The organism is Leifsonia sp. fls2-241-R2A-40a, from assembly GCF_030209575.1.
Taxonomy (GTDB): Bacteria; Actinomycetota; Actinomycetes; order Actinomycetales; family Microbacteriaceae; genus Leifsonia.
This window is the reverse complement of sequence record NZ_JARVRS010000001.1, coordinates 1,903,403-1,961,073: the sequence shown is the minus strand read 5'-3', so window position 1 is coordinate 1,961,073 and position 57,671 is coordinate 1,903,403. Positions and strand designations below refer to the sequence as shown.

At 70.2% G+C, this 57,671-nt stretch carries 48 protein-coding genes (1 of these 48 cut by a window edge); 32 read left to right on the top strand and 16 right to left on the bottom strand.

All coding sequences use genetic code 11. The features are described 5' to 3' along the window. The first annotated feature begins 163 nt into the window (after window positions 1-163). The 9 genes from QRN40_RS09795 to QRN40_RS09755 all read left to right on the top strand — a co-directional run bounded on the left by QRN40_RS09795 (window position 164) and on the right by QRN40_RS09755 (window position 10,257). The gene (locus QRN40_RS09795) at window positions 164-1,384 is read left to right on the top strand and encodes an ROK family transcriptional regulator (protein ID WP_285115413.1); all 1,221 of its coding nucleotides are present in this window, start codon (window positions 164-166) and stop codon (window positions 1,382-1,384) included. 191 nt (window positions 1,385-1,575) lie between these two features. Next, the gene (locus tag QRN40_RS09790) at window positions 1,576-2,511 is read left to right on the top strand and encodes an N-acetylglucosamine kinase (RefSeq protein ID WP_285115412.1); all 936 of its coding nucleotides are present in this window, start codon (window positions 1,576-1,578) and stop codon (window positions 2,509-2,511) included. Continuing rightward, window positions 2,508-3,809, top strand: a complete 1,302-nt coding sequence (locus tag QRN40_RS09785; RefSeq protein ID WP_285115411.1) for an extracellular solute-binding protein — start codon at window positions 2,508-2,510, stop codon at window positions 3,807-3,809. The genes QRN40_RS09790 and QRN40_RS09785 overlap by 4 nt, the downstream gene beginning before the upstream one ends. Next, window positions 3,806-4,765, top strand: coding sequence for a carbohydrate ABC transporter permease (locus tag QRN40_RS09780; protein ID WP_285115410.1), 960 nt, complete (start codon window positions 3,806-3,808; stop codon window positions 4,763-4,765). The genes QRN40_RS09785 and QRN40_RS09780 overlap by 4 nt, the downstream gene beginning before the upstream one ends. Further along, a complete protein-coding gene (locus QRN40_RS09775; RefSeq protein ID WP_285115408.1) occupies window positions 4,762-5,610 on the top strand; it encodes a carbohydrate ABC transporter permease in 849 nt (282 codons plus the stop codon). Before QRN40_RS09780 ends, QRN40_RS09775 begins: the two co-directional genes overlap by 4 nt. Before the next feature lie 30 nt (window positions 5,611-5,640). Further along, entirely contained in the window at window positions 5,641-6,672 is a 1,032-nt protein-coding gene (locus tag QRN40_RS09770; protein WP_285115407.1) for an SIS domain-containing protein, read from the top strand. Window positions 6,673-6,766: 94 nt separating this feature from the next. After that, window positions 6,767-6,925: a hypothetical protein gene (locus QRN40_RS09765; RefSeq protein ID WP_285115406.1), complete on the top strand. Its 159-nt coding sequence runs from the start codon at window positions 6,767-6,769 to the stop codon at window positions 6,923-6,925. Window positions 6,926-7,528: 603 nt separating this feature from the next. Next, complete coding sequence (gene mgrA / locus QRN40_RS09760) at window positions 7,529-8,566, top strand: L-glyceraldehyde 3-phosphate reductase (RefSeq protein ID WP_285115405.1); 1,038 nt, start codon at window positions 7,529-7,531, stop codon at window positions 8,564-8,566. A gap of 110 nt (window positions 8,567-8,676) precedes the next feature. Continuing rightward, window positions 8,677-10,257: a glycosyltransferase family protein gene (locus tag QRN40_RS09755; RefSeq protein ID WP_285115404.1), complete on the top strand. Its 1,581-nt coding sequence runs from the start codon at window positions 8,677-8,679 to the stop codon at window positions 10,255-10,257. On the opposite strand, the gene QRN40_RS09750 is transcribed toward QRN40_RS09755, so the two are convergent. Continuing rightward, window positions 10,247-10,963, bottom strand: a complete 717-nt coding sequence (locus tag QRN40_RS09750; RefSeq protein WP_285115403.1) for an SOS response-associated peptidase — start codon at window positions 10,961-10,963, stop codon at window positions 10,247-10,249. The two genes, QRN40_RS09755 and QRN40_RS09750, sit on opposite strands and share 11 nt — an antisense overlap. Before the next feature lie 375 nt (window positions 10,964-11,338). Between QRN40_RS09750 and QRN40_RS09745 the strand changes: the two genes are divergently transcribed. Genes QRN40_RS09745 through QRN40_RS09735 form a run of 3 tightly spaced genes read left to right on the top strand, consistent with a single transcriptional unit; the run spans window position 11,339 to window position 14,827 of the window. Continuing rightward, complete coding sequence (locus QRN40_RS09745) at window positions 11,339-12,856, top strand: sugar transferase (protein ID WP_285115402.1); 1,518 nt, start codon at window positions 11,339-11,341, stop codon at window positions 12,854-12,856. Continuing rightward, a complete protein-coding gene (locus QRN40_RS09740) occupies window positions 12,856-13,629 on the top strand; it encodes a CDP-alcohol phosphatidyltransferase family protein (protein ID WP_285115401.1) in 774 nt (257 codons plus the stop codon). The genes QRN40_RS09745 and QRN40_RS09740 overlap by 1 nt, the downstream gene beginning before the upstream one ends. Then, window positions 13,613-14,827: a glycosyltransferase gene (locus tag QRN40_RS09735; protein ID WP_285115400.1), complete on the top strand. Its 1,215-nt coding sequence runs from the start codon at window positions 13,613-13,615 to the stop codon at window positions 14,825-14,827. The genes QRN40_RS09740 and QRN40_RS09735 overlap by 17 nt, the downstream gene beginning before the upstream one ends. On the opposite strand, the gene QRN40_RS09730 is transcribed toward QRN40_RS09735, so the two are convergent. The 3 genes from QRN40_RS09730 to QRN40_RS09720 are packed head-to-tail and all read right to left on the bottom strand — an operon-like array spanning window position 14,792 to window position 18,016. Then, a complete protein-coding gene (locus tag QRN40_RS09730; protein WP_285115399.1) occupies window positions 14,792-15,724 on the bottom strand; it encodes a hypothetical protein in 933 nt (310 codons plus the stop codon). The genes QRN40_RS09735 and QRN40_RS09730 overlap by 36 nt on opposite strands. Next, window positions 15,721-16,884 (bottom strand): Gfo/Idh/MocA family protein, encoded by a 1,164-nt coding sequence (locus QRN40_RS09725; protein ID WP_285115398.1) that lies wholly within the window; start codon window positions 16,882-16,884, stop codon window positions 15,721-15,723. The genes QRN40_RS09730 and QRN40_RS09725 overlap by 4 nt, the downstream gene beginning before the upstream one ends. Further along, window positions 16,850-18,016 (bottom strand): DUF1972 domain-containing protein, encoded by a 1,167-nt coding sequence (locus QRN40_RS09720; RefSeq protein WP_285115397.1) that lies wholly within the window; start codon window positions 18,014-18,016, stop codon window positions 16,850-16,852. Before QRN40_RS09720 ends, QRN40_RS09725 begins: the two co-directional genes overlap by 35 nt. Before the next feature lie 221 nt (window positions 18,017-18,237). Between QRN40_RS09720 and QRN40_RS09715 the strand changes: the two genes are divergently transcribed. The 3 genes from QRN40_RS09715 (at window position 18,238) to QRN40_RS09705 (ending at window position 25,931) form a co-directional block, all read left to right on the top strand. Then, complete coding sequence (locus QRN40_RS09715) at window positions 18,238-22,923, top strand: PKD domain-containing protein (RefSeq protein ID WP_285115396.1); 4,686 nt, start codon at window positions 18,238-18,240, stop codon at window positions 22,921-22,923. A 150-nt stretch (window positions 22,924-23,073) separates the two neighbouring features. Further along, the gene (locus tag QRN40_RS09710) at window positions 23,074-24,393 is read left to right on the top strand and encodes an O-antigen ligase family protein (RefSeq protein WP_285115395.1); all 1,320 of its coding nucleotides are present in this window, start codon (window positions 23,074-23,076) and stop codon (window positions 24,391-24,393) included. Then, entirely contained in the window at window positions 24,390-25,931 is a 1,542-nt protein-coding gene (locus tag QRN40_RS09705; protein WP_285115394.1) for a tyrosine-protein kinase domain-containing protein, read from the top strand. Before QRN40_RS09710 ends, QRN40_RS09705 begins: the two co-directional genes overlap by 4 nt. A gap of 207 nt (window positions 25,932-26,138) precedes the next feature. Here the strand turns inward: QRN40_RS09705 and QRN40_RS09700 are convergent, their stop codons facing one another. Further along, window positions 26,139-26,804, bottom strand: a complete 666-nt coding sequence (locus QRN40_RS09700; protein ID WP_285115393.1) for a DUF4352 domain-containing protein — start codon at window positions 26,802-26,804, stop codon at window positions 26,139-26,141. Window positions 26,805-26,852: 48 nt separating this feature from the next. Further along, the gene (locus QRN40_RS09695) at window positions 26,853-27,824 is read right to left on the bottom strand and encodes a glycosyltransferase (RefSeq protein ID WP_285115392.1); all 972 of its coding nucleotides are present in this window, start codon (window positions 27,822-27,824) and stop codon (window positions 26,853-26,855) included. A 122-nt stretch (window positions 27,825-27,946) separates the two neighbouring features. Here QRN40_RS09695 and QRN40_RS09690 point away from each other — a divergent pair, with 122 nt between their 5' ends. From QRN40_RS09690 to QRN40_RS09670, 5 genes are read left to right on the top strand one after another with little or no spacing between them, the layout of a single operon-like run. Then, complete coding sequence (locus tag QRN40_RS09690) at window positions 27,947-29,278, top strand: phenylacetate--CoA ligase family protein (protein WP_285115391.1); 1,332 nt, start codon at window positions 27,947-27,949, stop codon at window positions 29,276-29,278. Beyond that, entirely contained in the window at window positions 29,265-30,353 is a 1,089-nt protein-coding gene (locus QRN40_RS09685; RefSeq protein WP_285115390.1) for a glycosyltransferase, read from the top strand. The genes QRN40_RS09690 and QRN40_RS09685 overlap by 14 nt, the downstream gene beginning before the upstream one ends. Further along, complete coding sequence (locus QRN40_RS09680; RefSeq protein ID WP_285115389.1) at window positions 30,350-31,348, top strand: glycosyltransferase family 2 protein; 999 nt, start codon at window positions 30,350-30,352, stop codon at window positions 31,346-31,348. The genes QRN40_RS09685 and QRN40_RS09680 overlap by 4 nt, the downstream gene beginning before the upstream one ends. Then, window positions 31,345-32,442 (top strand): glycosyltransferase family 4 protein, encoded by a 1,098-nt coding sequence (locus tag QRN40_RS09675; RefSeq protein ID WP_285115388.1) that lies wholly within the window; start codon window positions 31,345-31,347, stop codon window positions 32,440-32,442. Before QRN40_RS09680 ends, QRN40_RS09675 begins: the two co-directional genes overlap by 4 nt. After that, window positions 32,439-33,815 carry a lipopolysaccharide biosynthesis protein gene (locus tag QRN40_RS09670; RefSeq protein WP_285115387.1) on the top strand — a complete coding sequence of 459 codons (1,377 nt, stop codon included), beginning with the start codon at window positions 32,439-32,441 and terminating at the stop codon, window positions 33,813-33,815. The genes QRN40_RS09675 and QRN40_RS09670 overlap by 4 nt, the downstream gene beginning before the upstream one ends. On the opposite strand, the gene QRN40_RS09665 is transcribed toward QRN40_RS09670, so the two are convergent. Further along, on the bottom strand, window positions 33,768-36,461 hold the full coding sequence (locus QRN40_RS09665) for a right-handed parallel beta-helix repeat-containing protein (RefSeq protein WP_285115386.1): 2,694 nt from the start codon (window positions 36,459-36,461) through the stop codon (window positions 33,768-33,770). The two genes, QRN40_RS09670 and QRN40_RS09665, sit on opposite strands and share 48 nt — an antisense overlap. A gap of 202 nt (window positions 36,462-36,663) precedes the next feature. Between QRN40_RS09665 and QRN40_RS09660 the strand changes: the two genes are divergently transcribed. Next, the gene (locus QRN40_RS09660; RefSeq protein ID WP_285115385.1) at window positions 36,664-37,233 is read left to right on the top strand and encodes an arsenate reductase/protein-tyrosine-phosphatase family protein; all 570 of its coding nucleotides are present in this window, start codon (window positions 36,664-36,666) and stop codon (window positions 37,231-37,233) included. Between the two features lie 88 nt (window positions 37,234-37,321). Continuing rightward, window positions 37,322-37,744, top strand: coding sequence for an FAD synthase family protein (locus QRN40_RS09655; RefSeq protein WP_285115384.1), 423 nt, complete (start codon window positions 37,322-37,324; stop codon window positions 37,742-37,744). Here the strand turns inward: QRN40_RS09655 and pip are convergent. After that, window positions 37,733-38,785, bottom strand: a complete 1,053-nt coding sequence (pip, locus tag QRN40_RS09650) for a prolyl aminopeptidase (protein ID WP_285115383.1) — start codon at window positions 38,783-38,785, stop codon at window positions 37,733-37,735. The genes QRN40_RS09655 and pip overlap by 12 nt on opposite strands. Window positions 38,786-38,826: 41 nt before the next feature. Beyond that, window positions 38,827-39,717, bottom strand: coding sequence for a KPN_02809 family neutral zinc metallopeptidase (gene ypfJ, locus QRN40_RS09645; RefSeq protein WP_285115382.1), 891 nt, complete (start codon window positions 39,715-39,717; stop codon window positions 38,827-38,829). A gap of 86 nt (window positions 39,718-39,803) precedes the next feature. Between ypfJ and QRN40_RS09640 the strand changes: the two genes are divergently transcribed. Next, entirely contained in the window at window positions 39,804-40,772 is a 969-nt protein-coding gene (locus tag QRN40_RS09640) for a malate dehydrogenase (protein WP_285117471.1), read from the top strand. A gap of 74 nt (window positions 40,773-40,846) precedes the next feature. On the opposite strand, the gene QRN40_RS09635 is transcribed toward QRN40_RS09640, so the two are convergent. The 3 genes from QRN40_RS09635 to recQ all read right to left on the bottom strand — a co-directional run bounded on the left by QRN40_RS09635 (window position 40,847) and on the right by recQ (window position 46,022). Further along, a complete protein-coding gene (locus QRN40_RS09635; protein ID WP_285115381.1) occupies window positions 40,847-42,955 on the bottom strand; it encodes an acyl-CoA dehydrogenase family protein in 2,109 nt (702 codons plus the stop codon). 314 nt (window positions 42,956-43,269) lie between these two features. Continuing rightward, on the bottom strand, window positions 43,270-43,749 hold the full coding sequence (locus tag QRN40_RS09630) for a DapH/DapD/GlmU-related protein (RefSeq protein WP_285115380.1): 480 nt from the start codon (window positions 43,747-43,749) through the stop codon (window positions 43,270-43,272). 281 nt (window positions 43,750-44,030) lie between these two features. After that, entirely contained in the window at window positions 44,031-46,022 is a 1,992-nt protein-coding gene (gene recQ, locus QRN40_RS09625) for a DNA helicase RecQ (protein ID WP_285115379.1), read from the bottom strand. A 98-nt stretch (window positions 46,023-46,120) separates the two neighbouring features. Between recQ and QRN40_RS09620 the strand changes: the two genes are divergently transcribed. Next, on the top strand, window positions 46,121-46,684 hold the full coding sequence (locus QRN40_RS09620) for a dihydrofolate reductase family protein (protein WP_285115378.1): 564 nt from the start codon (window positions 46,121-46,123) through the stop codon (window positions 46,682-46,684). After that, window positions 46,684-47,550 carry a DMT family transporter gene (locus QRN40_RS09615; protein ID WP_285115377.1) on the top strand — a complete coding sequence of 289 codons (867 nt, stop codon included), beginning with the start codon at window positions 46,684-46,686 and terminating at the stop codon, window positions 47,548-47,550. The genes QRN40_RS09620 and QRN40_RS09615 overlap by 1 nt, the downstream gene beginning before the upstream one ends. A gap of 92 nt (window positions 47,551-47,642) precedes the next feature. Here QRN40_RS09615 and QRN40_RS09610 read toward each other — a convergent pair whose 3' ends face one another. Then, window positions 47,643-48,113, bottom strand: coding sequence for a MarR family winged helix-turn-helix transcriptional regulator (locus tag QRN40_RS09610; protein WP_285115376.1), 471 nt, complete (start codon window positions 48,111-48,113; stop codon window positions 47,643-47,645). Continuing rightward, complete coding sequence (locus QRN40_RS09605; protein WP_285115375.1) at window positions 48,097-49,839, bottom strand: MFS transporter; 1,743 nt, start codon at window positions 49,837-49,839, stop codon at window positions 48,097-48,099. The genes QRN40_RS09610 and QRN40_RS09605 overlap by 17 nt, the downstream gene beginning before the upstream one ends. Window positions 49,840-49,997: 158 nt before the next feature. Here QRN40_RS09605 and QRN40_RS09600 point away from each other — a divergent pair, with 158 nt between their 5' ends. Both QRN40_RS09600 and QRN40_RS09595 read left to right on the top strand, forming a co-directional pair. Then, window positions 49,998-50,762, top strand: coding sequence for an SDR family NAD(P)-dependent oxidoreductase (locus QRN40_RS09600; protein ID WP_285115374.1), 765 nt, complete (start codon window positions 49,998-50,000; stop codon window positions 50,760-50,762). 162 nt (window positions 50,763-50,924) lie between these two features. Next, a complete protein-coding gene (locus QRN40_RS09595; protein ID WP_285115373.1) occupies window positions 50,925-52,043 on the top strand; it encodes an endo-1,4-beta-xylanase in 1,119 nt (372 codons plus the stop codon). 66 nt (window positions 52,044-52,109) lie between these two features. Here the strand turns inward: QRN40_RS09595 and QRN40_RS09590 are convergent, their stop codons facing one another. Further along, the gene (locus QRN40_RS09590) at window positions 52,110-52,739 is read right to left on the bottom strand and encodes a LysE family translocator (protein ID WP_285115372.1); all 630 of its coding nucleotides are present in this window, start codon (window positions 52,737-52,739) and stop codon (window positions 52,110-52,112) included. A 44-nt stretch (window positions 52,740-52,783) separates the two neighbouring features. Between QRN40_RS09590 and QRN40_RS09585 the strand changes: the two genes are divergently transcribed. The 5 genes from QRN40_RS09585 to QRN40_RS09565 all read left to right on the top strand — a co-directional run bounded on the left by QRN40_RS09585 (window position 52,784) and on the right by QRN40_RS09565 (window position 57,226). Beyond that, window positions 52,784-53,704, top strand: a complete 921-nt coding sequence (locus tag QRN40_RS09585) for a cytochrome c oxidase assembly protein (protein WP_285115371.1) — start codon at window positions 52,784-52,786, stop codon at window positions 53,702-53,704. An 82-nt stretch (window positions 53,705-53,786) separates the two neighbouring features. Next, complete coding sequence (locus tag QRN40_RS09580) at window positions 53,787-55,175, top strand: LLM class flavin-dependent oxidoreductase (RefSeq protein WP_285115370.1); 1,389 nt, start codon at window positions 53,787-53,789, stop codon at window positions 55,173-55,175. Window positions 55,176-55,259: 84 nt separating this feature from the next. Beyond that, window positions 55,260-55,778 (top strand): hypothetical protein, encoded by a 519-nt coding sequence (locus QRN40_RS09575; protein WP_285115368.1) that lies wholly within the window; start codon window positions 55,260-55,262, stop codon window positions 55,776-55,778. A gap of 26 nt (window positions 55,779-55,804) precedes the next feature. Continuing rightward, window positions 55,805-56,206: a VOC family protein gene (locus QRN40_RS09570; RefSeq protein ID WP_285115367.1), complete on the top strand. Its 402-nt coding sequence runs from the start codon at window positions 55,805-55,807 to the stop codon at window positions 56,204-56,206. Between the two features lie 27 nt (window positions 56,207-56,233). After that, window positions 56,234-57,226 carry an NADP-dependent oxidoreductase gene (locus tag QRN40_RS09565; RefSeq protein ID WP_285115366.1) on the top strand — a complete coding sequence of 331 codons (993 nt, stop codon included), beginning with the start codon at window positions 56,234-56,236 and terminating at the stop codon, window positions 57,224-57,226. A gap of 18 nt (window positions 57,227-57,244) precedes the next feature. On the opposite strand, the gene QRN40_RS09560 is transcribed toward QRN40_RS09565, so the two are convergent. Further along, window positions 57,245-57,671 carry the end of an MFS transporter gene (locus QRN40_RS09560; RefSeq protein WP_285115365.1) on the bottom strand. 1,382 nt of this gene lie beyond the right edge of the window, so the window shows 427 of its 1,809 coding nt (coding positions 1,383-1,809); the start codon falls outside the window, past its right edge; it ends in the stop codon at window positions 57,245-57,247.

Genomic DNA, 57,671 nt, shown 5'->3' with positions numbered 1-57,671 from the left:
GGGTCACCCGGTGCGGGTCGCTCGGTGCGCGTCGGTATGCTGAGCGCGACGGGGGCGCGGGTGCGGCCGGCAAGCGCGCACGCACATCCATCCAGAGCGATAGTAAAGTTTCCCCAGGTCGCGCAAGCGGCGGAGGCCGAAGGCCAGGGATGAGGAGGCGCCGGTGGCGAAGAGGACGCGCGCAACGGCGACCACGAGCACCCTCGCACGCGTCAACCAGACGGCCATCATCGAGGCGCTGCGCGACTCTGGAGCACTCTCCCGCCAGCAGCTCGGCGTGAAGACCGGGCTGAGCCCGGCGACGATCAACCGGCTCACCGCCTCCCTCATCGAGGACGGCCTCGTCGTCGCCGCAGGCCAGGAGCCGTCGACCGGCGGCCGGCCGTCGGTGCTGCTGCGCTACGCCGGGAGCTCGCGGCTGGTCGCGGCGATCCAGCTCCGCGCCGAGACGGTGACCGGCATCCTGGTCGACTTCGACGGCAAGATCGTCTTCCGGCGTTCCGTCGAACTGGGCCCGCGCCCGGTCGACGACGCCGAGGTGGCGCAGCGCGCGCCGGACCAGGACCGGCAGCTGCGCAAGGTGTTCCGGCTGTTCGACGATCTCATCGCCACCGCCGACTCGATGGGCACCCCGTGCCTCGCGGTCGGCATCGCGGTGCCCGGCGTCGTGCAGCAGCCGGAGGGCGTCGTCGGCACGATGCCCGAGTTCGGCTGGACGGGCGTGCCGTTCGGGACGCTGCTGCGCGAGCGCACGCCCCTCCCGGTGGTCGTCGAGAACGACGCGAACGCGCTCGCCTACGGGGAGCTCCATACCGGGGCCGGGCGCGGATTGTCCAGCCTGGTGGCACTGTTCCTCGAGAACGGACTCGGCGCGGGGATCGTCGCGAACGGCGAACTGCACCGCGGCGCCCGCGCCGAAGCGGGCGAGATCGGGTACCTGCTGATGGAGCGGTCGTCGCTCGAGCGGTCGTACGACGCCCGAGGCGACCTGGAGGACCGCATCGGCTCGCTCGCGCTGACCCAGCGGGCGCGCGAGCGGGGGATCCCGCTCCCGCCGAGCGGCGCACTGACCGCCGAGGACGTGTTCGAGCTGGCTCGCGACGGCAATGCCGACGCTAAGGAGATGGCCGACGAGATCCTCGACATGGTCGCCATCGCGGTCGCGGCGCTGGTGATCGTGCTCGACCCCGAGCTGGTCGTCGTGGGAAGCAGCTTCGTCGGCAGCTCGGACACGGTGATCCCGGGCATCCAGGAGCGGCTGCGCGGGCGCATCATCCGCGTCCCCCGTATCGAGCCGGCGACCCACCGCGAGGATGCGGTGCTGCTCGGCGCGGCGGAGCTGGCCGCCGCCGAGGTCAACGGCTTCGCCTACCTCGCGTTCTGACCGTCTTCCCACAGCGATTCGTGACGAATCGCGCTCATTCGTGACGAATCGCGCGCATTCGTGACGAATCGACGGTCGGCCGCGAGGTTCGGCTCTTGACACACGTCGGAGAGGGCCTTTAGGTTTAGCTCCAACTTCTTCTCACTCCGATAGGAAAGAAGGAACCCCTTCAATGACGCAGAGGAGCAGACGTGATCGTCGGAATCGACATCGGCGGGACCAAGACGCACGTGTGCGTCGAGGACGACGCCGGCGCCGCGCTCCTCGACCTCTCGGTGAAGACGGCCGACTGGCAGCACGGCGGACACCTCCACTCGGAGGACAACGTGCGCGGGCTGCTCGCCCTCCTCGACGCGGTGCCCGATGCGGATGCCGCCCCGCTCGTCGTCGGCGCCCACGGCCTCGACAGCGAGGGACAGACCCTCGCCTTCTCGGAGACTCTCTCGCAGCTCCACGACGGCCCTGCCCTCGCCGTCAACGACGTCGAACTGGTCGGCCCCGCCGCCGGGTTCGACGAGGCGATCGCGGTCATCGCCGGCACCGGCAGCAAGGTGGTCGGCCGCCGGATCGACGGGATGCTGGTCAGCGCCGGCGGCTACGGCTACATCCTCAACGACCCGGGAAGCGCTCCCGCCCTGGTGCGCGACGCAGTGCGGACCCTGTTCGAAGCGGTGGACGAGGACGAGCCGCGCGATGCCCTCGCCGACCTGCTGTTCGCCCACTTCGGTGTGGATGAGATCGTCGGCCTCTCGAACGCCCTGACCGTCCGGCCGCGCGTCACCGCGTGGGGCGCAGCCGCTCCCCTGGTCTTCGCGGCCGCCGACGCCGGGAGCGCCCGCGCCGCCCGCGTCGTCGAGAACGCCGCCGACGAACTCGCCCACAGCGTCGAGCTCGTGCACCGCCGCGGCGCGGCAGGCGCCGACGTGGTCTGCGCCGGCGGCGTGATCAGCCACCAGCCACGACTGTTCGAGGCCCTCGGCGAGCGCCTGCGCGCCCGCGGGCTCGCCCACTCCATCCACCTGCTGGATGTCCCCCCGGTGCGCGGCGCCCTCGCGCTCGCCCGGCGGCTCACGGAGGCGGCCACCGCTGTCCCCTTCGCACCAACAAACACACGGAGGAAGTCATGAGAACCACATCCAGGGGGCGCCGCCGCGCCCTCGCGACCGTCGGGCTCGCGGCGACCGCGGCCCTCGCGCTGAGCGCCTGCAGCGTCACCGGGGCCGGCACCTCGTCGGGCGGGCAGGGCGACGGGACGGGCACGATCAACGCCCTGTTCATGAAGCAGGCCGGCTACTCGGAGTCGAACATCAACGACATGATCGCGGCCTTCGAGAAGAAGAACCCGAAGATCACCGTCAAGCCGACCTTCGTCGCCTACGAGGCACTGCACGACAAGATCGTCACCTCGGCGCCCGCGGGCACCTACGACGTCGTGCTGTCGGACGTGATCTGGCCGGCCGAGTTCGCATCCAAGGGCATCATCACCGACGTGACCAACCGGTTCCCGTCCAGCTGGAAGTCGGACATGCTCGGCGGCGCCCTCTCCAGCGCCGAGTACAAGGGCAAGTACTACGGCGTGCCGTGGGGCCCCTCCACCAAGCTGTTCTTCTACAACAAGGACATGCTCGCCAAGGTGGGCGCCGGTCCCGACGACGTCAAGACGTGGGATGGCGTGCTCGCCGTGGCCAAGAAGCTCAAGGACGCGGGAGTGGTGCAGTACCCGCTCGCCTGGAGCTGGGCGCAGGCCGAGGCGCTGATCTGCGACTACGCGGTCATGCTCGGGGCGTACGGCGGTCAGTTCACCGACTCCAGCGGGAAGCTCGACATCAACAAGGGCGCGGGCGTGCAGGCGCTCGAGTTCATGAAGAAGTCGATCGACGACGGACTCACCGACCCGGCATCGACCACCTTCCTGGAGGACGACACCGACAAGTCCATGGCCGCGGGCAAGACGGCGATGGAGCTGAACTGGGAGTCGACCTTCCGCGACCAGAACGACCCGTCGATCTCGAAGGTCGTCGGCCAGGTCGCCGTCACCTCCCCGCCGGCAGGTCCCAGCGGAGACAACCCCGGCGTGAACGGCTCGATGGCCCTCTCGATCGGTGCGAAGTCGAAGCACCAGTCCGCCGCATGGAAGTTCATCGAGTACGTGACCAGTGAGGCCGTGCAGGACCAGTACACGAAGTCGTCGATGACGAACTGGAAGGCCAGCTACACCAAGCCCGAGATCACCAAGTCGAACCCGGAGGTCTTCGCGGCCGCCGGCAAGGCGTACGACTCGATGATCCTGCGCCCGCCGGTGGCGAACTACAACACGGTGTCGCAGGCGCTCCAGGTCGAGATCCAGAACGCGCTGCTCGGCAAGAAGAGCCCGCAGCAGGCGCTCGACGACGCGGTCAAGGCCGCGAACGAGTCCCAGGGATGAGCGGCGTGTCGGTCGCCGGAGTCGAGACGGAGCGACGCGCGCCCACCACGGGCGGGCGACGGAACCGCCGCAAGCGCGACAACCAGGGACGGCTCGCCTTCTGGCTGCTGGTCCCCGCCGCGGTCGCGGTGTTCGGAGTGATCGTCTACCCGATCCTCCGCACCCTCCTCATCTCGTTCTTCGAGGTGAACTCGGCTCTGGCGACCGACACCCCCTTCGTCGGACTGCAGAACTACGTCCACATCCTCACGTCGTCCGGGTTCTGGGCGGCGATGGGGCGGACGCTGTACTTCACGCTCGTCTCCACGGCGCTGGAGCTCGTGTTCGGCCTGATCGTCGCCGGGCTGCTCAACGCCAAGCTGCGGGCGCGGTGGCTGTTCCGCGCGATCGTGATCATCCCGTGGGCGATCCCGACGATCGTGAACGCGGCCATGTGGAAGGGCATCTTCAACGCCCAGTACGGCTCCCTCAACGCCGCCCTCACCCAGCTCGGGATCATCCACGAGTACCAGGCGTGGCTCGGAGACCCGACCCTCGCGCTCAACATGGTCATCCTCGCGGACGTGTGGAAGACGACCCCGCTGGTGGCGTTCTTCCTGCTCGCCGGGCTCGCGTCCATCCCGAGCGAGCTGTACGAGGCGGCGAAGGTCGACCGCGCGAGCTGGCCGCGGATCTTCCGGTCGATCGTGCTGCCGATGCTGGTCCCCTCCATCTCCATCGTGCTGGTGCTGCGCACGGTGGAGGCGTTCAAGGTGTTCGACATCGTCTACGCGATGACCCGCGGCGGCCCGGTCAACGGCACGCAGACCGTCGCCTACTACGCGTACACGACCGCGTTCTCCGACCAGAACTTCGGAGTCGGCGCCGCGCTCTCGTACATCATCGTGCTGGTCATCCTGGTGCTGACCTTCATCTACCTCCGCCTGCTGCGCCGATCCGAGATGAGCCTGCTGTGAAACGCACGACCCGCAACTCGATCCTCATCCACCTGGCGGCGGTATTCGTCTCGGTGCTGATCCTGCTGCCGTTCGGGTGGATGGTGGTCGCCAGCGTGACGCCGCAGCGCATCCTCATCTCGACCCCGCTGCAGTGGATCCCGGACACGCTCGACTGGAGCCGGTACGAGACGATCTTCCGCGGCGGCGGGGACAGCGTCGGCGCGACCTTCCGCGCGGCGCTCGCCAACACCACGATCGTCGCGGTCGGCACAGTGGCGATCTCGATGATCGTCGGCATCCTCGGCGCGTACGCGTTCGCCCGGCTGCGCTTCCGGTTCCGTCAGGCAGTGCTGATCCTCTTCCTCGCGACGTACATGCTCCCGCAGATCGCGCTGCTCATCCCGCTGTACCTCATCCTGAACTCGCTCGGACTGCTCGACAGCGTGATCGGACTGGTGATCGTCGACTGCTCTCTCGTGGTGCCGTTCGTGCTGTGGATCCTCAGCAACTACTTCCTCACGATCCCCGAGGAGCTGGAGGAGGCGGCGCGGATCGACGGCGCCAGCCGCCTCGGCGCGCTGTTCCGCGTTGTGCTGCCCGCCGCCCGGCCCGGCATCTTCGCCGCCATCATGTTCGCGTTCCTGCTGGCCTGGGACGAGTTCATGTACGCGCTCATTTTCACCTCGTCGAACGCGGCGAAGACGCTCCCTGTCGCCATCAGCGAGTTCGCCGGCCGGTACACGACCGACTTCGGGCTCGTGGCGGCCGGCGGCATCGTCGCCGCGCTCCCGCCGATCATCGTCGCGATGATCTTCCAGCGCTACGTCGTCAGCGGCATGGCCGCGGGCGCCGTCAAGGGCTGACCGACCACCCGCATCCAGAGAAGGAATCCCATGGAACCCAAAGCCTCGTTCGTCGACGCCATGCGCGCACAGCCGGAGAACCTCGCCCTCGCGCACGAGACGGTGCTGCGCGATCTCGCCGCAGCCCCTCTGCCGCAGTGGGGCGCTGACGACAGCGTCGCGGTCGTCGCGATGGGCGCCTCCCTGAACTCGTCGCATGCGCTGGTGGCCGCTCTCGCGGCCGCCGGGCACCCGGCAGCGGGAGTCGTCGCCTCCGACGTCGCGGACGGGCTGCAGGTGGTGAGCGCCGATCACAGCATCGTCGTGTCGGAGTCGGGGCGCAGCCCCGAACCGCTCGCCGCCGCGCGCAGGCTGGCCGCGGGTACGCGCATCGGGATCAGCAACTTCCCGGAGCAGCCCATCAAGGACGAAGTGGATGCGGTGCTCGGCCTGGGAGGCTTCCCCGACTCCCCCGTCTACACCAGCGGCTTCACCGCGACGATCCTCGCCTACGCGCTGCTGCTCGATCACGTCGGAGCGGTGGACGCAGGTGCGGAGGCCTCGCGCATCCCGGCCCGGGCCGCCGACGCGCTGCGCGACTACGCCGGCGCGGCAGAGACGATCGGGCAAGTGCTCGCCGCGGCGAAGACGATCGACGTCGTCGGGCGCGGCGGCTCCCTGACCGCGGCGGCCGAGCTGTCGCTGATGGTCCGCGAGGGCCTGCGCACGCCGAGCACCGCCTTCGAGACCTTCCAGTACCTGCACGGGCCGATGGAGGTGCTGTCGGATGACGATGCGCTGGTGATCTTCGGTGACGGGCGCGAGCTGAGCATCCCCTCGTCCGTACTCGATGCCGGGGTTCCGGTCGTGCTGGTGACGACGGCCGCTGCGACGGACGTCCCGGGTGCCGGACACGCGAACCTCACGGTGGTGCAGCTGCCCGCCGGACTCGGCGTCTTCGAGCGCGCCGTGGTCGAGACGGTGATCGGGCAGCTGGCGATCGCCGCGGCGATCGAGCACAAGCCGTACCCGCTCGAAGAGTTCCTGTACCACCAGGACGACACGAAACTGCCCATCCGGTAGGGCGGTCGCGCGGGCCGTATCGCAAGTGGGCCGCTCGATGCAAGGGCCCCCACCGGCCATTGACCTGAATGCGACCTGGGAGTCAGATGGTCGCATGATAGCTCTCATCGTCATCCTGCTCGTGATCTGGGCGGTCCTCGCCATCCTCGGCTTCGCCATCAAGGGACTCCTGTGGCTCGCCATCCTCGGCCTGGTGTTCTTCGTGATCACCGCCATCGTCGGGTGGATGAGGCGGGGCGCCAACCGGACCTGATCCGTTCGTACGACCCAAGCGGCGGCCGCGCTCCTGGAGCGCGGCCGCCGCTTTCGTGTGGGGCGCGCTGCGCGTCGCTCCCGCTGTCGAAGGACGGGAGCGCTCCCATCTCCGACGCAACGCTGTGGGGACGGAGATCCGGCCGATTCGCCGGCGAATCTCCTTCGATAACGGCCGGATCTCCGACGCTACGAGCAACACCCGGGGACAGCCCGCTGCTCGCGCTACCGAAGGACGGGAGCGCTCCCATCTCCGACGCGACGCGGTGGGGCAGGAGATCCGGCCCATTCGCGGGCGAATCTCCTTCGATAGCGGCCGAATCTCCGACGCTGCGAGCAATGCCAGGGCAACAGCCCGCGCCGCGGCTATCGAAGGACGGGAGCGCTCCCATCTCCGACGCGACGCGGTGGGGCAGGAGATCCGGCCCATTCGCGGGCGAATCTCCTTCGATAGCGGCCGGATCTCCGACGCTGCGAGCGCCGGCAGGGCCGGCGCAATCTCGTCCGATAGCGGGCGCATCGGCGCCGATGCAGCACGAGGGTCGATCAATCCGATCGGTCCCAGCGGTTGGACTTCTGGCGGGGGCCGTACGAATGTGGAGGCATGGCCCACGTTGCGAACCCTTCCCGCTATGACGACATGATCTACCGCCGCACCGGGCGCAGCGGACTCGACCTCCCCGTGCTGACGCTCGGGCTGTGGCACAACTTCGGCGACGACCGGCCGTTCGAGACGCAGCGGGCGATCGTGCGGCGCGCCTTCGACCTCGGCATCACGCACTTCGACCTGGCCAACAACTACGGTCCTCCCTACGGCGCCGCCGAGACCAACTTCGGCCGCATCATGTCGGAGGACCTGCGGCCGTACCGCGACGAGATCGTCGTCTCCAGCAAAGCAGGATGGGACATGTGGCCCGGCCCCTACGGCCAGGGCGGCGGCGGCCGCAAGTACATGCTCGCCAGCCTCGACCAGTCGCTGACGCGCCTCGGACTCGACTACGTCGACATCTTCTACTCGCACCGACCCGACCCCTCCACCCCGCTGGAGGAGACGATGCAGGCCCTCGATACGGCCGTCCGCTCGGGGAAGGCGCTGTATGTCGGCATCTCGTCGTACGGACCGGAGGAGACGCGCCGGGCGGCCGAGATCCTGCGCGACCTCGGCACCCCGCTGCTCATCCACCAGCCGTCGTACTCGATGCTCAACCGGTGGATCGAGACCGAGGGACTGCTCGACGCGGTCGACGAGCTCGGCGTCGGCGTCATCGGCTTCACCGCACTGGCGCAGGGGATGCTCACGGACAAGTACCTCGACGGCATCCCCGAGGGGTCGCGCGCGAGCGCGGGCACGTCCTTCGACACCGACTGGCTCACCGACGAGGCGATCGACCGGCTGCGCGCGCTCAATGCCATCGCCGGGAAGCGCGGCCAGACCCTCGCCCAGCTCGCCCTGGCGTGGGCGCTGCGGGACGAGCGGGTCACCTCCCTCACCATCGGCGCCAGCAGCGTCGACCAACTGGAGCAGAACGTCGCGGCGCTCGGCAACCTCGACTTCACGGCGGAGGAGCTGGCCGCGATCGACAAGCACGCGACCGACTCCGGCGTCGACCTGTGGGCGGGCGCGCGCCGCGGCGAGGTCTGAGAGGCGGCAGGCCGCCGCGCCTGTGAGTTTCCGTAGTGCTCGCCCACGCGTCGCCCAGGGTTATCTGGTTGTCTCGATGGTGTTCCCGTCGAGCGTCTAGAAGCTGAGATATGACCGTCCTCCTCGAGCCGGACACCCGGGCAGGCCAACCGCTGCGCGCGGTCAGGCCGTGGACGATCGCGCTCCTTTTCGGGGTCGTCGCGACCGCGCTGTGCGCCGCGTTCAGCTGGGTTCCGTCGCTGTGGGGCGACGAGGCGGCCACCCTCCTGTCGGCGAAGAGATCCGTCGGAAGCCTGTTCGGGATGCTCTTCCACGTGGATGCGGTTCACGGGCTCTACTACCTGGTCATGCACGGCTGGATCCGGCTCGCGGGCGACAGTGCGTTCGCGCTCCGGCTGCCCAGCGCGGTCGCCGTGGGTGCCGCGGTCGCGGCCGTCACCCTGATCGCGGGACGGCGCGGCGGACTCCGGGCCGCGGTGGTGAGCGGCGTGGTCGCCTCGGTGCTGCCTCGCCTCACCTACGCGGGAGAGGAGGCGCGTTCGTACGCGTTCTCCGCGGCAGCCGCCGCCTGGCTGACGCTCCTGCTGCTGTGGCTCGTCGACGGCGGCGGCCGTCGCCTGTCGCCGGCCGCGCGGCGGCTGGCCTGGGTGCTGTACGGCGCCGGGATGGCCGCGATGTCGTACCTCTTCCTGTACTCCATCACCCTGCTCGTGGCTCATGGGGCCGTGCTGCTCGCCTCCCGGGCATCGCGCGCGACGGTGCGCGCCTGGGCGCTGTCGTCGGCCGCTGCCGTCGTCGCGGTGTCGCCGCTCGCGGTGCTCGCCTACCTGGAGCGCAGCCAGATCAAGTACCTCGGCGAGACGCCGGACGATCCCTCCATCTGGTACTACTTCCTCTGGTTCGGGATGCCCTGGGTGGCCATCGCGGCGTGGGCCCTGATCGGGTTCGGCCTCTGGCCGGCCTGGCGCGCCCGGCGGCTCCGCGCCTCCCGACCGGTCTTCCCCGGACCGCGCGCGATCTCCACCCGGCTGGTCGCCTCGGCCTGGCTGTTCCTGCCCACCGGTGCGATGCTGCTCGCCAATGCGGCGTATCCGATGTACACCGGCCGGTACTCCACCTTCGCTGCGCCGGCCGCGGCGCTGCTCGTCGCGGAGGGCATCCTGGTGCTCGGGCGCCTGATCGGAGGGGATGCGCGGCGCACCGTGGCGGCGACCGCGGGCGTGACGATCGTGTTCGCGCTGCTCTGCGCGCCGGTCTACGCGCTGCAGCGCGGACCGTACGCGAAGAACGACAGCGACTGGGCGGAGGTCAGCGCAGCCATGGCCGCCAACGCCGGACGCGGCGACGCGGTCGTCTTCGACGAGTCGGCGAAACCCTCGCAGCGGCCGCGGCTAGCGATGCGCACCTACCCGGCCGGCTTCCGCGGCGTGAAGGACCCGACCCTGCGCGTGCCGTACTACCGCAACGACGGATGGGCGGATCGCGCCTACTCGGTGACCCAGGCCGCCCAGCGCGGGCGGTTCGACGGGGTCGACCGGGTGTGGCTCATCGAGCTCGAGGTCGTGACGCCGGACGGCAGATCGACCGTGGAGGACACCTGGGGTCTCGCCGACTTGCACGCGCTGGGTTTCGCGGAGACGGGTCGACGCCTCGACACGCACCGCAGCGACATCATCGAGCTCACGCGCTGACGGGCTCGATCAGCTGCGGCCCGTCGTCGCTGGTCTTGAAGGGCGCGACCTGGTCGAAGCGGAGGGTCTCCGCCTCCGCCACACCGGCCCGGACGGCCTCGTCGACGAGCGCCTGGTCTCCGACGATCGACGGGTCGATCCAGTGCTGCCACATCTCCTCGGGCAGGATCACGGGATTCCGGTCGTGGATGTCCGCGAGGGTCTGCACCGCATCCGAGGTGAGGATGGTCGCGGTCAGCACCCAGCGGTCGGGGTCGTCCTCCGCCTTGCTGTGGTCCCGCCACCAGGAGTAGAGCCCGGCGAAGCCCATCAGCCGCCCCTCGGGATAGCGGATGAAGAACGGCGTCTTGTGGCCCTTCGGCCCCTGCCACTCGTAGTAGCCGCGGGCGAGCACGATCGCCCGGTGCGACTGGACCGGTTTGCGCCAGGTCGACTTCTCGGCGATCTCCTCCGCACGCGCGTTGAAGGTGGGGAACTTGAGCTTGAGCGTCTCCGACCACGACGGCACCAGCGACCAGTGCGCGCGCTCGAAACGCAGCTCGCGGGTCTTGGCCGAGTCGATCAGCACCGGGATGTCGTCGGTCGGCGCAAGGTTGTACGCCGACTCCCAGTCGGCTCTCCACTCCTCGGGTCGCCGGCCGGTCTGCTCGACGAAGTCGGTGATCTCGGCGTTGACCTTGTCATCCATCGCGAACCTGCCGCACATGCGCCCAGCATAGGCCCCTCAAAATTGAGGAATATTCACCCCCACTTGCGGGTGATGCGCAGACACAAAATCGATGTATTCTCAGTTTTGTGAATTGGTGAGGAACAGTCACTTTACGGGACTGGAACTCGATCCGATCGCATCACCCGAAACGCAACACCCGAACCCGCAGGTGACAACCGTGTACCCGATTCCGCCGCGCCGAGCACTTCCCGCTCTCAACCCCATCCGACTGGGGAGTGCTCGGCGCGCGCGGACCCACGGAGGTCGCCCCACGAGCGGAGTCGGCGGCGGTGAAGCCGTTCGAGACCACGGTTTCCCCCCAGCCGCCGTCGGCTCCCCGGTCGCGTACGAGCAGAACAAGGAGGCGCAGGCATGACAGTCGTCCGCCCGCGGCTCGCTGCACCCGTCGCCGCCGGAGCCCTCCCCGAACTGATCTCCGGTCGCACCTGGGCCCGCCTCTACCGGTACCGCCTCCTGGCGACCGACACGGCCATCATCCTCGCAGCGACCATCGGCGCCGTCTACGTGCGCTTCGGCTTCGACGAAACCGTGCCCCCGACGGCCGGTTTCCACATCGATTACCTGTACGTGTCTCTGCTGATCGCCGCCACCTGGCTCTTCACGCTGTCCGTCTACCACACCCGCGACCCTCGGGTCGTGGGCCTGGGCGTCTCCGAGTACCGCCGTGTCGTGTCGGCGAGCGCCATCACCTTCGGCGTGCTCGCCATCCTGTTCCTCGTCGCCAAGGTCGACATCGCCCGCGGCTACTTCATCGTGGCGCTCCCCGCCGGCATGGCCGGCGTGCTGTTCTCGCGCTGGATGTGGCGGCACTGGCTGATCCGGCAGCGCACCTTCGACCACTACCTGTCGCGCGCCCTCGTGGTGGGGCGTTTCGACGACGTCGACTACGTCGTGCGGCAGATCCACCAGAAGTCGGGAGCGGCCTACAACGTCGTGGGTGCCGCTCTCGACACCGGAAAGCGCAAGGGGGCGAAGAAGGACGCCGAGATGCGGCGCCGCATCGCCAGCCCCGAGCGCGAGGTACCGATCGTCTCCGACCTGTCGGGGGTCGCGGACGCTGCGGCGCGGCTGGGCGCGGACACGGTTATCGTGGCCGGCCGCGCCCTCAGCAGCGGCGATTTCGTCCGCAAACTGGCCTGGAAGCTGGAGGGGACGGCGACGGAGCTCGTGCTGGCATCCCCCCTCACCGACGTGGCCGGGCCTCGCATCCACTTCCGTCCCGTCGAGGGACTCCCGCTCATCCACGTGGAGATCCCGCAGTTCGAGGGCGGCAAGCACGTGCTCAAGCGGGCGTTCGACTTCTTCGCATCAGGTATCGCCCTTCTCATCCTCGCGCCGCTGTTCATCGCCATCGCGATCGCCGTGAAGCTGGACGACAACGGACCGGTGATCTTCGCCCAGGAGCGCGTCGGCCGCAACGGCGAGCACTTCAAGATGTTCAAGTTCCGCTCGATGGTGATCGACGCCGAAGCGCGCCTCGCCGAGCTACAGGCGAACAACGACGGCAAGGGCCTGCTGTTCAAGATGAAGCACGACCCGCGGGTGACGCGCGTCGGGCACACCCTGCGCAAGTTCTCCCTCGACGAGCTCCCCCAGCTGGTCAACGTCTTCCTCGGCGACATGAGCCTCGTCGGACCGCGCCCGCCGCTCCCCTCCGAGGTCGAGGGCTACGAGAACCATGTGCACCGCCGCCTGTACATCAAGCCCGGGCTGACCGGGATGTGGCAGGTGAACGGCCGCTCCGACCTCTCCTGGGAGGAGAGCGTCCGCCTCGACCTCTACTACGTGGAGAACTGGTCGCTGACCGGCGACCTCGTGATCATGTGGCGCACCGTCAAGGTGCTCACGCATCCTGTGGGGGCCTACTGATGTCCGCTGACGCTATCGACGCCAACGCCCCTTCGGCCGGTCACCGCGCGATCGTCGCCCGCCTCTCCGCCGCGCAGAAGGTCAAGACGCGCGGCGCCCCCGGATACTCGATCTACGTCAACCGGCCCATCGGACGGCACCTGGCGGCGTTCGCGTACCGCGCCGGCCTGACGCCGAACGCGGTCACCGCGATCAGCGCGTGCTTCAGCCTCGCCGGCATCCTCGTGCTCGTGCTCGTGCCGCCGCAGTGGTGGACGGGTGTGCTGGTCTGGCTCGCCCTGGCCATCGGGTACGCCTTCGACTCCGCGGACGGGCAGCTCGCCCGCCTGCGCGGGGGCGGGTCGCTCTCGGGCGAGTGGCTGGACCACGTGGTCGACGCCACGAAGATCGCCGCCCTCCACCTGGCGGTGCTGGTCATGTTCTTCCGCTGGTACCCGATCCCGACCGGCGCCCTGCTCATCCCCGTGGGCTACAGCATCGTCGCCACGGTGATCTTCTTCACGATCATCCTGAACGAGCAGCTGAAGCGCTCGCGCGGCTGGACGCCCGCGGCGAGTGCCGCCAGCGACTCCGGCCGCAGCACCCCGCTGCGCGCCCTGGCCGCGCTGCCGATGGACTACGGCTTCCTGTGCCTGGCGTTCGTCACCGCCGGGTGGCCCGTGCTCTTCTTCTGGGTCTACACCGCATTCTTCGTCGCGAACGCCCTGTACCTGGCCGTCGCGCTCCGCAAGTGGTTCCGCGACCTGGAGGTCCTCGATGCCCGCACCCGTTGACCGTCGCCCGCTCGCGCTCGTCGCGAACCCTTCCGGCGACGTCTACGGGTCGGACCTGCAGATGCTGGAGAGCATCCAGGCGCTCATCGAGGACGGCTTCGACGTGCTCGCCGTGCTCGGTTCCGACGGCCCCCTCGCCGAGCGGATCACCAGCCGCGGCGCGGATGTGATGATCCGGCCGTTCCCCGTGCTCCGCCGTGCCGACGCCTCGCTCGGCGGCGTCGTCTCGCTCGGGTGGCGCGGGATGCGCTCGATCGGCTGGCTCAGCCAGCTGGTCCGCGAGGTCGAGCCGGACGTCGTCTACGTCAACACCGTGACCCTGCCGTGGTGGATCCTCGCCGCGCGCCAGGCGCACGTGCCGGTCGTCTGCCACGTGCACGAGGCCGAGACCACCGATGGGCGGCTGGTGCGCTTCGCGCTCAACGCCCCCCTGCTCTTCGCGAACCGCATCATCTCGATCAGCCGCGCCTCCACCGAGGCGCTCATCTCCGCTGTCCCCGCCCTGGGCAAGAAGACCGTGCCCGTCTACAACGGCGTCACCGAGCCTCCTGTCGTCCCTGCACCGGTCCGATCCTTCGACGGGCCGGTGACGCTGAGCGTCGTCGCCCGCCTCTCGCCGCGCAAGGCGCCCGACGTGGCCGTCGAAGCCGCGGCGATCCTCCGCGCACGCGGCCGGGATGTCCGGCTGGAGCTCTGCGGCACGCCGTTCGAGGGCTACGAGTGGTACGAGCAGGAGCTGCGCGACCGGGCCGACCAGCCCGATCTGCGCGGCCACGTCGACTTCGCCGGCTACGTATCCCCGATCTGGCCGGCGCTCGAACGCGCCGACATCGTCCTCGCCCCGTCGCTCCGCGAGCCCTTCGGCAACGCCGTGGTGGAGGCGCAGTTCGCGCGCCGCCCTGTCGTCGCCGCCGCGGCGCTGGGCCACCTCGAGTCGATCGAGGACGGCCGCACGGGTCTTCTCGTCGAGCCCGGGGATGCCGCCGCGATGGCGGACGCCGTCGAAGCGCTGCTGGACGACCCGGACCGCGCGCTGCGCATGGCGGAGGACGCACGGGCCTCGGCGCTCGAGAAGTTCACCCTCGGCCGGTACCGCCGCGAGATCGCAGCCACCCTCCGGGGGATGATGCAGGTCGCCGGCCGCCGGAGCGGCCGGCGCCGCTCACACGGCGCGAGCCGGGAAGTACTCGTCCACTAGGGCCTTGGTCGACGCCAGGTGCGCCCGCGTGGACGCACCGAAGACGATCGACTCGATGTTCGGCTGCTGCGCGACCCACTCGATCGCCTCGCGCGCCGGGATGGCGCCGGAGGCGAACACGCTCATCGCGACGGCCCGGAACGGCCGCTCCTCGAGAGCCTCGCGGTAGGCGTCGAGGCCGCCCGACATCCGGAAGCCGATCTTGTTGATGTTGGAGCAGACCAGCGGGTTCTCGATGCCCTGCTCGGCCAGCACATCCAGGCACAGCGGCAGGTTCATGGTGATGAAGCCCGGCTCGGCGCCGTAGCGCGAGCGCACGTGCTCGGCGAAGACGCTGAAGGCGTCGCGGAAGCCGAGCCCCAGCAGCAGGTCGACGACCACGTTCTGCAGCCAGACGACCGGGGTGCGCGTGCCGCGGAACATGGCGAGCTCGGCATCCACCAGCAGTGTGATGATGCCCTCCACGTCCTTCTTGGCGAGTGCGCGGCCGCCGCGGAGCGCCGCGTTCACGAAGCCCTCCTCCGGCAGGAAGCGCTTGATGGCGCCCATCATGCCGGCCTCGGTCACGGCATCCGCGTACTTGTGCGCGTACGGCATGCTCGGCAGGAAGGAGAAGTCGGCGTAGCGCTCGGGGTTCGCCCGCACGCGGTCGGTGATCTCGGCGATCCGGTCGTGGGTGGTGCACATGAAGGTGGTGATGCCCTCGTCGTACGCGGCGTCGATCACCTCCATGATCGCGTCCACGTGCTGGAACCGCATCGACTGGGCGCGCGCCTTCTCCTCCGACATGTGGTTGACGCCGAAGAACTGGTTGTCGCCCAGCAGCAGACGGTCGAGGGCGACCGGGGCGGCGACGGGGGCGCCGGCCGGGATGGGGCTCTGTGCAGAGGTGGTCATCGTCTTCTCCAAGGGAAGCGTCGGCTCTTCGCGGCAGCGGTCGCGGTCGCAGGGTGGGTGCCGTCGGCGGTCGTGGTGTGCGTCCCGGACGCATCGGCGGTCAGCAGGGTGAGTGCACGGTCGGTCGCCGCGGCGCTCGCGAACGAGTTGAGGCCGTCGGTGCGGCGCTGCAGCACGCTCTGGACGAAGTAGTCCAGCTGTGCGCTGTACTCCTCGCCCCGGAGGTAGAACCACACGGGATCGGTGAGCTCGGTGGTGTAGCGGACGTTCCAGCCGGGCGTATAGCCGTCGATCGCCGGTGCGGTGTCGCGCAGGTAGAGCTGGCATTCCTGCCGGTCGGCGTGGATGCGCCCGGCCGTGCCCGAGATCGTGAGCTGCGTGGTCATCTTCCGGTAGGACTCGTCCGACCAGTCGACGGACAGCTGGCCGCTGACGCCTTCGCCGAAGAACAGCGTGCCGTAGACCTGGTCCTCGGTGGAGCTGGAGAACACCGACTCGAGCACGGTTCCGCCGGCGCCCTGAACCTCGCCCGCGTACCAGGTCATCAGGTCGAGCGGGTGGGCGGCGTAGTCGTACAGGGCGCCACCGCCCTCATTGCGGTCGCTGCGCCAGGTGCCGCCCTTGCCGCGCAGCACGACGGGACCGTAGGCCTCGGCCTGGATGTGCGTCACGCGTCCGATGGCGCCGAGATCCAGCAGGCGCTTGACCTCGCGGAAGGCTCCGACGAAGCGGTTGTGGTAGCCGACCTGCGTGACCCGTCCGCGCTCCGCGGCGAGCGCCGCGAGTTCCTCCGAGTCGGCGGCCGTCAGGCTGAGCGGCTTCTCGCAGAACACGTCGACGCCCGCTTCGAGCAGCGACCGCACCATGGGTGCGTGGAGACGCGTCGGCGTCGCGACGAGGACGGCGTCCAGGTCGGTCGCGGCGAGCATCGCGTCGATGGAGGGGAAGGTGGCCATCCCGGTGTACTTCCCGAGCACGTCGAGCATGTAGCCGGCCGCATCCACCACCGCCTCCACCTGGACGTCGGGGTGGGCGTTGATCATCGAGAGGTGCGAGAGGCCCATCTTGCCGAGCCCCACGACGCCGAGACGGACGGTCCGCCGCGGTGTCGCGGCGGTCGCGTCGTCAGCGGGCCGGGTTGAGGGTGCGTCGATCGTCATGTGTGCGCTCCAGGTGGGAGGCGAGCACGTCGCGGTATTGACCGGCGACGTGCTCCCAGGTGAATTCGGTGGCGTGGCGCTCGCGCGCAGCGGCGGCGAGCTCCGCGCGGAGCCCGGCGTCCGCGACCAGGCGCGTGATGTGCGCGGAGGCCTCGGAGGTGGTCGAGAAGTAGAGGGCGGCATCCTGTGCCACCCACCGGTTGTAGGCGTTGTCGTGGGCGAGCACGGGATTGCCCACCGCCATGGCCTCGACGAGCGACGGGTTGGTGCCGCCGACTGTGTGGCCGTGGAAGTAGCCGAGGCTGTGGAAGCGGAGGGCCGCGATGCGGTCCGGCTCGTACACCGAGCCCACGAAGCGGACCTCGTCGCTGGCGGCGTCGACCACGGCACGGTGGTAGTCGTCCTCATCCGGCTGGTAGTTGCCGAACACCGCGAGCTGCACGCCGCGGCGCTCCGCCGAGAAGGCGGTGACGAGCTCGAGGATCGAGTTCTCGGGGATCGGGCGGCAGATGAGCGTGAAGTACTGCCCGGGCTCCAGGCCCAGCTCGCGCGCCGGCGCCTCAGGGGCGTCGTCAACGCGGTGTGCGCCGTAGGTGATCATCGTGATCTTGCGAGCCGGCGCCTTGCGGCGCAGGTACACCTCGATCTCCGGGTGGTCGGCGATGAGTGTGTTCCCGACGAAGCAGGCGATGCGCTCGTTGATGTAGAGGATGGCCTGCCGCATCTTGCCCCAGCGGGCGCGGGACCATTCGATCCCGTCCATGTTGATCACGTTCGGGATGCGCTTGAGGCGCTGCCAGATGTTGAAGACGGCCGTGTTGTAGCCGAAGGTGAGGTGGAGCCCGCGATCGCGGGAGGCGTGCGCGATGGAGCGGAGGTCGAAGCGGCTGGTGCCGAGCCATCCCTTCGCCGACACCGGGATGGTGACGCGCTCGATGCCGTTCCACTCGTCGGTCACGATGGGACCGGTGCCTTCGGCCTGGCAGTAGACGATGACGCGCCAGCCCTGGTCCCGGAGGAACAGCGCGACGTTCTCGGCCGCGGTCTCGAAGCCGCCGTAGTTGGCGGGGACGCCGTGGGTGCCCAGGATCCGCACGGTGGGAACGTCGGTGCGCGCACGCGATTCAGCCATTCGTTCCTCCCCTCGGCGAATGCCGCGATGACCACCAGGTCGGTAGTGGTCGTGCTGGCTACAGTAACTCAGATCGCAACAAACTGAATAATGCTCACCCCCGGATTGGGGGCACTTGCCACCCCTATATAAGGCGATAGCCTGTAGGCAATGTTGAGGAAGTGTCACTTCAGTGGAGGGACATCACTCGGCCCGACCCGACCCCCCATGGAGACCCGACCATGAACCGACTGACCCGAGCGCGAACGCTCGCCATCACAACAGCAATCGCGCTCGGCCTCGGCACCTTCTTCGCCGCCGGCCCCGCATTCGCAGACAGTGCACCTCCCAACCCTGCCGATCCGGCGACACCACCCACCGTCACGTCCGACGTGCTCCCCACCCCGCAGATCGACGGCGTCGTCTGGTCGCAGGCCGTGGTGGGCAATGTCGACTACGTGGCGGGCAAGTTCACCACCGCCCGCCCCGCGGGCTCGGCCGCCGGCGTCAACACGGTCACGCGCAACAACGTGCTCGCGTTCGACGTCACCACCGGCAACCTGATCAGCTCCTTCGCCCCCAGCCTCAACGCGCAGGCACTCGCCGTCGCCGGGTCTCCCGACGGCACGAAGGTGTACGTCGCCGGTGACTTCACGACGGCGGATGGGGTCGGCGCGTACCGCATCGCGGCGTACAGCACCGCGACCGGCCAGCGCATCGCCTCCTTCAAGCCCATCATGGGCTCCTCGGTACGCGCGCTGGCGGTGACCAACAACGCGGTGTACGCCGGCGGCTGGTTCACCACCGCGAACGGCGTCGCCAAGCAGCGCGTGGCCGCACTGGACCCCAACACGGGAGCAACGCTGCCGTTCCAGGCGGACGCGGACTACAACGTGAACGCCATGGCGGCGAGCACGGACGGCACGCGTCTCTACGTCGGCGGCCAGTTCGCCAGCCTCTCCGGCATGGCGGCCCTCGGTCTCGGCGCCGTCGACGCCGGCACGGGCGCCTACCTCCCGTGGGCGGCGAACCAGACGGTCCAGGACTACGGCAAGAACGCCGGCATCACGTCGCTGGCCACCACGCCGACGGCCGTCTACGGCTCCGGCTACGACTGGGTCGGCGGAACGGGCAACCTCGAGGGCTCCTTCTCGGCGGACCCGGTCTCCGGCAACATCCAGTGGATCGAGGACTGCCACGGTGACACGTACTCCGTGTTCCCCGTGAACTCGCTGCTGTACGTCGTCGGCCACCCGCACTACTGCGGCAACATCGCCGGAGGCGGCTTCCCGCAGACCTCGCCCACGTGGACCTTCCACCACCTGCTCGCCTTCTCGGCCGCAGCGGTCGGCACCCTCGCCAACGACCCGATGGGTTACTTCAACTGGGGCGGAAAGCCCTCCCCGGCGCTGCAGGACTACTTCCCGAACTTCACCACCGGCAAGTACACCGGTCAGGGCCAGGCGACCTGGTCTGTCGCCGGCAACTCGAAGTACATCATCGCCGGTGGCGAGTTCCCGAGCGTGAACGGCGTCGCCTCGCAGGGCCTCACCCGGTTCGCGGTCCGTTCCGTGGCCCCGAACAAGGTCGGCCCGCAGGGCATCCCGCTCGTCCCCAAGGCGGTCTCGTTCGCCAGCGGCCAGGTCCGCGTCTCGTGGAATGCCACGTACGACCAGGACAACGGCTACCTGACGTACAAGGTCTACCGCGACGCGGGGACCACGCCGGTCTACACGGTCACCCAGCGGTCGAACTTCTACACGACACCCGCCATGGGCTTCGTGGACACCGGCCTCGCCCCGGGATCGACGCACATCTATCACGTCAAGGTCTCCGACCCGGACAACAACACCACGAACAGGGATACGCCCAGCGTGACGGTGGCCTCCACCAACACGTCGAGCGACTACTCCGACAGCGTGACCGGTGCCGGCGCCACGTCCTACTGGCCGATGGATGAGACCAGCGGACAGACCGCGTACGACCACGTCGGGTTCAACGACCTGACGCTGCCGGCCGGTGTGACCCGTTCGACGGACGGACCGCTCACCGGCTCCGGATCGGCGGTCTTCGACGGCAACAGCTTCGTGACCCCCGGCCAGCAGATCACCGGATCGAACAACTTCACGGTTCAGGCGTGGATCAACACCACCACCACCTCCGGTGGCAAGATCCTCGGCTTCGGCAACTCCAACACCGGTAACTCGGGCAGCTACGACCGGCACGTCTACATGGACAACTCCGGCCGGATCTGGTTCGGCGTCTACCCGGGCGGCGTGGCCACCGTGAACAGTGCAGCGTCGTTCAACGACGGGAAGTGGCACCAGATCACGGCGAGCCTCAGCTCCGGCGGAATGCAGCTGTACGTCGACGGCAAGCTCGTCGGCACCCGCACGGACGTCACCTCCGGACAGCAGTACTCCGGCTACTGGCGGATCGGTGGAGACAACATCGGTGGATGGCCGTCCCAGCCCTCGAGCCAGAACTTCGCCGGCTCGATCGCACAGGTCGCGATCTACCCCGCCCCGCTGAGCCGCAACACCATCGCATCGCAGATGGTGGCCGCGGGCCAGCCGTCGCCCATCCCGGCCGCGCCGAGTGACGCGTACGGTGCTGCGGTCTACGCCGGGAACCCCGAGTTCTACTGGCGCCTCGGTGAGACGCTGGGCAGCACCGCTGCGGACTCCGGTCCGAACGGTGTGACCGGCAACTACATCGGCACCTACAGCCAGCAGGCGGCCGGGGCCCTCGCGGGCGTCTCCAACACCGCTGTGTCGTTCAACGGCGGCGCGGTGGTCAACGGGACGCAGGACTCGAACCCGACGGTCTACACCGAGGAAGCGTGGTTCAAGACGACCACGAACTCCGGAGGCAAGATCATCGGATTCGGCGACGCGACCAGCGGAACCTCCAGCAACTACGACCGTCACGTCTACATGCAGGACAACGGCCAGCTGGTCTTCGGAACCTGGACCGGTCAGACGAACACCATCACGACCGGACCGAGCTACAACGACGGAGCGTGGCACCAGGTGGTCGCGAGCCAGGGCCCGGACGGCATGAAGCTGTACGTCGACGGCCAGCTCTCGGGCACGAACCCGCAGACCTCCGCACAGGGCTACAGCGGCTACTGGCGGATCGGCGGGGACACGACCTGGGGCTCGTCCAGCCCGTGGTTCAACGGGACCATCGACGAGGCGGCGGTCTACCCGACCGTGCTCGACGCATCCACCGTGCTGAACCACTACAACCTCGGTACCGGCAACAAGCCCAACCAGGCGCCCACCGCAGCCTTCACGAACGTGATGACCAACCTGAGCGGAGCGTTCGACGCCACGACGTCGAGCGACCCGGACGGCACGGTCGCCTCGTACGCCTGGGACTTCGGTGACGGCTCGACGGGCATCGGCGCGACCCCGACCCACGTGTACGCCACCGCAGGCACCTTCACGGTCACGCTGACGGTCACCGACAACGCGGGTGCGACCTCGGCTGCTGTCACCCACTCGGTGGTCGCAACCAAGGCCAACCAGTCCCCGACCGCCGCGTTCACCTCCACGGTGAGCAACCTGACCGCCTCCCTCGACGGCAGCACGTCCAGCGATCCCGACGGGACCGTGGCGAGCTACGCCTGGGACTTCGGAGACGGCCAGACCGGCACCGGAGCGACGACCAGCCACGCGTACGCCGCCGCAGGCACGTACACGGTCGGCCTGACCGTCACGGACAACCAGGGCCTGGCCTCCACCGCCACGACCCACAGCGTCACCGTGACAGCCCCGGCCAACCAGCCGCCGGTCGCCGCCTTCACCAGCAGCACGTCGAACCTGACCGTGTCGCTGGACGGCTCCGGATCGTCCGACCCGGACGGCACCATCGCCTCCTACGCCTGGAACTACGGTGACGGGCAGACAGGCACCGGTGCCACCGCGACGCACACCTACGCCGCGGCCGGGACCTACACGGTCACCCTGACGGTCACCGACAACACGGGCGCCACCGCGCAGAAGACCGCGACCGTCAGCCCGACGGCTCCCCCGGTCAACCAGCCCCCGGTGGCTTCGTTCACCAACTCGACGTCGAACCTGACGGTGTCGGTGGACGGATCGGCCTCGGCCGACCCGGACGGCACGATCGCCTCGTACGCCTGGAACTACGGTGACGGGCAGACCGGGACGGGCGCGACCGCGACGCACACCTACGCCGCGGCCGGGACCTACACGATCACGCTGACGGTCACCGACAACCAGGGCGCGACCGCGCAGAAGACCGCGACCGTCAGCCCGACGGCCCCGGTCGGCCCGCAGCCGCTCGCAGCGGACACCTTCAACCGCACGCTCGCGAGCGGTTGGGGATCCGCGGACACCGGCGGCGCCTGGACCGTGAGCGGCGGCGCGACCAACTACGCGGTCGCTCCGGGCTACGGTCAGCAGACCGCACCCGCCGGATCCAGCCGGACGAGCTCCCTCGCGGGGGTCAGCTCGACCAGCACCGACACCACGGTCAAGTTCAGCACCACGACGATGCCGACCGGCGGCGGGACCTACGTCTCCGCCATCGGCCGCCTGGTCGGGGCGACGGACTACGAGGCCCGCGTCTGGGTGAAGTCGACCGGTCAGGTCCAGCTGCAGCTCCTGCAGGGCTCGACCACGCTGTCGGCCGCCAACATCGCCGGCATCACGTACGCGGCGGGCGACACCCTGTCCGTCCGGGTGCAGGTGACGGGCACCAACCCGACGACGATCCGGGCCTCGGTCTGGTCGGCGTCCCAGGCGGCCCCCGCCACCTGGCAGCTGCAGGCGACGGACACCACCGCCGCCCTACAGACGGCCGGTAGCGTCGGCCTCCGCGAGTACCTGTCGGCGACGTCGACCACCACCCCGGTGGTCGTGCGCTACACCGGGTACCAGGTGGTGCCGGTGGCCTGATCCGACCAGCACTCGACCGGGCGGGGCATGCAACACGCCCCGCCCGGTCCGCTCGTACAGGGCCCCAGGCCCGTCCGAGTACCATGAGACAACTTCTCAGCCGGACCGACCCCGGCACTTGCGCCCGACCCGCAGACGAGAGGCACCACCATGACGGGCACGTCCGTTGACCACCTGATGATCCAGGTGCTCGCCGTCGTCGCTGCCGTCGTGCTGCTCCTCGTCCTCCGCCACGCGCCCCGGCTCTCGGTGGCGCTCTGGCTCGCCGCCCTGTGCCTCATCCCGATCTGGATCGGCGTGGGCGTCGGCTTCAACGGCAAGCTGTTCCTTCCCGCCGTGAGCGCGGTCGGACTCGTCGTGATCGCCGCGCTCATCCCCGTCCCCCGGTTCGACCTGGTCTGGACGGACGCCTTCCTCGTCGTGCTCATGGTCATCGGCGTCGCGGGGCTGTTCGGCGCCAACTCGTCGATCGCCTTCGCCACGCTGATCACGATGGTGTCGTACTTCGCCATCGGCTACATCGTCGGGCGGCTGGCCTCCCTGCGCGTGTCCATGGCGTGGCTCAGCGGAGCGATCGCCATCGCCTTCACGATCGTGGGGGCGCTCGCGGTGATCGAGTTCGTCACCCGTTTCAACCCGTTCGTGCTCATCCATGCCGGCAACGGCCTCTACAGCGCCTGGGGCACCATCCAGATCCGCGGAGGCGTCCCCCGCGCGGAGGCCGCATTCGGCCACTCGATCGCTCTCGGCTCGAGCCTCGCGCTCGCCATCCCCTTCGCCATCGCCGCGCCGTTCCGGCTGTGGGTCCGGCTGCTCATGGTGGCCGTCCTGCTCGGCGGCTGCGTGGTCAGCTTCAGCCGCACGGCGATGCTCTGCGCCGCGATCGGGCTCCTGCTCTCCGTGTTCTTCTCGCGCGAACTGTCCGTGAAGGCGCGCGGCATCACCCTCACCGTCCTCGCGATCGCCGCCGTCGCGGCATCGCCCCTCGTGCTCTCGGTCTTCGACGACGCCGGCACAGAGGCGACCGGCAGCGCCGACTACCGCGGCGACCTCCTCTCCCTCCTCGGCAGCATGAACCCCATCGGGGTCGCCGACTCGGCACAGAAGGACTCGGCCGGCACGCTCCACTTCGCGCACTTCGTGTCCATCGACAGCCAGCTGGTCCTCACCGGCCTCACCAACGGCATCCTGGCCATGGTGCTCGCCTGCGTCGCGCTGATCTGCGCCGTCTGGACCGTGCTGCGGGGGCGCGCCGTTCCGGCGACCATCGCGATCGTAGCCCAGATCCCGGCCCTTGCGACCGTCGCCCTCATCACCCAGTACTCCATCTTCCTGTTCGCCGTCGTCGGCATCGCCGCGACCGGCCAGTGGCTGTCGCGCACCGCGCGTGGCAGCCTTGCACTACAGGACTCGACCATCACGGCCCCGACCGGCCAGTCCCGCCCGATCCCCCTTAAGGAACCGTCATGACCCGGAACCCGTATCTCGCCCTGTTCCGCCACTTCTGGTACGTCGTCGTCGCCGGCGCGCTCATCGGCGCCATCGGAGGCTGGGGACTCAGCCAGCTCGCCACCCGCGAGTACACGTCGACGACGAGCCTCTACTTCTCCCTCAGCGCGGGCGTCACGGGGAACGACATCAACCAGGGGTCGACGTACACCCAGAACCAGATGCTCTCCTTCGCACAGCTGGCGACCGCGCCGGTGGTGCTGCAGCCCGTCATCGACAGCCTCGACCTCAGCGTGACGCCGGCGGCGCTCGCGAAGCAGATCGCGGTCACGACGCCGCAGAACACCGTCGTGCTCCAGCTGGATGTGACCGACACGTCGGCCAAGCAGGCGACGGACATCGCCAACGCGGCCGCGGCGAGCCTGCGCGCGCAGGTCGAGGACATCGCGCCCAAGAACGCCCAGGGCAACGGCACGGTCACCACGCGGATCATCGAACCGGCCGTCGAGCCGGTCGGACCGTCGGCGCCCAACGAGCGCCTCAACATCCTGATCGGCCTGGTCGTCGGCATCCTCATCGCCGCGGGCGGCCTCCTGCTGTGGGAGGCGATGAGCACGCGCGTCGACTCGGAGGAGAAGACCGCCGCGGTCAGCGGGGCGCCGAGCCTCGGCACCATCCGCCGTCGGCGCGGCGCCACTCAGGGCCTCGCGATGGTCGGCGACACCCGCTCCAGCAGCGCGGAGGACTTCCGGCAGCTCCGGGCGAACCTCGAGTTCGTCGCGGTCGACGTCTCCTCCCCGGTCTTCGTGCTCACCTCATCCATCCTCGGCGAGGGCAAGTCCACTGTGGCCACCAACCTCGCCATCGCCCTCAGCGAGGGCGGCCGGCGCGTGCTCCTCATCGACGCGGACCTGCGCCGTCCGGCGATCGCCCGCTACACCGGCCTCGTCCCCGAGACGGGCCTCAGCACGATCCTCGCCGGCCGGGTGTCGCTCGCCGACGCCGTCCAGCCCTGGGGCGACGGCTCGCTCACGGTGCTGACCGCCGGACGCATCCCGCCGAACCCGAGCGAGCTGCTCTCGTCGCGTGCCATGAGCGCACTGATCGCGGAAGCCCGGACGATGTACGACGTGATCGTCATCGACACCCCGCCGCTGGCGGCAGTGGCCGACGCGGCCTCCCTGGTGCCGGAATCCGACGCCACTGTCGTGGTGGTCGACCGCACGGCGGTCCGCCGCAGCCAGCTGGTGCACACGGTGGACGCCATCCGCCGCGCGGGCGGCTCGGTCGCCGGAACCGTGCTCAACAAGGCGCGCGGCAAGCGCCCCGGCAACGCGTACTACTACTACCAGCTCGACGAGGATGCGAAGCCGGGTCCCGAGGCACCCGCCGCCGGACCCCGCCGGCCGAGCGGCGCTGCGCCGGCGGCCGTTCCCCCGCGCTCGGCGCCTGCGGCTGCGGCGGCTCCTGCGGCCGAACCCGCTGCTCCCGCGAGCGAAGCCGGTGACGAGCCCGCCGACGACACTCCGTCCACCGCACCGCAGGTCGCCCAGAAGTAGCCCCGTACGCGCTCACGGTCGCCCGCGGGCGCAACGTCGGGGAAGCGCCGCCGAATCTCCGACGGACCGCGGTGGGGCAGGAGATTCGGAGGGTTGCGTGCCGAATCTCCCACTCTCGCCGTCGGATCTCCGACGTGAAGGGCGGACGACGAAGCGCCGGTGGCCCCTCGCGAGAGGGACCACCGGCGCTTTCGTGTCGCTGGAGGGCTACTTGACCAGGACGAGCGACGAGGAGCCGCTGCCCACGGTGACGCGGAAGGCCGACTCCGATCCCTTCGGAACGGAGAAGACGTACTCGCCGGAGGCCTGCTCGCCGGCCGCGAGTGCGCCGCTGAGGCCCGTGGTCTGGGAGGCGACCGGCGACGCCGGCGTGTAGTCGTCGCCGTAGTATCCGTTGACGCTGAGCGAGCTGAGGTCGACCGGCTTCGATCCGCCGTTCTTGACGACGACGGTCGCCTTCATGCCCGGACCGTTGACCTCACCGGGTCCGGACGCCTTCACGTCGACCTCGGTGAACGGCGACACCGATACGGTGACGCCGCCGCCGAAGGAGCTGCTGTCGCCGGTCGTCACGGTCTCCGCGACGGGGGCGCCGAAGCGCGGGTCCGGTGTCGGGGTGGCGTCGGCGCCCTTGGGCGCGTCGCTCGACTTGGGTGCGCCGGTGGCGGTGGGGCCGGTGATGGCCGGTGCGCTCGGGACCGGGGTCCCGACCGCGACGAGGGTGTGAGGCGTCGACGGCGGCGTCGACGACTGCGCCGAGAGCACACCCCAGGTGATGCCCGCGGCGCACAGCAGGACGGCACTGCCGCCCGCGATCCACGGGACGAGACGGCGACGACGGGGCTCGTCGTCCTGGTCGGCCGGAGTGGTCATGGCTACGCTCCCAGTTGCACGGTGTCGGGTATTCCGTGCCCCAGCAGTCTACCGCGAGGAATTCTCACCTTTCTGGCCCCTCTTGGTGGGGGATGCGGCGAACCGCCGGCCTTCGCGGACCGCCCGCGCAGCGAGCAGCAGGAGCCCGGGACGACGCAGCAGCTGGCGCCGTCCGCCCTGCAGCAGCACCTCCCACGCGATCCGGAGCGACAGCCGGAGGCCGCGCCACCGGGCGACGGTCTCCTCGGGGAGGTTCAGCCGGGCGAACACGAGGCGGTTGCGGATGTTGTGGAAGTAGTAGACGTCCGACTTCGGCTCCCCGGACGACTGCCGGCCCTGGTCGTGCTCCGCCGTGCCCTGCGTGCCGCCTTCGGCGTGAACGGCGTGCGCATCCTCCCGCACCACCAGCCGTCCGCCGACGGTGACGACCTGCCACGAGAGGTCCACGTCCTCCCAGTACAGGAAGTAGTCGTCGCGGAACCCGCCGACCCGCTCCCACAGCTCGCGGGAGAGCAGGAGGCACGCGCCGCTCAGCCAGAAGGCCCTCTCGGCGCCGGGGAACCGATCCCGGGCGCGCGGCGAGCGGATACGGCCGTCGGCGAGGTACAGGTCCGATCCGACCGACCACACCGATCCGTCCGGCCGGTCGATGCGGGGTGCGACCAGCGCCAGCGGATCCGCCGCGACCTCAGCCTCCAAGAGAGCCAGAGCACCCTCGGCGAGGCGCGCGTCGGGGTTGAGCAGCAGCACCCGGTCCGCTCCGCGTTCGAGCGCGCGCGCGACGCCGAGGTCGCAGCCGCCGCCGAAGCCGACGTTGACGTACGGTGTGACGAGGTCCCAGCCTCGCTCCGCGGCCAGTCGCCGCGCCCGCTCGCGTTCCTCCGCGCCCGAGTAGCTGTCGACGACGACGAAGAGCACATCCGGCCGCTCGGCCTGCAATCCGCGCAGGTTCTCTGCGACCAGGGCGGCGGCTGCGTAGTTGACGACGACCACCGCGGTCGCGCTCGAGGCCGATTCCACGTCCCAGTACCCCCAATAAAGGTGAGAAAACTTCGCTTTCGGGCGTTGAGACAATATCCTGATTTCATCACCGGCTTGAGCCGGCGCGTCGAATCTACCCGAACCCGACCAGGGAGGACGCCGTGACTTTTCGCCGACTCGTGTTCGACATGAAGCGGGATCTGTTTCTCCGCGACAACAAAGCCATGTACGACCGCCTGCTGCGCGATCAGCGGCTCGAGCCCGAAGAGCTCGCGGCGGTGCAGGCCCGGCGTGCCATCGACCACGCACGCTTCGCCTACGAGAACACCCGCTTCTACCGCGACCTCTACCGGGATGCGGGGATCACTCCGCAGGACCTCACCGACCCGGCGGCGTTCACCTCGCTGCCCATCGTGACCAAGTCGGATGTGCGCGCGCACTTCGACGACATCCGCTCGACCGAGGCGACCCCCGAGAACTCGGTGGTCTCCACCTCCGGAGGCAGCACCGGCGAGCCGCTCAAGCTGCTCCGCGACCTGCGCACCCCCACCCGGACCATCGAGTGGCGCCTGTTCAGCTGGTGGGGCATCCACCCGTCCGACAACGTCGCTCTCGTGTCCCGCCAGGTGAAGAGCAAGAGCGCGACGCGCAAGCACGACCTGCAGTGGTGGCCTTCGCGGCGCATCCAGCTCGACGCCTACCGGATGGACGAGAACTCGGTCAGCTCCTTCATCTCGCAGTGGGAGAGCGCCAAGCCCGAGGTGCTCGTCGGCTACGTCGGCGGCATCGTCGAGCTGGCCTCCTTCCTGGAGCGCTCCGGCATCGCCTTCCACTCGCCGAAAGCCATCGCGGTCACCGCCGCACCGGTCACCCCGGCCCAGCGCGCCCTCATCGAGCGGACGTTCGGAGCACCGGTCTACGACCACTACCGCTGCGCGGAGATCCCCTGGATGGCCGGCGAGTGCCGCGAGAACGACGGGATGCACGTCTTCGCCGACGTCCGCGTCATCGAAGTCCTCAACGACCAGAACAAGCAGGTCGTGCCGGGCGAACTCGGTGAGACGGTCGCCACCGACCTCACCAACCGCGTCTTCCCGCTCATCCGGTACCGCCTCGGCGACCGCACCACCACGATCGCCGGCCGCTGCGCCTGCGGCGTCACGCTGCCGCGCATCGCCAACGTCGCCGGCCGCGTCTCGGAGGCGCTGCACCTGCCGGACGGCCGCGTGGTCGCCGGCGAGGGCCTCACCCAGCTCTTCAGCAACGCCATCGACGAGGTCCGCCAGTTCCAGGTGCACCAGCTGTCGGACTACTCGATCGTCGTCCGCTGCGTCCCCGCGCCGGACGAGCACGCCGTGACCGCGATCGAGCAGTCGGTCGACCGCATCCGCGACATCGTGCAGGGCAGCGTCCCTGTGCGGCTCGAGCTCGTCAGCTCCATCCCCCACGACGGCGGCAAGATCCGCTACATCCGCAGCGATGTCCCCGCGTGAGCGCGACGGGCGCGGACTGACGGTCCTGCAGTCCTTCCCCGTCCCACGGCCGACGACGAACCCGTACCTGATCATGCTGGCGCGCTCGCTGCGCGAGCAGCCCGGCGTGACGGTCCTGCCGTTCTCCTGGCGGACCGCCCTGCTCGGCCGCTTCGACGTGTACCACTCGCACTGGCCGGAGATCCTCGTCGGGGGCCGGACGCCGCTCCGGATGCTGGTGCGCCAGTTCCTGGTGCTGGTGTTCCTCGCCAAGCTCACGGTGCTGCGCATCCCGCTCGTCCGCACCGTGCACAACGTCGGGCTCCCGGACGGCCTCAACCGTCGTGAGCGCGCCCTGCTCGCCCTGATCGACCGCATGACGACTCTGCGGATCGTGCTCAACACCGAGACCCCCGTCCCGGACGGCGCGGCCGTCGCTCTGATCCCGCACGGCCACTACCGCGACTGGTTCGCCGAGCAGCCGCGTTCCGAGGCGATCCCGGGTCGACTGGCCTTCACCGGTCTCATCCGGCGGTACAAGGGCGTCGAGTCGCTGATCGCGGCCTTCGAGGCGGCCCGGCAGGCGGATCCGACGCTCACCCTGAGCATCGGCGGCCGCCCCACCGGCACGGAGCTCGAGCGGACGGTTCGCACCGCCGCTCACGACCGCTCCGGCATCACGGCGACCCTGCGCCACCTGGACGACAGCGAACTGGTCGCGGCGGTCACGTCGTCGGAGCTGGTCGTGCTCCCCTACCGCTTCATGCACAACTCGGGCGGACTGCTTGCGGCGCTCTCGCTCGACCGGCCGGTGCTCGTCCCGCGCAACGCCGTGAACGAGGCGCTGTCCGAAGAAGTAGGCCGCGGCTGGGTGCGGTTCTTCGACGGTGAGCTCTCGGCAGCCGCCCTGGTGGATGCGCTCGCGTCCGGTCGTACCGCTGGGCGGTCGGCCTCGCCGAATCTCTCCGCACGAGGGTGGGAGCGCACCGGAAGCGCCCATGCCACGGCCTACCGCCGCGCGCTCGCCCTGAAGCGCGGCCACCGCGCCGACGCCGAGGCGCCGGTGCGCGCCGAAGCGCAGGAGGTCACCCCGTGACCTCCGATCCGGGCACCCTGGGCGGTGCGACGCAGCCGGCGCTCCGCACCGCGACGGGGACGCTCACCGTCGTCGTGCTCACCTACCGCCGGCCGCACCTGCTCGCCGTCGCCCTCCCCGAACTGCTCGACCAGCTGAGCGAGCTGGATGCGGCCTCCGGCATCGAGTCCGACCTGCTCGTCATCGACAACGACCCGGACGAGAGCGCGCGCGAACTCGTGACCTCCGTGCCGTCCACTCGCGTGCGGTACCTCACCGAGAAGCGCCGCGGGATCGCCGCCGCGCGCAACCGCGCCCTGGACGAGACCGCCGACCGCGACCTCATCGTGTTCATCGACGACGACGAGCGCGCGCGGCCGGGCTGGCTCGTGCGACTGACCGAGACGTACATCGACACCCGCCCGACCGCGGTCATGGGGCGCGTGATCTCCGACTACCCCGACGGCGCCGACCCCTGGGTCGTCGCCGGCGACTTCCTCCGCCGACCCAGCCACCGGACGGGCGACACCCTCGCCATCGCGGCGACCAACAACCTCCTGCTCGACCGGGCGGCCGTGCGCGGGCTGGGGCTGCGCTTCGACGAGACCCTCGGACTCTCCGGCGGCGAGGACAACCTCTTCACCCGCCAGCTGGTCCGGCGCGGCGGCCGCATCGTCTGGTGCGACGAGGCCGTGCTCGACGACGAGTGGCCCACTGAGCGCCTGCAGCGCCGCTGGCTGCTGCACCGCTCGTTCAGCCACGGCAACACCGCGGCGATCGTGGATGCGCTGATGGAGCCGCCCGGAGCGCGCCGCGCGGCCGTGCGGGTCCGCCGCGCAGCCGGCGGAGCAGGCCGGGTCGTTCTCGGCCTCGGCCGCTGGGCGGTCGGATCGGTCACCGGAGACCTCCGTCACCGGGCGCGCGGGCAGCGCGGCGTCTACCGCGGCTGCGGGATGGTGTCGGGTGCGATCGGCCGGGTCTACCAGGAGTACGCGCGTCGGGAGCAGACCACGTGACCGCTCTCGTGCACACCCGCGTGCGCCTCTACGACCAGGTGCGCACCGCGCATCTGGAGCGCGCCCGCGCGCTGGAGCCGGCGACGATCGTCTACCGCCGGCGGCGCTACGACTTCGACCAGGAGCAGGCACGCGGCCTCGACCTGGTGCAGGCGGGAGCGGCGAAGTCGGTCGCCCTCGCGATGAGCGGGCGCTGGACCGAGCTCGAGGTCAACGAGCCGCTCGACCTGGCGTCCCTCCCGCGCACCGCCGCCGTCCTGGCCGCCACGCGCGTCGGTCGCCTGCTCGGCCGACGGGCCCCCGCCGTCGTCACCTACGCGATCGGCAACCTCGACGTCTTCGACGTGCGCGCACCCCGCCTGCGCTCGCGGCTCCGCCGCCGGGCTGAACTGGCCCTCGCGCGTTACGTGTGGCGCCGCGTCGACCGCGTCGCGTTCGGCACCCCGGGCGCCCGCGACGTGTACGCCCGCCGATTCCCGGCGGCGAAGGACGCGACGCTCATCCCGGCTCTTCCCTCTGCCTGCGACTGCGCCGCGTCACCGCGCGACGGCTCGCGCGTGCTGTTCGTCGGCTCGCTCAGCGAGCGGAAGGGACTCCCCCAGCTGCTCGCGGCGTGGCCCGCGGTCCGGACCGCGCGCCCCGACGCCACCCTCGTGATCGTCGGGATGGGGCCGCTGGAGGACGACGTGCGCCGCGCCGCCGCGGCCGACCCGAGCATCCGGCTGCTGGTCGACCCGCCCCGAGCGGACATCCACCGCGAACTCCGGGCCGCGCGCACTCTCGTGCTCCCCTCCCAGCCGCGCCCGCTGTGGCGCGAGCAGATCGGCCTCCCGATCGTCGAGGCGCTCGCCCACGGGTGCCGGATCGTGACCAGCTCCGAGACCGGCCTGGCCGCCTGGCTCACAGAGAACGGGCACACGGTGCTCGCCCCGCACGCCGCCCCGGCCGAGTGGGGCACCGCGCTCGCGCACTCGCTCACCTCGCAGCAGGATGCGGTCGCCGACGCTCAGCGCATCCTGAGCACGCTGCCGCACGAGGACGGCCGCCTCGCGGCCGACCGCTGGCTGTTCCAGCCGAAGGGGGCGACCGCATGACGCACGTCGCGACCCGGCCGCGCAGCCGGATGGCCACCGCCGTCGGCTCCACCGCCGCCGCCAAGGTGATCGTGATGGGGATCTCCGGGCTGCTCGGGATCGTCACCAGCCGCGTCATCATCCAGAACTTCGGCGTCGCCGCCTACGCCCAGTACGGCCTGCTGACCGCGCTGCCGGCACTACTGCCGTTCGCCGACCTCGGGATGGGCGCTGTGCTCATCAACGCCGTCGCCTCCTCCGACGACCCGCGACGGGATGAGACGCTGCGGCGGACCATCGCCACCACGATCCGCGTGCTCACGATGTCCGGCCTCGTGATCGTGGCCGTGTGCATCCTGATCAGCCTGTTCGGGCTGTGGCCGACCCTGCTCGGAGCGGGCCTGATCCCGGGCAGCGGAAGCACCGCGGCCCTGGTGTGCGGAGTGGTGTTCGGACTCGCGCTGCCGTTGGCGATCGGTCCGCGGCTGCTCATCGGGCTGGGCCGCAACGCGCTCCAGGTGGCGACGCAGGCCGTCGTGGCGCCGATCATCTTCGTGCTGGTCGCCGGGTCGGCGATGCTCGCGCTGCCGGCCGAGTCGGCGATCGCCGTCTACTCGTTCCTCGCCAGCGCGGCGTGCTCCATCCTCTGCCTGCTGCTGGCGTCGCGCGCGCTGCCTCGCCAGCTGGGTCCGGCCGTGCGGGAGGCGCTGCACCCGCGGCGCTACCCGGGCGTCCGCGTACGGAGCACCGCGTGGCCGATGCTGGTGCAGATGATCGCCCTGCCGATCGCGATGCAGACCGACCGGCTGCTGCTCAGCCATCTGACGACCGGCGACGAGCTGGCGCAGTACAACCTGGCGTCGCAGCTCTTCAACATCCTGCTGGCCACCATCGCCGCCTCGGGCATCGCGCTGTGGCCGATCTTCGCACGGGCGAGGGCCGACCGGACGGTGACATCACCGCTCCGGCCGACCCTCTGGTTCACCGTGCTCGGCTTGGTGGGGGCCGTCCTGCTCGCCCTCATCGCGCCGCTGCTGACGTCGTTCGTCTCCGCTGGACGGATCACGCTCGACGGCTGGCTGATCGGTGGCTACGTGGTGTTCATCACACTGCAAGCAGCCAAGTACCCGATCGGGATGTACATGACGGACGAGCGGGGGCTCGCCTTCCAGGTCTGGCCGATCCTGGTCAGCGTGCCCCTCAATCTCGGCCTGTCGTGGTACCTCATCGGGGTCCTGGGAGCAGGAGGGCCGATCGTCGGAACGGCGATCTCCGTCCTGCTCTGCCAGGTGATCCCCAACTTCTGGTGGGTCAGGCGCGACCTCGCACGGCGGGCCGCGCTCGCATCACCAGGCCCCGAGGTGCGGGACTCCGGCCGGCTGGCCGGCCAGTGAAGCGACCTGCGCCGGGACCGCTGTCGCCAGCGAACCGTGGGCCTGTGCGACCGCCGTCGGAGCGCCCGTCGCGGTGACGAGGCTCGGGCCGACGATCTCGGCGCTCGATCCGCCCTGACCGGTTCCGCTCTGGAACGCGCTCAGCGTGGAGTAGATCGCCGGGTTGCTGGCGCCACGCGACCACACCGACAGCCAGCTCGGCTGCGAGGCCGAGGGTCGCTGGTAGAGGTTGTTCGAGACGCTCGTGCCCAGTGTCGCTGCGGAGAACTGGTGGGAGTAGTCCTCCATGCACAGCACGCAGTTGCCGGTCGATCCGGACAGGATCGAGTTCTTCACCTGGGTGCCGGAGCTGATCCAGGTCATGGTCGGGTCCGGGAACGGACGTCGCGGGTCGTGACCGTAGTCCGACGCGTTGGTGCCGCGGCGGGTCGACTGGGTGATGTCGACGTCACGCTTGTTGTCGGCGAGGGTCGAGTTCCAGATGTGGACATCGGCGGAACTGTCTACCTTGATGCCGCCCATCGCGTTTCCGATGGACTTCGCGTTCGACACCAGCGCCTTCCCGGAGATCTCGATGACGAGACCGTTGCCCAGGTTGCGGAGGTAGTCGTTGTTCGCGAACGTCATGTCGTAGACCGCCATGTCCGTCCAGAGACCCTGGCCGTAGTTGCCGACGAACGCGCTGTCGGTCACGCTGACCCCGCGCGAACGCGTGATCTTCAGACCGCCCGACACCGGGGAGGTGTTGAAGTGCTCGTCGGTGTTGTACGCCGCGAGGAGGTTCTTCACCGTCAGGTTGTCGGCGTAGTCGAGGTGCAGACCGGTGAGGCCGTTGCGCGCCACGGTGACGTTGCGGACGATGTTGTTCGCCCCGCCCAGGAAGATGCCCTGGGTCGCGTTGTCCGTGACGGCGACGTTCTCGAGAGTCGTGCTGCCCTTGCCGGCCGTCAGTGCGCCCATGTCGGGAACAGAGTCGGCGTAGCGGCGGATGCCGAAACCGCGGAGGACGTCACCGCTGTTCGCGACCGTGATGGCCTTCTGCAGCGTGCTCGCCCGGGTGTCGCCACCGGAGGGGTCGGTTCCCGTGATCAGCGTCTTCGACGCCTCGTCGTAGGCGAAGGTGCCCGGGACGACCTGGGCCGCACGCGACACCTGCTGAAGGGACGTGCCCTTCACGAACAGCTGGTCGGGGTGCGCGGCCATCGGGTAGGCGGGGTTGATCCAGGTCCAGGCGTCGGCCGTGCCGTCGGGTGCTCCACGGGAGTACGTCGGGCTGTGGTCGAACACGTGGTTCCAGCCGGTGGAGATCCACACGGAACCGCTCTTGGTCCAGGACGTCACCGGGACGCTGCCGTCGAACCAGACGGCCTCGTGCGGGAACGACTGCAGCGTCAGCTGCTTGCCCGGGGGAAGGGTCACGCTCTCGTTGTACGAGCCGGCGCGGAGCACGATGGTCTGTCCGGAGACAGCGGCCTGGATGGCCTTCGCCACCGTGCGGAACGGGCTGGCCTGCGAGCCGGAGCCGCTGTCGGAGCCCTGCAGCGACACGAAGATCGCGTTGGCGGGGACCGGGTAGGCGGTCTGGCCGGGGTCGACGGACCCGGTGGTCTTACGGACGCCGGTCAGGTCGAGACCTGCGGTGACGACGTTCGTCGAGCCGCCGGTGCCCGGTGCCGGCGGTGCCGGAGGTGCGGGCGGAGCCGGAGGCGCCGGCGGAGCCGGGGGAGCCGGCGGCGCGGGGGGCGCCGGCGGGGTGACCGGGGGCGCCGGAGTCGCGGTCGGCTTCGGCGTGATCGTCGGCTTCGGGATCGGAGTGGTCGACGTGCGCGGGAGCAGCTGCTGGGCGTTCAGCGCCGAGTGGCGGAGCGTCACAGGAGAGGATGCGCTCGACGCGTAGGTCCAGACAGCGAGCGCACCGGCGCCGGCGAGGCGCTGGGCGGACGAGTCCGTCGCGACGCTCTGCCACGCGGGGGCAGCGGAGCCCTTCACATAGGCACGCGCGGAGATGGTGACGGGGTTGGTCCCCGTCGCCTGGGCCTCCAGGATGAGCTGCTGACCGGCGGCCACCTTCGGGACGGCCACACGCTCGGGGGCGAGGGTCGCCTGCTGGCCACCGGCGTCGCCGGCGCGGAGCACGGCGAGGGTCGCCACGCCGCGCGGGTTGACGCGCAGCTGAGCGACATAGGCGTGCGCACCGGCGACGCGGAGCCGCACGGCGGAGTACACGCCGTTGCCGGAGCTCGGCAGGGCGGAGACGGTCAGCTGATCCGTTGCGTGGATGTCGCGCTCCGCGATGGAGCCGAGCAGGGCCTGGGTCGACTGGCCCGGGGCCGGAGCCGTCAGGGCGCCGCCCGCGGAGGGCGACACGGAGATTCCGCCCTGCTTGCTGACGGAGTAGGTGCCGCCGACAGCGGCGCTGCCCCAGCCGCTCGCGATGGAGCGGTTGAAGGCGTCGGAGACGACGGTCTTCCCCGTGTCGTACGAGGTCGCAGCCGTCGCACCCAGCGGCATCGTCAGGACCGCCGTAGCGGCCACGGCGGTGATGCCGAGACCGGCGAGGAGACCTTTGAGCCGGTTGGGGGATCGTGTCGGATGAGTGGGGGAGGTGGGGGTGTTGGCGAGGCGGTGTCTGGCCTTGCGGACCATGGACTGTCTTCCAATGCTGGTTAGTTCACGAACAGAAAACGAAGGTGAGACCAGGCCTTCTGCGCGGAGCTTCCCTGCAACCTAGCAGAGCGTTGGCCGTTTAGCGGATCGTAACCGGCAAACCTACCGGCAGTCGCGGGAAGCCACCAGGAGACTATAACCCCCCAATTCGGGTGGTAGTCCAATCGGACAGAATGGAGACATGCCCTTCCGCATCCTCACCGTCTGCACGGGCAACATCTGCCGCTCGCCCGCGATGCAGTACGTCCTGGCCCAGGAATTGGAGTCCGACGGACGATTCTCGGTCACCTCTGCCGGCACCCACGCTGAGGTCGGCTGGCCGGTCCATCCCCCCATGGACCGGATGCTGGAGGAGCGCGGAATCGAGGTGGACCGCTTCTCGGCGCGGCAGGCCGACCGCCAGCTGCTGCTCGGCTCGGACCTCATCCTGACGGCGACGCAGCAGCACCGCGCCTGGGTGATGGAGCATGTTCCCGCCGTCGTCCGGCGGGTCTTCACCTTCACCGAGTTCGACGAGGCGTCCGCCGACGCACCGGAGGGCCTCTCTCCCGCCGACCTCGTTGCCTGGGCCGCGGCCCACCGGCCGACCCAGCGCGTCCGTTCGCTCGGGTCGGCGACCCGGCGCGGTTACGACGAGGGCGACATCCTTGATCCGTACGGCCGGGGCGAGGCCGCTTTCGTCGCTGCGCTCGGCCAGATCGACCCGCTGGCCCAGCGGGTGGCACACACCCTCCGAGCGACCAGGAGCTGATCCGCCCGATCCCCCCGTCACCCCTGGTGACAAATCCTCACTAATACGCCAGAATGGTGAGGATATCTCAAACCCAAGGGGGGAAGCCGTGACCCGACGCGTCGGCTACGCCGCAGGAGCATTCGATCTGTTCCACATCGGACACCTGAACATCCTGAAACACGCCAAGAGTCAGTGCGACTACCTCATCGCAGGCGTCGTCTCCGACGAGATGCTCGGACTGACCAAAGGCATCTCGCCGGTCATCCCGCTCGCCGAGCGCCTGGAGATCGTCCGCAGCATCGACTACGTCGACGAGGCGGTCGCCGAGACGGTCCCCGACAAGCTCGACATGTGGCGCGAGCTGCAGTTCGACGTCTTCTTCAAGGGCGACGACTGGCGCGGCACCGAGAAGGGACTCCGCCTCGAGCGCGAGTTCGCGGCGGTCGGCGTCGAGGTCGTGTACTTCCCGTACACGATGACCACGTCGTCCACCCAGTTGCGGCAGGCGCTCGCGGCACTAGCCGGCTGAGTCGTCCTCCATACCGGTCGGCTCCTCGGTGTCGTCCGGTTGTTCGGCGTCCGCCGACTCTTCGGCGTCCGCCGACTCGTCGGCGTCCGCGGCGAAGCGGTCCGTCGCCTCGATCAGCGCATCCAGGATGCCCGGCTCGTCGAAGGCGTGCCCCGCATCCGGGATCATGCGCAGGTCCGCCTCCGGGAGCGCCCGGTGCAGATCCCACGCCGTCATCGGCGGGGTGCACACGTCGTAGCGGCCCTGCACGATCACCGTCGGGATGCCGGCGAGCTTCGGGGCGTCACGGATCAGCTGGCCCTCCTCGAACCAGCCGCCGTTGACGAAGTAGTGGTTCTCGATGCGCGCGAAGGCCACCGCGTAGTCCTGCTCCGTGAACGACGCCACGAGTTCGGGACGCGGCAGCAGGGTGATGGTCGACGACTCCCACCGCGACCAGGCCACGGCGGCGGGCTGGTGCACAGCCGGGTCCGGGTCGGAGAGCAGCCGGTGGTACGCCCGCATCAGGTGCGACCGCTCCCCCGCGGGCACGGGCTCGATGAACCCCTCCCACAGGTCGGGGAAGAGCGCCGCCGCGCCGCCCTCGTAGAACCAGTCCAGCTCCTGCGCACGCAGGGTGAAGATGCCGCGCAGCACCAGCTCGGTCACCCGGTCCGGATGCGTCTCCGCGTAGGCGAGCGCGAGCGTGCTGCCCCACGAGCCGCCGAACACCTGCCAGCGCTCGACCTCGAGGTGCTCGCGCAGGCGCTCGATGTCCTCCACCAGGTGCCAGGTCGTGTTCACGGCCAGGTCCGCCTCGGGCTCGCTGGCGTGCGGCAGACTGCGCCCGCACATTCGCTGATCGAACAGCACGATGCGGTATCGCTCCGGATCGAACAGCCGACGGTGCGCCGGCGTCGTCGCGCCGCCCGGTCCACCGTGCAGGAAAACGACCGGCTTCCCTTCCGGGTTTCCGCTCACTTCCCAGTAAAGCTGCTGGTCATCGCCCACATCGAGCATGCCGCTGTCGTAGGGCTCGATCTCCGGGTACAGGGTCCGCATGGGTCGAGGCTAGCGGGATACCGCGCCCCTTCCGTGCCAGGTCAGAGGCCGGATCCGGGGACGGAGAACGTGTCGCAGGCCTTCGCGCCCTGCTTGTAGCCGGTCGAGAACCAGCGCTGGCGCTGCTCGGCCGAGCCGTGCGTCCATCCCTCGGGGTCCACGCTTCCCGTCGCGGCCTTCTGGATGCGGTCGTCGCCGACCGCCGCCGCGGCACTCAGGGCGTCCGCGATCTGCGCGTCAGTGATCGGCTCGAGGAAGGGTCGGCCGTTCTCGTCCGCTGTGCTCGACGCCGCGCCGGCCCAGCTTCCCGCGAAGCAGTCCGCCTGCAGCTCGGTGCGCACGCTGTCCGACGTCGGACCGGTCTCGCGGCCGGCGTGCTGCTCCATGATGCCGCCGATGTTCTGGATGTGGTGGCCCCACTCGTGCGCGACCACGTACATCTCGGCCAGCGGCCCACCGCTCGCGCCGAAGCGCGTGCGCAGCTCGTCGTAGAAGCCGGTGTCGACGTACAGGGTGCGGTCGGGCGGGCAGTAGAACGGGCCGACGGCGCTCGTCGCGGAACCGCATCCCGTGCCCGTCTGGTCGGTGAAGAGCACGAACTCGGGCGACGAGTAGCCGGCGCCCAGTTGCGGGAGCTCCTTCGACCAGTAGGTGTCGAGGGAGGCGGCCACCCCCTGCATCCGGCAGTCGATGCTCGCGTTCGCCTCGGCGCCCGACTTGCAGGAAACCGCCTGGTCGCCGGTGCCGATCTGCTGCGTGCTGGAGCCCTGGTCTCCCCCGCCGACCAGGCCGGTCAGGTCGACGCCCAGGAACTGGGAGATGAGCAGGATGGCGATGGCCCCCAGGCCCACACCGCCCGTCGCGATACCCGCTGTACGGCCACGGCGGCGGACCCGCCCTCCACTGATGTCGGCATTCGGATCGAACGTCATGCCCCACAACGTACGCCGCGATCCGCGAGGTCCTGGCGTGGTCGCGGCGGTCTAGGCTCGGCTGCGTGAGCGCATCCACGAGCCCTGTGAACGTCACCGTGACCGGGGCGGCCGGGCAGATCGGCTATGCCCTGCTGTTCCGCATCGCCTCGGGCCAGCTGCTCGGGCGGGAGACGCCCGTGCGGCTCCGCCTGCTGGAGATCCCCGCGGGCCTGCGGGCGGCCGAGGGGACCGCCCTGGAGCTGGAGGACGGCGCCTACCCGCTGCTGCACGGCGTCGACGTGACCGACGACGCCCGGGCCGCCTTCGACGGGGTGAACGTGGCACTGCTCGTCGGCGCCCGGCCGCGTGGACCCGGGATGGAGCGCAGCGACCTGCTCGAGGCCAACGGCGCGATCTTCGGTCCGCAGGGTGCGGCGATCAACGCGGGCGCCGCCCCCGACGTGCGCGTGCTCGTCGTCGGGAACCCGGCCAACACGAACGCCCTCATCGCGAGCGCCCACGCGCCGGACGTGCCCCGCGAGCGGTTCACCGCGATGACGCGCCTCGACCACAACCGGGCCGTCGCCCAGCTCGCCCGCCACCTCCACGTGCCGGTGCGGTCCGTGGAGGGCGTCATCGTGTGGGGCAACCACTCGGCGAGCCAGTACCCCGACTTGTCGCACGCGACGGTGGACGGGCGCCCGGCGACGGAGCTGGTGGACGAGCGCTGGCTGGCCGACGAGTACATCCCGCGGGTCGCCAAGCGCGGCGCGGAGATCATCGACGTCCGCGGGGCGTCATCGGCCGCGTCGGCGGCGAGCGCCGCCATCGACCACGTGCACGACTGGGTGAACGGGACGGGCGAACGCTGGACCAGCGCGGGCGTGGTGTCCGACGGGTCGTACGGCGTGCCGGAGGGCCTGGTGTCGTCGTTCCCGGTGCAGTCGGTCGACGGCGAGTGGCGGATCGTCCAAGGGCTGTCCGTGGACGCGTTCTCGCGCGAGCGCATCGACGCGTCCGTCGCCGAGCTCGTGGCCGAGCGCGACGCGGTGCGCGCCCTCGGGCTGCTGTAGCCCCGTCTCGATTCGTCACGAATGTCGCTCATTCGTGACGAATGAACGACATTCGTGACGAACCCCTGCCGGGGTCAGCGCTTCTTCTGCGACTTCTCCTGCGTGGGGAGGGTGCCGGCGGCACGGCGCTCGGCGTAGTAGGCGCGAGCCTCCGCCTGGCGCTCCGCCTCCGCACCCGACGCGATCTTCGCCCGGACGAGCTCGGGACCGTAGCCGAACGCATCCACCAGGTCGACGGCGTGCGGGCGGATGCGCGTCAGCAGCCGGTCGATGTACGCACGGACCGCCTGCGCCCGCTGGGGCGAGAGGCGTCCGTTCATCAGGTACCAGGCGAGGTGCTTCTCGATCAGCCCGAAGCCGAACAGGTCGCGGAGCCAGGTGAGGACCTGCTTCGTGCCGGCGTCCGGAGCCTGCTCCAGCGCGTCCGTGAACGCCTCCCACTGCAGCAGCTCGGCGTGAGCGCGAGCCGCCTCGATGAGCTCGTTCTGCTGCGAGTTGAACAGGTCGGCGGCGGCCTTCTTGCCCAGCTTGGACGCGGGGCGCAGGCGGCCGGCGATCTGAGCGATCATCGTCTCAACCCGCGCCGTGAGCAGTTCGCGCTGCGTGGTCGGCTCCTGCAGCCAGTTGACCGCCCGGGCGGTCGAACCGAAGTCGCGGACCGTCTGAGCCGCGCTCCGGAGACCGGTGCCGTGGTACGCCTTGCCCGCCGCCTGGGTGACGACGTAACGGGCGAGCGCCCCGGCGTCCGCCTTGGCGAACTTGCGGCTGTAGTCGGTCAGCAGACGCTTCGCGACGAGCTGCAGCAGCACGTTGTTGTCGCCCTCGAACGTGACCCAGATATCCAGGTCCTGGCGGAGGGACGTGAGCCGGTTCTCGGTGAGGAATCCGGACCCGCCGCACGCCTCGCGCGCCTCCTGCAGCGTGTCGAGCGCATGCCACGTGCTCAACGGCTTGAGGGCGGCCGCGATGGTCTCCAGGTCCTGCCGGTCCGTGTCGGTGTCCGTCTTGCCGCTGAACACGTCGTCGAACTTCTTCAGGAACACCTCGTGGGCGAAGCTCGCGGCGTACGTGGTGGCCAGCAGCGGAAGCAGGCGGCGCTGGTGGCGCTGGTAGTCGAGGATGACCTCTTCGTCCGAGTCGCTTCCCGCGGTGAACTGACGGCGCTGGTCGCCGTACGTGATCGCGATCTTCAGTCCGATCTTCGCGGCGATCACCGCGGACCCGTCGAGCGAGACGCGTCCCTGGACCAGCGTGCCGAGCATCGTGAAGAAGCGGCGCCCGGGGCTCTCGATCGGGGAGGTGTACGTGCCGTCCTCCGCGACGTCGCCGTAGCGGTTCAGCAGGTCGGTGCGCGGGATGCGGACGCCGGTGAAGTGCAGGCGGCCGTTGTCGATGCCGTTGAGGCCGCCCTTCTGGCCGTCGTCCTCTCCGCCGATGCCCGGCAGGAAGTCGCCGTTCGCATCCCGGATGGGGACGTAGAAGGCGTGCACGCCGTGGTTGACGTTCTTCGTGATCAGCTGGGCGAAGACCACCGCGGCGGTCGCATCCACAGCGGCGTTGCCGAGGTAGTCCTTCCACGCGCCCCGGAACGGGGTGTCGATCACGAACTCCTGGGTCTCCGGGTCGTACGTCGCGGTGGTGGCGACGCTCGCGACGTCGGAGCCGTGCCCGGTCTCGGTCATGGCGAAGGCGCCGGGGACATCCAGCGACATGATCGCGGGCAGGTACTTCTTGTGGTGCTCCTCGGTGCCGAGGTGCATCACCGCCGAGCCGAAGAGCCCCCACTGCACGCCAGACTTGATCTGGACGGACGGGTCGGCTGCGACGAGCTCCTCGAACGCGGCGATGTTGCCGCCGTTGTCCTCACGGCCGCCGACCGACTTCGGGAAGGCGCGGTGCACCTGGCCGTTCTCGACCAGCAGCTTCAGCTGCCCGAAGACGCGCGTGCGGTGGTCGGCGACGGACAGCCCCTCCTGCTTCTGCATCTCCGGACGCGACGACAGCTCGCGCGACGCCAGGCGGGCCTCCGCCCACTCACCGAGCAGCTGACGACCGAGCGCCTCGACGTCGACGCGCGGCGCCGCGCCGGTGGGCGCCGTCTGCGCGGTTCGGGCTGGCTCGGGAGCTTTCGCCGGGGTGGATGAGGGGGTGGCGCTCGGGACGCGTTCGGCAGTGTCGACCATGACGTCTCCTATCGAAATCGTGGGATGCCGCCACGCTACGACCGGGCCGCCCGGAACCGGAAACCGTCGGTGCGCCGCCTACAAACCGCGCATCCGACGCCCGACCGTTCGTTTGTGGGAACCTCCAAAACCGGGGCCGCCGCCCGTGAGAAGCCGCACAACGCGCGGAGCCGCCTCACACGGGTTGCGTAGCCGCCTCGCGCGGGTTGTGTAGCCGCCGAGCACAGGAAAAGCGCCGCCCCGGAGGTTCCGGGAGCGGCGCTTTTGCTGTGCTCGGCGGCTGCGGGCCGCGGGTGTCGGGGTGGGGCCGGGGGTCAGGCGGCGCGGCGGGTGCGCGGGAGGCGGGTGTCCCGCTGCTGCGGGCGCGGAGCCCGGAGCGGGGTGGCGAGGGCCGCCCGTGCGGCTGCCGCTCCCTTGAGCTCGATGACCGAGCCTGCGGGAACCTGCGTGTCGCGCTCGAGGCGCGCGCCGTTGCCGACCATCGCGTTCTCGCCCAGCTTCACGCCGCTGCCGATCTTCGCGCCGCTGCCGACGATGCATCCCGCACCGACGTGGACGTTCGCTCCGACGAAGGTGCGGTCCCCCACGGTCGCGCCCTTGTCGATCCAGCTGCCGGCTCCGACGTACGCCTCCATGCCGACGCGCGCGTCAGCCTCCACGTACGCGGTCGGCTCGATATAGGCCGACTCGGCCACTCGCGCGGACGGCGAGACGAGGCCCCGGCCGTTCACGTGACGCTTGTACTTGACGACGGCGCCGGTCTCATCCTCGAGCTCTTCGATCATTCGTGCCATCTACTACTTCCTCCTTCGAGATCGCCGCAGTAATCGTTCAATGTCATAACGTCGGGCGGCCGGAAAGAATTCCCTGGTCGCCCGCCCGAACGACGGACGGTACGCCGCTGTTCCCGGTCTGCAAAGGGGCGCGTGCGTCGGAGTACCGGCCCCGACTCTCCGACGCACCGCGGTGCAGCAGGAGAATCGCGCCCGATCCGGGCGAATCTCCGCCGATGGCGGCCCGATCTCCGACGCTGCGGGGGCCCGGGGACCGGCTGCGGGAGCCGGCCCCGGGCGGGTCAGGCGGTCGCGTCGGCGATGACGGTGAGGAGCGCCTCGCCGTAGGCGTCGCGCTTCTTGGCTCCGATGCCGCTGATGCCGTCGAGGTCGGCGAGGGAGGCGGGGCGGGCCGCGGCGACGGCGCGCAGGGTCGCATCGCCGAAGACGATGTAGGCGGGGATGCCCTGCTCGCGGGCCTGACCTGCGCGCCAGGTGCGCAGCGCCTCGAAGAGGGGCTGGTCGGCCGCGGCCAGGTCGGCGGATGCCGTGCTGCGGGAGCTGCGCGCCGCACGTTCCGGACGGTCGGGCTCGCGCCGCAGCACCACGGAGCGTCCGCCGGTCAGCACCTCCGGGCTCGCGGGCGTCAGGGTCAGCACGCCGTACTCGCCCTCAGGCTTCAGCAACTCTTGGGCGATGAGCTGGCGGACGACCCCGCGCCACTGGCTCTCGCTCAGGTCGTCGCCGATCGCCCAGGTGGAGAGCCGGTCGTGGCCGTACTGGTCGACGCGGGGCGTGCGCTTGCCGCGCAGGATGTCGACCAGGTGCCCTGCACCGAACTTCTGGTTGCGCTCGCGCTGCAGGCGGACCACCGTCGACAGCAGCTTCTGGGCGGGGACCGTGCCGTCCCAGGTCTCCGGCGGCGTCAGGCAGGTGTCGCAGTTGCCGCACGGCCCGGACGACTGCCCGAAGTAGGCGAGCAGGTTGATGCGACGGCACTGGACGGTCTCGCACAGGGCGAGCATCGCATCCAGGTGCTGCGTCAGCCGACGGCGGTGCGCGAGGTCGCCCGGAGAGTCGTCGATCATGCGGCGCTGCTGCACGACGTCTTGCAGGCCGTACGCCAGCCACGCGGTCGACGGCAGACCGTCACGGCCGGCGCGACCCGTCTCCTGGTAGTACCCCTCCACCGACTTGGGCAGGTCGATGTGCGCGACGAAGCGTACGTCGGGCTTGTCGATGCCCATGCCGAAGGCGATGGTCGCGACGACGATGACACCCTCCTCGCGGAGGAAGCGCGCCTGCGTCTCCGCCCGCTGCCGGGCCTCGAGGCCGGCGTGATACGGCAGCGCGGTCAGGCCGCGCGACAACAGGAACTCGGCCGTCTTCTCGACCGACGCCCGCGACAGCGCGTAGACGATCCCGGCATCGTTCGGGTGCTCGCTGGTGATGAAGTCGAGCAGCTGCTTGCGTGGCTCGGCCTTGGGCACGATGCGGTACTGGATGTTCGGACGGTCGAAGTCGGAGACGAAGTGCTCCGCGCCCTCGAGCCGCAACCGGGAGGTCAGCTCGCGGTGGGTCGCCTCGGTCGCCGTGGCCGTGAGGGCGATGCGCGGGACGTCGGGCCAGCGATCGGCGAGCTCGGAGAGCGCGAGGTAGTCGGGACGGAAGTCGTGGCCCCACTGGGACACGCAGTGCGCCTCGTCGATGGCGAACAGTGCGACCGTGCCGCGTTCGAGGAAGCGCTTCGTCGCCTCGGACGACAGCCGCTCCGGCGCCACGTAGAGCACGTCGAGCTCACCCGCCAGGTAGGCCCGCTCGACCGCGGATCGCGCCGCCGCGTCTTGCGTGGAGTTGAGGAAGGCGGCGCGCACGCCGACCGCCATCAGCGCATCCACCTGGTCTTGCATGAGGGCGATCAGCGGCGAGACGACCACGCCGGTGCCCTCGCGGAGCAGCGACGGGATCTGGTAGCAGAGGCTCTTCCCGCCGCCGGTGGGCATGAGGACGACCGCGTCGCCGCCGGCCGTCACGCGCTCGATGATCGCCTGCTGCTGGCCGCGGAACCCGTCGTACCCGAAGACCGTCTTCAGCGCCTCGGCGGCCGACCCGTACTGCGGCGGGGTCGCGCGCACGACGGGCGGTGCCGCGGCGACCGCCGCACCACCCGACCGCGCCGCGCCACCCGACCGCGGCGCTCCGGCGTACGGGTCGCCGAACTCGGGGAAGGGCGGCTCCTCGTCGAGAGGAGGCGCGTCCCGGTCGTCGGGGATCCAGCCGTCGGTGAAGCTCATCCCTCGATCGTAACGGCGGCCGCCGACCCCGGGCCGGGAGCGGCGGATCTGTGGATGACGCGCGCACCCGCAACCACCACTCGGGTACCATCGCCCACATGCGCCGGCTCATCGTGACGGAGTTCATGACCCTCGACGGCGTCGTCGAGGCGCCCGGCGGCGAGCCGACCCACCGGCACTCCGGCTGGACCATCCCGTTCAGCTCCGACGATCTCCGCGGGTTCAAGCTGCGCGAGATCCTGGAGGCGGAATCCCTGCTCCTCGGCCGCCGCACCTACGAGCAGTTCGCCGACGCGTGGCCGTCGCGCGAGGGCGAGTTCGCGGACACGATGAACGCCCTGCCCAAGGCGGTCGCCACCTCCCGGCCCGGCGAGCTCGTCTGGAACGCCACCGCCCTGGAGGCTCCGGTGCGAGCCTCGGTGCAGTCGCTGAAGGACGGCGACGGCGGCCCCATCCTCGTCGCGGGCAGCGCATCCCTGGTCAAGTCGCTCCTGGTCTGGGGGCTCGTCGACGAGCTGCGCCTGCTCGTCTACCCCGTGCTCATCGGCGGCGGGCTGCGCGTCTTCCCGGACGACCGCGAGAAGTGGACGTTCGAGCTGACCGAGCTGAGGCGCTTCCACTCGGGCGCGGTGCTGCACACGTACCGTCTGGCCGGGAGCTGATGCCGGCGGCAGTCCTCGGGCTGCTGAGCGCCATCGTCTACGGATCCGCCGACTTCTTCGGCGGGGTGGCCGCGCGGCGCATCGGCCCGGTCCGCGCCACGGCGGTCGGCGCGGTCAGCGGGCTCGCCCTGCTGCTGCTCGCCTTCCCGATCGTCGGCGGCGAGTGGTCCGCCGCTGCGGTCGGCTGGGGCGCCCTCTCGGGCCTCGTGGGAACGGTCGCCATCGGCCTCCTCTACGCCTGCCTGGCGATCGGGCCGATGAGCATCCTCTCGCCGCTCACTGCACTGGTGTCGGCGCTCATCCCGATGACCTGGGGACTGATCGGCGGCGACCGGTTCGGGCTCGTCGGTTCGGTCGCCCTCGGGCTCGCCCTGGTCGCGGTGGTGCTGGTCGGTTTCGTCCCGGAGAAGGGGGCCGTGCGCCCCAGCGGGCGAGCACTGCTGATGGCGGTGGCGGCGGGCGCGCTGATCGGGGTCTTCCTCATCCTGCTCGACCAGACTCCGCCCGATTCGGGGGTCGTCCCGCTGCTCGCCAACCGCGCGGTGAACGGCGCCGTGATGTGGACGCTGGTCGGCATCCTGGTACTCCGTTCGCGCCGTCGGCACCGGGTGGATGCGGTGCCCCGGTTCGATCGGCGCGGTACCGGCATCGCGTCCGCCGGAGGCGCGCTGGATGCGACGGCCAACCTCCTCATCCTGATCGGGCTGCGGGTGGGCGATCTGACGACGATGTCCGTCCTCGTCGCCCTGTATCCGGCCGGGACCATCCTGCTCGCCGCCGTCGTGCTGCGTGAGCGCGTCGCCCCCGTGCAGTGGGTGGGCCTGGCCCTCGCCGTGACCGCAGCCGCCCTGCTAGCCCTGGACTAAGCCGGGGCATCGAGTGGTGAGTGGATGCGCGAATCAGCGTCGAGTGGCGACACCATGTCGCAACTCGACGGGGGCCCGCGCGCAGCGGTGGGTCAGGACGCGGGCGGCGGCACGACGTGCGCGGCCTGCTCCAGCGCGGGGAGCGCGACGCTGATCGCCTCGACCTGCTCGGGCGTCAGCTCGCGGAGGATGTCCGCGACGGCCCGGGCACGGTCCGACCGCGCCTCCAGCAGCAGCGTCGAGCCCGCCTCCGTGCCGGAGACGAACAGCGAGCGACGGTCCTCCGGGTCCGGCGCGCGCTCCACGAGGCCGCGGGCCTCGAGCTCGGCGACGATGCGCGTGATGGTCGGAGCGGCCGCGACTTCGATGGCGGCGAGCTCGCTCGGTCGCAGCGGTCCCTGGCGCACGATGGTGCTGAGGGCGGAGAGCTGCCCGTGACTGAGTCCTCCGGTGGAGGAGCGGATGCGGCGGTTCAGGCGACCGACGGTCAGGGCCAGACGGCCGGGGACATCGTCGTCCGCTCCGGCCGCCGGCCGCTCGTCAGCTTCATGCGCGGTGGACACCGACTTCCTCGCCTTCCTCGGTGGCCACACGCTGGGGTGCGACGGCCTCCTCATGAACATACTTGGCCCCGCCGAGGAAGGATGCAACGGCGCCTATGACGCTCATGACGGCCGCCGCGATGAAGACGACGACGAGCCCGTCGTGGAACGGCCCCGAGATGAGCTGCGGGAAGAACTCCTTGCCGGTCAGGGTGGCCCCGTCGACGTGCGGCGCGGTCAGGATCCCGGTCGGTCCCAGCAGGCTCTGGATGGGGTTGTAGCCGAGGAAGGCGGCGAACAGGCTGCCGACGGGCGGGGTGTTCCCGACCTGGGCGGCGATGTTCCCGGGCACGCCGTGCGAGGTCAGCCCGTTCGTCAGCGCCGAGGGCAGCGCGACCGACAGGCCGGCGATCATCAGCGAGAAGAAGATGCCGATGGAGAGGGAGCTGCCCGCGTTGAGGGCGACGCCGGCCATGCCGGAGGCGGCTCCGCGCTCGTTGGCGGGCACGCTGTTCATGATCGCCGTGCGGTTAGGCGACGAGAACAGACCGGAGCCGATTCCGTTGAGCCCGGTGAGAAGGGCGAACTGCCAGTACTCGAAGTTCACGGGGATGAGCAGCAGACCGATGAACGTCGCGGCGACCAGCAGCAGTCCGACGGTGGCGAAGCCGCGCGAGCCGTACCGGTCGGACAGCGCACCGGAGATCGGACCCGCGACCAGGAAGCCGATCGTGATCGGCAGCATGTAGATACCGGCCCAGAGCGGCGTCGACTCGTAGCTGTAGCCGTGCAGCGGCAGCCAGATCCCCTGCAGCCAGATGATGAGCATGAATTGGAGGCCGCCTCGCCCGATCGCGGCGAGGAAGCCTGCGAAGATGCCCGACGAGAACGCCCGGATGCGGAACAGCCGCATGTCGAACATCGGCGACGACACCCGCTGCTCGACGAAGACGAACGCGACCAGAAGCAGGATGCCGCCGGTGATCGAGCCGAGGACCCACGGGTTCCCCCAGCCCTGCGACGACCCTCCGTAGGGCTGGATGCCGTAGGTGATGCCGGTGAGGAGGGCGATCAGTCCGACGCCGAAGGTGGCGTTGCCGATCCAGTCGATGCGGCCCGGGTTCTTCTGCCCGACCTCGTGCAGCGACTTGATCGACCAGATGGTTCCGATCACGCCGAAGGGCACGGAGACGAAGAAGACCGCGCGCCAGTCGATCTCGGCGAGGATGCCGCCGAGGATGAGTCCGATGAAGCTGCCCGCGATCGCGGCGACCTGATTGAGCCCGAGCGCGAAGCCGCGCTTGTTCGCGGGGAAGGCGTCGGTCAGGATCGCGGTCGAGTTTGCGAAGAGCATCGCGCCGCCGACACCCTGGACGAACCGCCAGACGATCAGCCAGAGGGCGCCCGGGCCTCCGCTGAACGGGTCGAGGCACAGCGCGATGGCCGCCAGCGTGAAGATGACGAAGCCCAGGTTGTAGATGCGCACGCGTCCGAACTGGTCGCCCATCCGCCCGAACATCACGACGAGCACGGCGGTGACGAGCATGTAGCCCATCAGCATCCAGAGCAGGTAGGAGACGTTACCCGGCTCGAGCGGGTTCAGCTTGACGCCGGTGAAGATGGCGGGAAGCGAGATGATCACGATCGACGAATTGATCGTCGCCATGAGCATGCCGAGCGTGGTGTTGGAGAGCGCCACCCAGCGGTAGTGCGGGTGGTCTTTGGTGAAGATGCCGGAGCGGGCCACGGAAGTCCTTGTCAGAGTGCGCGCGTGTACGTGGAAACGGTTGTTTATATGCGTCAACTATATAACCGCGTGCGCTCTGCATCCATCCCGGGGCGGACGGGAATAACCTCATCCCTCACGTAATTGTACCGCTCAGTACACAATCCTGAGGAGGAGAAATGACCGATTCGACATCCACCACCACCGCCCTGATCACGGGGGCGACCAGCGGCATCGGACTGGCGATCGCCGAGCGGATCGCCGCCGACGGGGGCCACGTGTTCATCACCGGCCGCAACCAGGAGCGACTCGACGAGGCCGCCGACCGGGTGCGGGCCGCCGGGGCGAGCGACGTCACCGCGGTGCGCGGCGATGTCAGCAGCCTGGAGGATCTGGACACACTGTTCGCGGAGATCGACCGCGCGGGCAACGGGCTGGACATCGTGGTGGCGAACGCCGGCGGCGGCGAGTTCGGTTCGCTCGAGCAGACGACCTGGGAGCACTACCGCGACACGTTCGACCGCAACGTGGGCGGCACCGTGTTCACGATCGCCAGGGCCCTCCCGGTGCTGAACGACGGCGCCCGGATCGTGCTGCTCGGCTCGACCTCGGCGACGAAGGGAAGCGCATCCTTCGGGATGTACGCCGCGTCGAAGGCGGCCGTCCGGTCCCTCGGCCGCACGTGGGCGGCGGAGCTCGCACCCCGCGGCATCCGCGTGAACACGATCATCCCCGGCCCGACCGAGACACCCGGCCTCGCCGGACTCGCGCCCGAGGGCGCGTCGGCTTCGGACCTCCTCCAGGGTCTCGCGGCGGGGGTCCCGCTCGGCCGGCTGGCCCGCCCGCAGGAGATCGCGGAGGCGGTCCACTTCCTCGCGAGCGACGAGAGCTCGTTCGTGACGGGAGCGGAACTCTTCGCCGACGGCGGCCAGAACCAGTTCTGACCCGAGACCCGCGAGCGGCGGGGCAGCGCGCGTGCGCTGCCCCGCCGCTTCGGCATTCCCCTCGCGAATCCGGGTTTTCCAAAATCTTTGACACCCGTTCGGGGCGCACATTAGCTGGATGACGCAACAAATTCTGTCCGACGCTTACAAAGGAGTATCAGCGTGTCATTCCGTCTTCGTGCCGGTCTCATCACCACTGCGGTGATCGGGGCCGGAGCAGTCATCCTCTCCCAGGGAGCCGCCTTCGCGGCCCCCCCGGCCGCGCCGTCCCACCACAGCCCTGCTCCGGCGGACTCCCTCCGGTCGCTCGCCGCGCAGTCGGGCCTCCGCATCGGCACCGCGATCAACACCGACCTTCTCGCCTCCAACGACCAGTACCGCGCGATCGCCGCATCCCAGTTCTCCTCGGTCACTCCGGAGAACGTCATGAAGTGGGAGGTCGTCGAGCCGACCCAGGGCACCTACGACTGGGCCGCCGCCGACCGGCTCGTCGCGTTCGCCCAGCAGAACGACCAGCTGGTGCGCGGCCACACGCTCGTCTGGCACAGCCAGCTGCCCGCCTGGCTGACCGCGGCAGCACCGTCGATGACGCCGGACCAGCTCCGGGCCATCCTCAAGAAGCACGTCGTGGACGAGGTCACCCACTTCAAGGGCAAGATCTGGCAGTGGGATGTGGTCAACGAGGCGTTCAACGACGACGGGACGCTGCGCGACAGTATCTGGCTGCAGAAGCTCGGGCCGGGCTACATCGCCGATGCGTTCCGCTGGGCGCACCAGGCCGACCCGAAGGCCCTCCTCTTCTACAACGACTACAACATCGAGTTCACGGGGCCGAAGAGCAACGCGGTGTACCAGCTGGTCCAGGACCTGAAGGCGCGGGGCGTCCCGATCGACGGCGTCGGCTTCCAGACCCACCTGGACACCCAGTACCCGCTGCCGGACCTGCTGAACAACCTCCAGCGGTTCTCGAAGCTCGGGCTGAAGGTGGCCGAGACCGAGGTGGATGTGCGCACGACGCTGCCGGTCACGCCGGTCGAGCAGAACGCTCAGGTCGCCGGGTACACGACCACGCTGCAGGCGTGCCTCGCGGTGCGGGCGTGCCTCTCGTACACGGTGTGGGGCTTCGGCGACGCCTACTCGTGGGTGCCGGGAGTCTTCCCGGGCGAGGGAGCCGCGACCATCTACGACGAGAACCTCCAGCCCAAGCCGGAGTACACCGCGCTGCAGCAGACGCTGGCGCTGGCCGCAGGAACGCCAGGGCGCAACAACCCGCGGCGCTGACGGCAGTCACACCGCCGCAGAGAAGAAGGGGAGGGATCGGCTGATCCCTCCCCTTCTTTCACGCCCCTACGATTCGGCGCTGAGCGCGATCGTGCCGAGGCCCAGCGCCGCGAGGATGCCGGCCGAGATCCGCTCCAGCCACGTCGTCACCGCCGGCCGCTTCAGCCAGGCGACCGCCCGCCCCGCGAGCAGGGCGACCACCACGAGATAGAGGGAGCCCACCACCGCGACGACCGCGCCGAGGACGAGGGTGTTGCCGATCGCGGCGTCGTCGTGCGGGACGAACTGGGGCGCGATCGCCAGGAAGAACAGTCCGACCTTCGGATTCATCATCGTGGAGAGCATCCCGGCCGCGAAGCCGGAGCGCAGGGTCGTGCGGCGCAGGGCCGGCTCGACCCCGGTGCTGGTCCGCTTCCGGCTCGCGATGAAGGCCATCACGCCGAGGTAGACGAGGTACAGACCTCCGATGATCTTCAGAATCCGGTAGACCTCGGCGGACTGCTCCAGGAGGGCGGCGAGACCGAGCGCTACGGCGAGCGCCCACACCAGTGAGCCGAGCGCTGTGCCCGCGGCGGCGGCGATCCCGGCGCTCTGGCGGGACAGGCTGAACCGGAGTACCAGGAACGTGTCGGGTCCCGGCGTGAGGGCGAGGACGAGGCAGAGGCCCGCGAATGCGAGCAGGCTGGCGACGGTCATGCGACCAGTATGGAGCCTTCCCTCAGCCGCGCCTGCGACGCGAGTTGCAGAATGGGCCCGACCCCCACCGACCGGAGCCGACCACGCCACCTCTCGCCGTCTTCCTCAGCACCTGGTCCGTCGACCCCGCCGCCGCGATCGTCCTGCTGGCCGCCGCCGCGCTCTACCTCACGGGGGTGGCGCGCTTGCGGCGCCGCGGTCACCGGTGGCCGCTGCGCCTGACCGCCGCGTTCCTCCTCCTGGGCCTCGGCTCGTACGCCGTGGTCTCGTTCGGGTTCCTCGGCGCCGAGAGCACGGACCTCCGCTGGGCGTTCACGACGCGCATCGCGCTCCTGCTGTTCGTGGTGCCGGCGCTCCTCGCACTCGGCCGGCCGATCGCGCTCGCCCGCGTGGCGCTCGGCCTGCGCGGGCGTCGCCGCACGGACCGTGCGATGCGGTCGTGGCCCGCGCGGTTCTTCGGCAACGCGATGGCCGCGCCGCTCATCGCCTGCGCCGTGTTCCTGGTCTTCCTGACGCCCGTCGCGGCCATCCTCCGCGACTCCCCGTGGTCGGAGTGGACCATCTCGGTGCTCACGCCGCTCGCCGGGCTGGTGCTCGTCCTCCCGATCGCCGCCCACTCCGTCATCCACACGGCGTTCTTCATCACGGTCGAGTTCCTGCTGGCGTTCGTCGAGCTGCTGCTGGATGCGATCCCCGGCCTGCTCCTGCGCCTCAACGACGGCGTGCTCGATCACGCCCCCGCGATCGTCGCCCGCATGCCGTTCTGGTTCCCCACTCCGCTCCACGACCAGCACCTCTCGGGCGACTTCCTCTGGTTCATCGCCGAGATGGCCGACGTTCCGGTGCTCGTGCTCCTCTTCGTGCGCTGGATGCGCCTGGACCGCCGCGAGGGCCGCAAGCTGGACGAGCTGAGCGACGAGGAGATGGCGGAGCTCACCCGGCAGCACCTGCGGCAGCGGCCGTGAGGCGCCGAGGCGCCGAGGCGCCACCGTTACGCAGCGTGACGGTCCACGTGCGCGCCCAGCGGGCTTCGCCCATCCTGGAGCCATGACCAGGCAGATCCGCTTCAACGCTTTCGACATGAACTGCGTCGCCCACCAGTCGTCCGGGATGTGGCGTCACCCCGAGGACCAGGCGTGGCGGTACAAGGACCTCACCTACTGGACCGAGCTCGCCAAGCTGCTGGAGCGCGGTACCTTCGACGGCATCTTCATCGCCGACGTGCTGGGCACCTACGACGTCTACGGCGGGAGCAACGAGGCCGCGATCCGCCACGGCGCGCAGGTCCCGGTCAACGACCCCATCCTGCTGGTCTCCGCGATGGCGCTGGTGACCGAGAACCTGGGGTTCGGGATCACCGCGGGCACCGCCTACGAGCACCCCTACCCGTTCGCGCGCCGCATGTCGACGCTCGACCACCTGACCAACGGACGCGTCGGCTGGAACGTCGTCACGGGCTACCTCCCCTCCGCGGCCCGCAACATGGGGCACGACGACCAGCTGCAGCACGACGACCGGTACGACCACGCCGACGAGTACCTCGAGGTGCTGTACAAGCTGTGGGAGGGGTCGTGGGAGGACGACGCGGTCGTGCGCGACCGCGAGTCGGGCGTCTTCACCGACCCGTCGAAGGTGCACGAGATCGGCCACCGCGGCAAGCACTTCACCGTTCCGGGCATCCACCTGTCTGAGCCGAGCCCGCAGCGGACGCCGGTCATCTACCAGGCCGGCGCCTCCAAGCGCGGCATCTCGTTCGCCGCCGAGAACGCGGAGGCCATCTTCGTGGCCGCCTCCACCAAGGAGGGGCTGAAGGCCACCGTCGGCAAGCTCCGCGACGCACTCGAGGCGGCGGGACGCGACCGCTACTCCGCACGCATCTACACGCTGCTCACGATCATCACCGACGAGACGAGCGAGAAGGCGCAGGCCAAGTTCGAGGACTTCCTGCAGTACACGAGCGACGAGGGCGCACTCGTCTTCATGTCCGGCTGGATGGGCGTCGACCTTTCGCAGTACGACCTCGACGAGCCGATCGGCAACGTCGAGAGCAATGCCATCCAGTCGGCCGTCGCCAACTTCCAGCGCCCGAACGCCGAGGGCGGCGAGTGGACCGTGCGCGACATCGGCCGCAACGGGGCGATCGGCGGACTGGGCCCGTTCATCGTGGGTTCCGCCGTCGAGATCGCCGACCAGCTGCAGGAGTGGGTCGAGGACACCGACGTCGACGGGTTCAACCTCGCGTATGCCATCACACCGGGCACCTTCGAGGACATCGTCGAGTTCGTCATCCCGGAGCTGCGCCGCCGCGGGGCCTACCCCGAGGAGTACCAGCCGGGCACCTTGCGGAACAAGCTTCACGGCGCCGGCGACCGGCTGCCCTCGACGCATCGGGGTGCGCAGTACACCGTCGCCGCTCGCGCCGACCAGGGCGTGTAGGCCGTCGCTTTTCTAGCCAAGCTAGGGATATGCTGATGCTGGGTACGGCGAAGCGCCGGCCCGCACGCGAAGGAAGGCGTCACGATGACCGACACGGCGGCGATCCAGGAGCAGCTCCGCGCTCTCCTCGATGAGGAGCGCGGTCTGCGCGAGCTCCTCGGGGCGGACCCCTCGTGGTACTCCGTTCTCATCCGCCAGCTCGAACTGGCGGTGGGCGACGACCGCATCATCTATCTGGGGGCCGCTGCGGCATCCGCCCTCTCGACGGTCACGCTGCGCATCGGCATCTTCACCGACCACACCGTCGTCGCGGCCGAGGTCATCGACGACGGCTCCCCCGACGCCCAGGTGATCACGCGGGTCGAGAGCCGGGCCGACCTGCTGCGCTTCGAGCTGTCCGGCGGCACGGAGAGCGCCAACAGCTCCGAGGACTCCTGGCAGGGCGGGTTCCGCATCCGCGCCTTCTACCAGTCCGGTCTCATCGTCACGGTCCCCGCGAACGTGGTCGACACCGAGGCGAAGCGCGTGTCGGTCCACGCCGTCCTCGACGGCATCCGGGCGGACCTGCACGCCACCCCGCTCACCGGGCCGATGCCCGGCTGAGGCAGCCCGGCGACCGAGGAGCAGCGATGATCTCGTCAGCGGTCTATCTGAGCTACGGCGACGCGGCCCGCGCGATCGCGTGGCTGGAGGCGCTCGGCTTCGAGACGCTCCTGTTGCAGACGGCGCCCGACGGGTCGGTGACCCACAGCGAGCTGCGGTGGGCTGACACGGTCGTGATGCTGTCGTCGAACGACGCCGACTACGCCACCGCCCCGCTGGTCGGCTCCTCGACCGGGGCCGGCGTGTACCTCATCACGCAGGACGTCGACGGGATGTACTCCCGTGCCGTGTTCGCCGGGGGCACCCCCCTGCTCCCACCCGCGAACACCGAGTGGGGCGGCCGGCGCGCACGCGTTCTCGACCCCGGCGGGCGGGAGTGGAGCTTCGGCTCCTACCGTCCCGGCGAGCAGTGGACGGCCACCGACTGACGGCGGCCACGAACAGAAGGCCAGGCGATGATGACGAAGAAGTATCAGGAGACCACGGTCGTCGAGTACGAGCGCAACGGCGACGTGGACGTGCTGGAGCGCAAGACCCGTCCGCTGCGTGAGCCAGGAGCCGACGAGGTCGTCGTCGAGGTGATCTCGACGGGGATCAGTCACATCGACGGCTTCATCCGGAGCGGCCGGGAGACGGCGTGGGCCGACGAGCCGTTCCCTCGCGCATCGGGCAGCGACTTCGCGGGCATCGTCGTCGTCGCGGACGCCGCGGGGCGGTTCCGTCGAGGCGCCGAGGTGATCGGGCACGTCCGCACCGGGGCGCACGCGCGACACGTGGTGGTGCCCACAGCGGCGCTGGTGGTCAAGCCGCCGCACGTCTCGTGGGAGGTCGCCGGCGGGCTGTACCTGGCCGGAGCGACCGCCCTGGACATGCTCGACGACGTGCGCGTCGGCGCGGGCGACACGGTCGTCATCTCCGCGGCCGCCGGCGCGGTCGGGAGCATCGAGGCGCAGGTCGCCAAGCACCGGGGTGCCCGTGTGATCGGCACCTGCGGCGACCGGAACTTCGACTACCTGCGCCAGCTCGGCATCAAGCCGGTCCGGTACGGCGAGGGCATCGAGGAGCGCATCCGCGAGCTGGCGCCGGACGGCGTGGACGCCCTGATCGACAACTTCGGCCAGGACGGCCGCGAGCTCGCCGAGCGCCTGAACGTGCCGCCGTCGCGCTACCGGTCGAGCGAGGACCGCCGCGACACGGAACTGCGGCTGCTGCAGGACGACCCGGAGTCGGTCGCTCACGGGACGGCCCAGCTGCAGCGGCTGGCCCAGCTCGCGGATGAGCGGGCGTTCACCCTGCTCATCTCCGGCTTCTACCCGCTGGACGAGATCGCGTACGCCTACGACGACCTGCAGAACCTGCACTCGCGCGGCAAGATCGTGCTGGGGACGCATCCCGTCACCACGTACCGCACGCTGAAGGCGCGGGACGTGCACGAGGCGCGGGCCTGACGCGCGGCGGCCCGCGCCTCAGCCCTGGGCGAGGTCGCGGAAGAACCGCGTGAGCAGTGCCCGGGACCGCCGGTCGAGCCGGGATGCGGCCAGCCGCGCCCGCGCGAGCTCGGGGTCCTCCTCCAGCGCGTCCGCCAATCGCTGCACCAGGAGCGCGATGTCGTCCGCCGTGTACGACGTGCGCGGATCGGCGGCGACGGCCGGCGCCTGGGGTTCGGCACCCGCAGGCGCCTCGCCGCCCGGCTCCCCGGGCTCACCGTCGCGCGGACGACGGCCGCCGAGGGACAGCGTCGCGAGCAGACCGACGACCAGGAACCCGGCTGCGGAGAACGCCGCCCACCGGGTGCCGTCACTGAACGCCTCCTTCGCGTCCGCCGCGATCGGTGCGGTCCGCGGGTCCTGCTCGAGGCCGGCGATGGCCGCGCCCGAACTGTCGATGACAGCG

Bases quoted from the DNA above. Each gene is read 5' to 3' on its own strand.
- QRN40_RS09785 (WP_285115411.1), top strand. From the start codon at position 2,508: ATGAGAACCACATCCAGGGGGCGCCGCCGCGCCCTCGCGACCGTCGGG.
- QRN40_RS09780 (WP_285115410.1), top strand. From the start codon at position 3,806: ATGAGCGGCGTGTCGGTCGCCGGAGTCGAGACGGAGCGACGCGCGCCC.
- QRN40_RS09770 (WP_285115407.1), top strand. From the start codon at position 5,641: ATGGAACCCAAAGCCTCGTTCGTCGACGCCATGCGCGCACAGCCGGAG.
- QRN40_RS09765 (WP_285115406.1), top strand. From the start codon at position 6,767: ATGATAGCTCTCATCGTCATCCTGCTCGTGATCTGGGCGGTCCTCGCC.
- mgrA (WP_285115405.1), top strand. From the start codon at position 7,529: ATGGCCCACGTTGCGAACCCTTCCCGCTATGACGACATGATCTACCGC.
- QRN40_RS09755 (WP_285115404.1), top strand. From the start codon at position 8,677: ATGACCGTCCTCCTCGAGCCGGACACCCGGGCAGGCCAACCGCTGCGC.
- QRN40_RS09750 (WP_285115403.1), bottom strand. From the start codon at position 10,963: ATGTGCGGCAGGTTCGCGATGGATGACAAGGTCAACGCCGAGATCACC.
- QRN40_RS09745 (WP_285115402.1), top strand. From the start codon at position 11,339: ATGACAGTCGTCCGCCCGCGGCTCGCTGCACCCGTCGCCGCCGGAGCC.
- QRN40_RS09740 (WP_285115401.1), top strand. From the start codon at position 12,856: ATGTCCGCTGACGCTATCGACGCCAACGCCCCTTCGGCCGGTCACCGC.
- QRN40_RS09735 (WP_285115400.1), top strand. From the start codon at position 13,613: ATGCCCGCACCCGTTGACCGTCGCCCGCTCGCGCTCGTCGCGAACCCT.
- QRN40_RS09730 (WP_285115399.1), bottom strand. From the start codon at position 15,724: ATGACCACCTCTGCACAGAGCCCCATCCCGGCCGGCGCCCCCGTCGCC.
- QRN40_RS09725 (WP_285115398.1), bottom strand. From the start codon at position 16,884: ATGACGATCGACGCACCCTCAACCCGGCCCGCTGACGACGCGACCGCC.
- QRN40_RS09720 (WP_285115397.1), bottom strand. From the start codon at position 18,016: ATGGCTGAATCGCGTGCGCGCACCGACGTTCCCACCGTGCGGATCCTG.
- QRN40_RS09715 (WP_285115396.1), top strand. From the start codon at position 18,238: ATGAACCGACTGACCCGAGCGCGAACGCTCGCCATCACAACAGCAATC.
- QRN40_RS09710 (WP_285115395.1), top strand. From the start codon at position 23,074: ATGACGGGCACGTCCGTTGACCACCTGATGATCCAGGTGCTCGCCGTC.
- QRN40_RS09705 (WP_285115394.1), top strand. From the start codon at position 24,390: ATGACCCGGAACCCGTATCTCGCCCTGTTCCGCCACTTCTGGTACGTC.
- QRN40_RS09700 (WP_285115393.1), bottom strand. From the start codon at position 26,804: ATGACCACTCCGGCCGACCAGGACGACGAGCCCCGTCGTCGCCGTCTC.
- QRN40_RS09685 (WP_285115390.1), top strand. From the start codon at position 29,265: ATGTCCCCGCGTGAGCGCGACGGGCGCGGACTGACGGTCCTGCAGTCC.
- QRN40_RS09670 (WP_285115387.1), top strand. From the start codon at position 32,439: ATGACGCACGTCGCGACCCGGCCGCGCAGCCGGATGGCCACCGCCGTC.
- QRN40_RS09665 (WP_285115386.1), bottom strand. From the start codon at position 36,461: ATGGTCCGCAAGGCCAGACACCGCCTCGCCAACACCCCCACCTCCCCC.
- QRN40_RS09660 (WP_285115385.1), top strand. From the start codon at position 36,664: ATGCCCTTCCGCATCCTCACCGTCTGCACGGGCAACATCTGCCGCTCG.
- pip (WP_285115383.1), bottom strand. From the start codon at position 38,785: ATGCGGACCCTGTACCCGGAGATCGAGCCCTACGACAGCGGCATGCTC.
- ypfJ (WP_285115382.1), bottom strand. From the start codon at position 39,717: ATGACGTTCGATCCGAATGCCGACATCAGTGGAGGGCGGGTCCGCCGC.
- QRN40_RS09635 (WP_285115381.1), bottom strand. From the start codon at position 42,955: ATGGTCGACACTGCCGAACGCGTCCCGAGCGCCACCCCCTCATCCACC.
- QRN40_RS09630 (WP_285115380.1), bottom strand. From the start codon at position 43,749: ATGGCACGAATGATCGAAGAGCTCGAGGATGAGACCGGCGCCGTCGTC.
- recQ (WP_285115379.1), bottom strand. From the start codon at position 46,022: ATGAGCTTCACCGACGGCTGGATCCCCGACGACCGGGACGCGCCTCCT.
- QRN40_RS09620 (WP_285115378.1), top strand. From the start codon at position 46,121: ATGCGCCGGCTCATCGTGACGGAGTTCATGACCCTCGACGGCGTCGTC.
- QRN40_RS09615 (WP_285115377.1), top strand. From the start codon at position 46,684: ATGCCGGCGGCAGTCCTCGGGCTGCTGAGCGCCATCGTCTACGGATCC.
- QRN40_RS09600 (WP_285115374.1), top strand. From the start codon at position 49,998: ATGACCGATTCGACATCCACCACCACCGCCCTGATCACGGGGGCGACC.
- QRN40_RS09590 (WP_285115372.1), bottom strand. From the start codon at position 52,739: ATGACCGTCGCCAGCCTGCTCGCATTCGCGGGCCTCTGCCTCGTCCTC.
- QRN40_RS09580 (WP_285115370.1), top strand. From the start codon at position 53,787: ATGACCAGGCAGATCCGCTTCAACGCTTTCGACATGAACTGCGTCGCC.
- QRN40_RS09575 (WP_285115368.1), top strand. From the start codon at position 55,260: ATGACCGACACGGCGGCGATCCAGGAGCAGCTCCGCGCTCTCCTCGAT.
- QRN40_RS09570 (WP_285115367.1), top strand. From the start codon at position 55,805: ATGATCTCGTCAGCGGTCTATCTGAGCTACGGCGACGCGGCCCGCGCG.
- QRN40_RS09565 (WP_285115366.1), top strand. From the start codon at position 56,234: ATGATGACGAAGAAGTATCAGGAGACCACGGTCGTCGAGTACGAGCGC.